This is a genomic window from Pseudomonas sp. Sample_21, assembly GCF_004307525.1.
Classification (GTDB): Bacteria; Pseudomonadota; Gammaproteobacteria; order Pseudomonadales; family Pseudomonadaceae; genus Aquipseudomonas; species Aquipseudomonas atacamensis.
In genome coordinates this window covers 1-56,732 of sequence record NZ_RCNZ01000067.1, presented here as the reverse complement: position 1 = coordinate 56,732, position 56,732 = coordinate 1, and the positions used below count along the sequence as shown (strand labels likewise).

Genomic DNA, 56,732 nt, shown 5'->3' with positions numbered 1-56,732 from the left:
AGTGCTTTGTTTCGATTACTTCACCCCATTGAGAAACAGCGTGGCGTGTTTCAAAAATAGATCCGGGTATTGATAGATCGCGCCATGGTTTGAATCCGGGTAGATCACCAACTGGGCGTTGGGCAAACTCTGCTGCAAGGTCACGTCATTAACTGTGTAGAAGACAATGTCATGGCTGCCGGCGACTACCATCGTCGGTTGCTTGATGCCTTTCAGGTAGTCGTTGGCGTTGCCGGCTGGCGCCCCCCAACCAGCGATGGCGGCTGCTTGTGCGGGTGCAGTCTTGCTATCGACATCAACATCGCGATTGACCCTACGTGAGCGCAGACGGGAAAGGAATTCGCGTCCGGCGGCCTGGCTTTCTACGGTCTGGGTAAAGAAAACGTCCAGCAACAGTTCATCCGGTACGGCACGCTTTTTCGCCAGGTAGCCCTGAAATTCCGGCGTCAGCGAGTCCATACCAACTCCACCGCGAGGTGATGAACCGACCAGAATCAGGCGACGGACGAGGTTCGGATGATCAAGCGTCACTTGCTGTGCGATCAGACTGCCCATGGAAAAGCCGAGCAAGTCAGCCTTTTTCACGTTCAGTGCCTGCAGCAGGCCGGAGGCATATTTGGCCATGCCTTCGATGGTGTTCGGTACTTCACCGCTGGAACTGGCGACGCCGGCATTGTCGAAAAGGATAATTTCACGATCACGGGCAAAACCGTCGATGACTTTGGGATCCCAGCTGTCTAGGTTGCCAACGAAATGCTGGAGAAATACCAGTGGCACGGCACTGGGTTTGCCGAAGCGACGATATGCCAGGCGCGCACCCTCGACTTCGATGAACTGGGTCGGAGCGGTTTGATGGGTGTAGCTATGTGCAGCTTTTTTTTCTGCTGGGGTGCTGCTGGCCTGAACACTCAATGTCGAGCACGCAGTCGTCAGCGCGACGATGGCCAGGGTATGGCGCATCGCCCATCGGATGTTGAAAAGGGTCATATAGAGGAACCTGAAAAAAACGAGTAGGTTTAGGTCCGCCCTGACTGTTTTCCAGTTGGGGCGGAGGAGCAAGGATCAGGCGGGATTTTTTACGCTTGGGCGTTGCTGCACTTTCGCCTGCCATGCCAGGAGCGCGCTGCACTGATTGGGGATGGCAATACTGGCGAAACCGGCGAAGATCAGCCCGGCATACACCGTGATGTCGGCCATGGAAAATTGCTCACCGGCGATGTATGGCTGACTGCGCAAGAGCTGATCGAAGTAGTGCATGCCGGCAACTGCTTTGTCGCGCTGACGGTTGCCCCACTCGATACGACCTTCCCATTCAGGACTCTTGTAGGGCTGCAGCGCGGCACCGAGCCCCGGCGTGGCGTGGTGGAAGTAATAGCCGACCGGATCCGCCAGCTCGGACTCTGCGCGCTTTTGCATCATGTGGATAATGGCCTTTTCCTTCGGCGTCTTGCCGGTGAGAATCGGGTTGCCGTCCAGATTGTCCAGATACTCGGTGATTGCGGTACATTCGCTGATGTTGGTGCCGTCATCCAGTTGCAGCACCGGGACGGTACCCAACGGGTTGATCGTCAGGAACGCGGGTTGCTTGTGTTCCGCAGCAGGCAGGTCGACCTTAATGAACTCTACTTGCGAGCCCAGCCCTTTTTCGGCGAGAACAATACGAATGCGCAGCGGGTTTGGAAAACCAGGGATATCAAAAATCTTCATACGAGCTCCATAACTATCCATCTACCTATCGATAGGTATAAGCTACGGCAAGAACATTTTCACTGTCAACGTCTATCTATCGATAGGGAGATTTATTTGTGACGACGGATACACGAGAAACGATCATGTCGGCTGCCCGAAAGATGGTGCAGACCCGGGGCTACAACGGCTTGAGCTTTCGTGAGCTCGCCAAGGAAGTCGGCATCAAAAGCGCGAGCATCCACTACCACTTCCCTACCAAAGGCGACTTGGGCGCGGCTTTAGCCAAACGTTACACCGAGGATGGGCTTGAATACCTTGCTGGCTTACGGGCCGATTCCGACGACCTGAATGTGTGGATCAAGGGCTACACGGACATCTTTCGCATGGCTTTGGTCAACGACAATCGCATGTGCCTGTGCGGGATCATGTCTGCCGAATACGATGACTTGCCACCAGAGGTAAGGACAGAGGTCGACGGTTTCACCGAACTGAATGTGCGCTGGCTGACGGAAGTGTTGTCGGTTTGCCGGCCACAGCTGAGCCTTGAGGAACGACAGGAACAAGCGCTGGCGATCTATGCGGCTGTGGAGGGAGCTCAATTGATCGCTCGCGGGCGGGCTGACATCAGTGTCTTTGACAGAACAATCGCGACGTATCGCTCGGCAGGCCTATTACCTTAAGTTGCCGCAGTTCTCGACACGCCTTGCCTGTGGAGTCCAGACCAGCAGCGATGGTGTGAGCAATCGCTGCTGGAATCATAATGACGAACGATCAGGCGAGGTAAACGCTGCACCTTCTCTAAATCGCTTCTGATATTGTGCCAAAGATTCCGCCAGGGGTTTCGATCGGTATATCAATAAACGCTCGCGACCCTGCCGTCACCGCTGTCCCAACCACCACCCAACGCTTTATAGATCGCGACGATGCCACGGTACTGATCGGTTTCACCCAGTGCCTGAGCATCTTCGGCGTTGAGCCGCTCGCGCTGCGCATCCAGCAGCACCAGATAATCCACGGTTCCTTCCTTGTACTGGATGGCCGCAAGGTCGGCAGCGGCGCGGCTCGATTCGCTTTGTTTGATCAACGACAACAAGCGTTGTTGGCGTTTGCCATAGTCGCTGAAGGCGTTTTCAGACTCTTCCAGCGCCAGCAGCACTTGCTGTTCATAGGTCGCCAGCGCGCCTTCGGCATTGGCGTCGGCACCGCGAATGCGCGCCCGCACGCTGCCCAGATCAAATGCTGCCCAGGTGATGTTCGGTCCCAGACTCCAGGCCCTGGCGGCACTGGAACCAATCTGCGAACCACGGCCGGCGGTGAAACCAAGGAAACCGCTCAGGCTCACGCGCGGGAACAAGTCGGCGGTGGCCACACCGATATCCGCAGTGGAGGAAGCCAGCCTGCGCTCGGCGGCAAGCACATCCGGGCGCCGACGCAGCAGCTCTGCGGGATCACCAATTGTCAGCACTTTGGCGATGGCTGGCAACTCGGCGGGGTTCAACGACACGCTCAACGTATTCGGACGCTCACCCAGCAGCGTGGCGATGCGGTTTTTCTGCCGCACCTGCTCCGCTTGAAGTTGCGGCACCGTAGCCTCGACCGCAGCCAGACGTGCATCGGCGCGCACTACGTCGAGTTCATTACCCGCACCCGCATCGCGCAGGCTGACCGTCACGCTGCGCGAATCCTGCTGGTTCTTCAGGTTGGCCAGGGCGATCTTTTCCCGCAGTTGTGCGCCGCGCAATTGGCCATAGGCGTCCACCAACTCGGCAATCATCGTCACGCGCAGTTGATACAAGTCTGCGGCGGCAGCATCTTCCTGAGCGTCGCTGGATTCCAGTTGGCGCTGGATGCGACCGAACAGATCGACTTCCCAGGCCATGTCGAGGCCAAGATCATAGCGTTCCTGATTGACGCGGCTTTCGGTCTGACCGGGCACTTGGCCCTTTCCTTGTTGGCTGCTGACGCGGCTGGTAACCACCGGCAAATTGTCGTTGCTGACGTCGTCCCGAATCGCTCGGGCCGCTTTCCAGCGGGCGAACGCCACGCGCAGATCGCGGTTACCTTCCAGGGATTTGCTCACCAACTGGTTGAGCGTGGGGTCATCGAATTGCTGCCACCACACCGTTTCAAACCGCGATTGATCGTAGTGCCCGCCCTGGATCGACACGATAGTGGCCGGCGCGGTGTCAGGCGTCTTGTAGTCGGGACCGACCGTACACGCGGCGAGCGCAACGACGAGAAGGCTGGGAAAAAAAAGCTTCAAGGTGTTCATCAGTGTGCCTCCGGATGCAATGCGGTTGTTGGGTGAACCTTGGCGACCTTGCGTGCGTTTTTGCGCTCAATGGAGCGACGAATCAGCACGAAGAACACCGGCGTCAGCAGCAAGCCGAAGAAAGTTACGCCGAGCATCCCGGAGAACACCGCAACCCCCATCGCCCGGCGCATTTCGGAGCCGGCACCAGTGGACGTCACCAGCGGAATCACACCCATGATGAAGGCGAACGAGGTCATCAGGATCGGCCGCAACCGCATGCGGCAAGCCTCCAGCACCGCATCCAGCGGCGACATGCCCTGCTCCTGTTTGTCCTTGGCGAACTCGACGATCAGGATCGCGTTCTTGCAGGCCAGACCAACCAGCACGATCAGGCCGATCTGGGTAAAGATGTTGTTGTCGCCCTTGGAAATGATCACCCCGGCAATCGCCGACAGCAGGGTCATCGGCACGATCAGGATCACCGCCAATGGCAGGCTCCAGCTTTCATACAGCGCCGCCAGCACCAGGAACGCCAACAACACGCAGAGCGGGAACACCAGCAACGCGGTGTTGCCGGACAGGATCTGTTGGTAGGTCAGGTCGGTCCATTCGTAGGTCATGCCATTCGGCAATTCTTCTTTCAGCAGTTTTTCAATCGCCGCCTGGGCCTGGCCGGAGCTGTAGCCTGGCGCAGCGCTGCCGTTGATTTCGGCGGTGACGAAACCGTTGTAGTGCGAGACGCGGTCAGGCCCCGAACTAGGGCTGATCTTGACGAAGGTGGCCAACGGGATCATCTCGCCGCGGTCGTTGCGCACCTTCAATTGGCCGATCTGTTCCGGCTCCTGGCGGAACTGTTGTTCGGCCTGTACGTTGACCTGGTAGGTCCGCCCGAAACGGTTGAAGTCGTTGGCATACAGCGAGCCCAGGTACACCTGCAACGTGTCGAAAATGTGGTTGATCGCCACGCCGTGGGTCTTGGCTTTTTCGCGGTCAATGGCGGCTTCGATCTGCGGCACGTTGATCGTGTAACTGGTGAACAGGTTGGCCAGCTCCGGAACGCTGCGGCTCTTGTTGATGATGTTCATGGTTTCTTTGTACAGCTCGTCGTAACCCAGGTTGCCCCGGTCCTCGATCTGCAAACGGAACCCGCCGATGGTGCCCAAGCCTTGCACTGGCGGCGGCGGAAACACCGCGATGTAGGCGTCCTGGATGCTGCCGAACTTGGCGTTCAGCGAAGCGGAAATCGCCCCGGCTGACAGGCTCGGATCCTTGCGCTCATCGAACGGCCGCAAACCGATGAAGGCGATGCCGGCATTCGGACTGTTTGTGAAGCCGTTGATCGAAAGGCCCGGGAAGGCCACGGCGCTGTCGAAGCCCGGTTCGTTCATGGCGATGGTGCTCATGCGCCGGATCACGTTTTCGGTGCGATCCAGGCTCGCGGCGTCCGGCAATTGGGCGAAAGTCACTAGGTACTTCTTGTCCTGGGTCGGCACAAAACCGGTCGGCGTGGTGCTGAAGCCCATGTAGGTCAAGGCGATCAGACCTGCGTATATCAGCAACGCCACGCTGCTGCCGCGAATGATCTTGGCCACGGCAATCACATAGCCATGGCTGGCCTTATCGAAGAAGCGGTTGAAAGGTTTGAACAGCCAGCCACCAAGCAGGCGATCCAACACTTTGGAGAAACGGTCCTTCGGTGCGCCGTGTGCCTTGAGCAACACGGCGGCCAGGGCCGGTGACAAGGTCAAGGAGTTGAACGCAGAGATCACCGTAGAGATCGCAATCGTCAACGCAAACTGCTTGTAGAACTGCCCGGTCAAGCCGGAAATAAAGGCTGCGGGTACGAACACCGCACACAACACCAGCGCCGTGGCAATGATCGGACCGGTCACCTCGCCCATGGCTTTTTTGGTCGCCTCGACCGGTTCCAGCCCCGACTCGATGTTCCGTTCGACGTTCTCCACCACCACGATCGCATCGTCCACCACGATCCCGATCGCCAGCACGAGGCCGAACAGCGACAGCGCATTCAACGAGAAGCCGAACAGGTGCATCACGGCAAACGTACCGATCAGCGACACCGGCACCGCGACCAGCGGAATGATCGAGGCGCGCCAGGTTTGCAGGAACAGGATCACCACCAGTACCACGAGAATCAATGCTTCGAACAGGGTGTGAACCACTGCCTCGATCGAACTGCGCACGAAGATCGTCGGGTCATAGACAATTTCGTAGTCCATGCCTTCCGGGAAACTCTTCTTCAGTTCCGCCATCTTCGCCCGCACCTGGTTGGAGATGTCGATCGCATTCGAGCCCGGACGCTGGAAGATCGGCATCGCCACCGCTTCCTCGTTGTTGAGCAAGGCGCGCAAGGCGTATTGGTTGGAGCCCAACTCGACCCGGGCGATGTCTTTCAGACGCGTGATCTCGCCATCCGGACCGCTGCGGATAATGACGTTCTCGAACTCTTCTTCACTGACCAAACGCCCCTGGGAGTTGATCGACATCTGGAAGCTCGTGGCATTCGGTGCCGGCGGCGAACCCAGTTGTCCTGCAGCGACCTGACGGTTCTGCTCGCGCACCGCGTTAACTACGTCGGTTGCGGTCAGATTGCGCGAAGCGGTCTTGTTCGGATCGAGCCAGATACGCAGCGAGTAATCACCGATACCGAACATCTTCACATCGCCGATACCGTCGAGGCGCGACAGCTCATCCTTGACGTTGAGGATCGCGTAGTTCGACAGGTAGAGCATGTCGTAGCGCTTGTCCGGTGCCACCAGATGCACCAGCAAGGTCAGCTCGGGAGAAGCCTTGTCGACGGTAATACCTATGCGCGTCACTTCCTCTGGCAGCTTGGGTTCGGTGCGGGTCACACGGTTCTGCACTTGGACCTGGGCGTTGTCCAGATCGGTGCCCAAAGCGAATGTCACGGTCAGGGTCAGTCGGCCGTCAGCGGTGGATTGCGAGGACATGTACAACATGTTCTCGACGCCGGTGATCGCCTGCTCCAACGGCGCGGCCACGGTTTCACCGATGACTTTCGGGTTGGCGCCGGGGTAGTTGGCGTGGACCACCACGGTCGGTGGCACCACTTCCGGGTATTCGCTGATCGGTAACTGGAACAGCGAGATGGCTCCGGCGATCAGGATCAGCAGCGATAGCACTGCGGCGAAAATCGGCCGCGTGATAAAGAACTGGGAGAACTTCATGTCAGTGCTCCTTATCCGCGAGGTGCAGCGGCAGATTCAGCATTCACCAGCGCAGGCGATTTAGCTGAAGCCGGTTGATTGGCGGCTTCGATTGCCTGACGCTGGCGAGCCAGTGTGGTGACCGTTTCCGGGCTCGCCATCGGCGCGTCCTGCGGATCGATCAAAGCACCTGGGCGGACGCGCTGCAGGCCGTTGATGACGATGCGATCTTCTTTCTGCAAGCCGCTGCGCACGATGCGCAGGCCTTCCAGTTTCGGCCCCAGATCAACGCTGCGATAAACCGCTTTGTTGTCCTGGCCGACCACTAGCACGAATTTCTTGCCGAGGTCGGTGCCGACCGCTTCGTCTTTGATCAACAGACCGGGATACGCAGCGCTACCCACCAGTTTCAAGCGCGCATACAGACCAGGGGTGTATTGACCGCCAGCGTTATCAAAAACCGCACGGCCTCGGATGGTGCCGGTTTTCGGGTTTACCTGGTTGTCGACAAAATTCATCTGCCCAAGGTGCGTGTTGCCCTCCTCGTTCGAAAGCCCCATGTAGACCGGCGTGGTCTGGCCGCGCTGGCCCTGGCGGGAAAGCAGGCTGTACTTGAGGAACATGCGTTCGTCAGCATCGAAGTATGCGTAGACCTTGTCGGTGGAGACCACGCTGGTCAGCGCGGTCGTGTCGGCGGTGACAATGTTGCCGGCGGTGATTTCCGCGCGGCTGACACGACCGGTGATCGGCGCCGTGACGCGGGTAAAGCTGAGATTCAAACGCGCCAGATCCAGCTGCGCCTGGATCGCATCGACACCGGCCCGGGCTTCCTGCGCCGTGGTTGTGCGAGTGTCGGCGAGTTCGGCAGAGATCGCGTTGCTGCTTAACAGACGCTGTCCGCGCTGCGCCTCGTTGCTAGTGCGGATCAGCGTGGCGCGTGCCTGTTGCAACTGCGCCTCGATGCGATGCACTTCATGCTCGAACGGACGCGGATCAATCTGGAACAGCAAATCGCCCTTCTTCACCAGCACACCATCGGTAAAAGCCACGCGTTCGATCTGGCCCGTCACCCGTGGGCGAACCTCTACGGTTTCTGGTGCTTCCAGGCGAGCAGTGACTTCATCCCACTCGGTGATGGGTTGCTCAAGCACTTTCGCGACGGTAACGTGCGGCGCCCCGGGAACCTGAGCGGCATCGGGTGTGCGTTCACACGCAGCAAGCGCTACCAGCGCCAACGCGGCAAGGGGATAACGCAAAGGTTTGAGTGACTGTTCCATGGGTTGTGTCCGCCAGACGGTTTGGGAATTTGCGGATTCTCGGCCTCGCACGAGGTCACGACGAATCGAAGGGAGTGAAGTTGGCTATCACTAATAATGATAGCCATCATATTTAATGACAAAAAAAGGGATCAGCCCGGTTAAACCCTGGTGTCGGCGATCGCAGTACACACGCAATCCAACGCCGGCCCGAGCGTCTGTGCAGCACGCAATGCACGAGAGGTGGGCACCATTCGACGACCGATGCGCTCGAACAGAGGGTCGTTGAACAGCCTGCGCAAACGCACCAGCGCTGCGCTGACCGCTGGCTGACCAAGAGATAATTTTTCAGCGGCGCGGGTGAGGTTGCGCTCCTGAATAAGAGCTTCGAACACCACCAGCAGATTCAGATCGACACAGCGCAGATCATTACGTTTCATGGGGCCGGTCCACCGGAAAATTATTTGACTTGAGCTAAAGCCATGGGATCCGCGAGACTTCTACAGATGCCTAGACAGCCATTGCAGCAACTTTATATGACGAATATCATGAAAGCCAGCCCAGCAACATCGTTATGTCCAGGCGATGCCAACCTGGCCACAGGAGCAATTTCATGAAAGTGACGAAAGACCAGGCCGCAGCCAACAAAGAAGCCATCCTTACTGCAGCGTCACGGCTGTATCGGGAAAAAGGCATCGACGGAATTGGTATCGGCGAGCTCTCGCGCTCAGTTGGACTGACCCATGGCGGATTCTACGGACAGTTTCCGGGCGGCAAGGAACAGCTCGCGTCAGAAGCGGTCAGCCGGACATTTGAATCAAATATTCAGGATTGGCAGAATGCCAAATCTATTCCTGAGCTCGTCAAGACGTACCTGACACAAGCGCATCTGGATAACTGGACCGAGGGTTGTCCGATTCCTGCATTAGGTGCGGATGTCGCGCGTACCGGTGGCACGGTCAGCAGCTCCTTCACCAGAGGCGTCGAGCATTTGATCGATACCCTGATGGCGTTGGTCGAAGGCGCAAATCATGAAGAAAAGTACCAAGAGTCACTACGCATCCTTTCATCGATCACCGGGGCGATGCTCATTGCCAGAGCGCTGGATAGCCCTGAACTGTCTGAGCAGTTTCTACAATCGGTCATTAATGCCTGGCCTGTCACTCCCACAAAAAAAGAGCGGGCTGCTAAGCGCCGCTCAAAGGATGAAGACTGACTTACTGTTAGCAAGGGCTTCGCTATTCCGAATATGTGTGGAACGCCCCCCTTTCATTTCTACTCGACGATGGCAGGTCTTACGCTTGCTTTAATTGGGGCATGTACTTGGCAAGTTGAGCAGCATCAGTAATCGGTGGGTTAAGCCTCATGTTGATGGCTGAACCACCTATGAACCGCTCGAAGACTTTCCAGCCGTGTTCAGTTCGACGCAAGCGATCCATCATTGGCGAGTAGAGCCAGATGGCAGGCAAATCATCGGGGCTATCGATGGCTTGGCCATCTCCCAGTATCGCGGCCGACTCTGGCGTCGCGTAGCGCACCAGCAGATTCTGATAGCGCACCACGACGCCGTCTTCATCCGCATCGACAATGTGGTTGGTGGCGTGTCGGCTGACGCCAGGAATCAGATACGGATAGTCCTTCTTGAAGAACTGGCGAATCTCATCGTGGCCACGAATGGTGCCATGGAAGTGGTACGCGACGGCGTCCGGTAGAAAAGCATCGACCATTGCCTCCACATCCCAAGTCTCGAACCACCAATTGAGCCTGTTCACGAAGTCGATCGCACTGATTCGCTCCGCTGGATTGACAGCGCTCTGGGACGGAACTCTTGGAAAAGCTTTCATGAGTACTTCCTCATTTCTGGGTAAGAATCATATGTGCAGTTACACACCAAACACGCAAAAAAATTTATTCGCCACCGGCCTGCTGAAGAAGCGAGTTACGAATCAGAACTGCTGCGACCCCGCCGATTTGATCCTCACGCTCACGCTGCGCGGCTTTCCAATAGGGCTCGGCCTCCGCCAACTTCGCTCGTCCTTGCGCAGACAGCGTGAGCCTGATGGCAGAACGCGGCCCTTCGGCATGGCTAGCGACATAACCTTCGTTCTGCAGTGGCTTCAGTGCCCGAACCAACGTAGTTCGCTCCATGACCATTACCTCAGCCAATTCGGCGATCAGAATCCCGGGGTGCTCATTGATCAACGCAAGAGTAGAAAACTGCGAGGCAGTGAGACCCGCAGCAGACAGATGCCGATCGTAGAGGCGGGTCAGCAGACGCGCATGGCGTCTGGCGGCGAGGCAATGACAAAGGTCGGCGCCATGGGGGCTTTTCATGACGACCATCATATGTGTAAATACACACCAGTCAAGTACAAATTGAGGCACTGAGGCTGTGCTCGGCGCCGACGAAATTCTGAGAGGTCAGCAAAATTGCTGAAACCGTAATACGTAGTCCTTCGTGGATGCATTCGCGTAACCAATTTTACGAGGTTAGAATTTTATGTCTGAGATACGGGAGCTTTATGGCGCATCAACGGGGAACAGTGTGCGAGCTGCAATCGCCTTGACTGAGGCGGGCATAGAATTTACCCCGAGGTGCCTTGACCTTCTCTCTGGCGATCAGCGTGCCCCAGAATATCTGGCGCTTAACCCGTTAGGTAAGGCTCCGACATTTGTAAATCACAGCGTCTCACCTCCCCTTGTAATCAATCAGTCAAATGGCATTATTCAGTATGCTGACGAACACGCCCCTGGTCGGCTGTCGCCCAGAGGGCCGAGTGCTCAACGGTACCGGGTCTACGACCGGTTTTATTTCTTCGTCACGGATGTTATCGCGCCAAGCCACGCTGCTTTTTTTCTGCGCCAGATAGGGCAGCAAGATGCATCTGCACCATTAAGCCGACGAGCGTTGGAACATCTGATGACGGCAGAGGCATTTCTCGAGGGCGGGTACATAGCGGGCGATGCCTTTTCAATGGCCGATATTTCTGCGTTTACTTTTGCAAGATCGGTGCGCGACCAAATTCATTGGGAGAAGTTGCCCCGCATGGCACGCTGGCTGGCGTTGATAGAGGCCCGACCTGCAGTGAAGCTGGGCATGCAGGCATTTGAATCCAAGCCGTCATCGTGAAAATGATCCATCAACCCGCCGACTTTGTATTCGGACCCTCGTTAGGCGTGCGGTGTACTCATTCCGGTGGTTGCCAGCCCTCTCGTCAGATTGCTGACGTCCCTCCAGTCCCCGCCTACACTGCCTACCCCCTCTAAAACTTACGTTCTGAATTCCCTAGAGCTAAAGAACTCGTTGACAAAGATGATAGCTATCATATAACCATATTGCAGCCATCATGCGAACCATGGCCATTATGCAGTCGAAAACCAAAAGAGAGAGAAGATCGATGACAAGCCCCACCATACTCGTTACCGGCGCCAGTGGTTTTACCGGCCGGAGAACCGTTGAAATACTGCGCCAGAAAAAACACGCGGTACGTGCGCTCGTCCGCACGAACGATGATCGAGCGGCCAAACTGCGCCAATTGGGCGCCGAAGTTGTGGTCGCGGACCTGCTGGACTTGAACGCTGTTCGAGCAGCGCTTGAAGGCATCAAGCGAGCTTATTTCGTTTACCCAATCGCACCTGGCTTGATTGAAGCGACTGCCTACTTCGCTCTCGCTGCTAAAGAAGCCGGGGTAGAGTCAGTTGTAAACATGTCTCAAATTTCCGCACGTCGCGTTGCCAAAAGTCACGCGGCCCTTAATCACTACACCGCAGAACGAGTGTTTGACTGGTCGGGGCTGGACATGACGCACTTGCGACCGACGTACTTTGCACAGTGGTTGATATACCCGCATTGGCGTAAACATATCGTTGAACACGGCGAGATTCGCCTCCCCTTTGGCTCAGGTCGTCATGCCCCGATTGCAGCAGAGGATCAGGCGCGGCTCATCGCTGCCATATTGCAAAACCCGCAGCCTCACAAAGGCAAGACGTATCCGCTTCACGGTCCGGTCGAAATGAACCAGCATGCCGTGGCTGACGAAGTCGGTAAAGTATTGGATCGGGAGATCAAGTACGTCGCGATAACACTGGATCAGTACCGCAAGGAAATGCAAAGCGATGGCCTACAGCCTTTCCTCATTCAGCATCTGCTGGAAGTTGCCAAGGACTACCAGCACGGCGTGTTCGAGGGCGAGGATTTCATCATTGGTGAAGTCACCGGACAGCCACCGATGACTGTTCAAGCGTTTGTAAACTTGCACAAGGAGCTATTTAACAGATAAGCCTGGTCGCTTGGCGGCAAATAGCCAGTGTTTGGTCGGTTGTTGTTCGTCGCGCAACGGGTTGCAATCGGCTGAGGCTGCGCAATAAGGGGTTCAATGCGACAGGCGACCAGACCGAATTTCGAATCGCGCGTCACGCTCAAATCCATATTTTCAGATACATATCAGATGCAAACTACGCGCGTGCCTTGCAATTTAGACGAACAGCTTTCTTCACTCGCAGCAGTCAATTGCATCTCCACTTCCCAAGGATTCGATAAGACGGCGCGTTGCCGCGCCGGCCGGAGCGACAGGCTCATTAGTGAATGATTGAGCGATGTGCTTTTTCAATGCGGCCTTCTGCACAAAGACTGGAGTCTCCCCTTGCGCAGGATCAGCGGGCGGCGGCGCAGCCATGTTAGTCGGCTCGTATTGAGCTGCGACGTGGCTGCAACATCGCCCTGAAGCCGATCCTGTTGTGGCGAGCAGCGACGGCAGCCTAGTTCGGCTCGGTGGTGTCGCGGATCAACGCTTCGGTGGCCAGCACGTCGACCTGCTTGCCGTTGGGGGACAGGACCAGTCGACGGCTCTCCTTGAGCCAGGTGATGTAACTCGATGACCCGCCGATGGCACGGCGAAGTCGCTCTTGGACAGGCACGTGGCTGCGGTCATAAGCCCTCCTTTTCAGCGGTTTTCAATGAGTCCTTTCAGATTTCAATGATTGAAATTTCAGTAAGCTGGCGGGACTCCCTCTAACACAATCCCGCGGGTTTCCGACCCCGTGTCCTTTGAAAGTCCCCAGGGTCCCCGGCACTTTTGTGCGGAGGGCTGCAAATCCATGACTCTCTACTAGTATTTGCAGACGCTTTTTCAAATGGAGAGATGGCATGGAAATGATTGCCGTGCGTTCCGATGCAATCACCGCCGTTGGCTACGATCCAAGCACGAAACGGATGAGGATCTGTTTTCAACAAGGCCACACTTACGACTTCTGCAACGTCCCCCTAGACGTATATAACGGGTTGATAGCGGCTGTATCCAAGGGTTCGTATTACAACCAGCACATACGTGATCGTTATCAGTGCTGAGTGATGTCTTGCACTTGGAAAGACGGACATCCCTGCGAAGGTTTCAGCTAGAGAGATTCCGCGAGTTCGATAACCCGTGTAGGGGGCGGCCTTCAGGGAGGACCCGTAAAAATCGGCGCCCTCCCGGGCCTGCCCGGCTCATGCCTTCGGCTCGGCCTCGCTCAGGTCCAGCCGCTTGGCCACCCAGCGCTCGTACAAGCCGATGGCGACATCGGCGCCGGCCATCGCAGTCAGGCAACCGAGGGCGCCGGCTGTCCAGATCGACAGGCCCGCACCGAACAGCAACATCATCGCTGACACGCCGCACACGATGCAGGCACCGGACCGAAGTGCGAGGCGGCGCAACAATGCCCAGCCTCTCGCCCCGTCCTTGTCGGCGCGCCACATCTCGCCGGACACACCGCCAACCAATGACAGGGCAATCACCAACCAGATCGGCATCTCTGCCAGTGCCTGTTGCTCGTTCGTCATTGCCCTGCCCCTTAAACAAAAAGACCCGGCGCAATGGCCGGGTCAGGTGGTGGGTGGCCTGCCGCGCTTTGCGGTCGCACCCATCGAAGATGGCCCCTTTTTACAGGTCGATTCTGGTGGCAGCAAGGCCGTTTTAATGCCATCCAGTGAATGTGTGGGTTACGCCCGGTGAACAGCTGGCGAATGTCGGTGAATATCTATCCCGGCTGTCTTTTGCTTTTCTGGCGTCCCATGCGTCCCACCTCTCTAAAACAAGGTGGGACGTCTGAAAGCCCCGTAGATTGGGGCTTAGCCCCACCGTCCTACTTTTAACTCTCCTTTCTCGTGTATAGAGAGAATATTTAAAAACACGCGTGCGCGTGAACACGCGCATTGATGCCCGCTACGCATACACGGGCGGGAGGCATGAAAAAGGTGGGACGGTGGGACAGCCCAACAACGACGGGGCCTGCGCCCGTCCCACCACCGCAAAAAGCAGTGGGACGGAGGCAGGCCAGTGGGACGGCGTGAGCCAGAGTAATGCCCACGTTCAAGCCGCTTCCCCCAAGAGGAAGTGCTCGACCACGATGTGAGCGTCATGTAGGCGCTGGTAGTAAAGATTGCGTGTGCAGCCACTCTCGGCCAGACGCGCAGTCAAAGGCGCATCAGGCTGGAAGTAATGCACCTGCACCACCGTCTTCAACTCGGGATCGAGGCGTTTCTTGACGATACGCTCGATGTCCAGAGAGGCTTCCAGCGGCACCCTGCTCCCACGCCTGCCGCGCACGAGCTGGCCACCGCTCTCCATCATCATGGCGACCATATTGCCGCCCGAGTAACCGGCGGCCACCTCGTCGCTGTGCAGCTCCTGCGCCCATTGTTTGAGAGCCATATCGATCGCTTTAATCATCGAAGCACGGCTCCTCAAACTCCGGTTGTTCCAGCACAGGCGCCCTGCCCCAACCATCCGGTTTCTTGTAGGCCCAGGGCCGCTGGCCGCTCTTGCTCAAGGCGCCCAAACGGAAACGTCGCCAGCCCAGTCGATGGAGGATCGCTCCCACGCGCATCTGCTCGGGTTTGCCCCAATGACCGGGATCGAGCTTGAGCGCCTGACTCATCACTTCACTGCCGGTAGTGGTCTCGCCGATCTGCGACTCTTCGAGCCAGGTCAGGATGGGCGTTTCCCATTCGTCCACCACAAAGCGTTCGTCCTGTTCCTCGCTGAACATCGGCGCTTCCTCTCGCGTTACCCACCAGAGATCGCCGGCCTCAAAGCAAAACATCGCTTCGGCCCACAGCTGGTCGCGGATCTCGCGCAGCAACGCCACGTCGACCTTGGTACATGCCACCGGCCAATAACGGCGGTTACCAGTGGCGTCCTTGAGGTACTCGTCCTGGTTGGTGGTACCGACGAAAACACACTGGCGTGGCACGTCCAATGTTCTGCGGCCATAGCTTTCGCGGTAGGTGTCGGTGGACGCCGAGAAGAACTGCTTAGCCTTGGTACTCTCAGCCTTGTTAAAGCTGTCCAGCTCGCCGAGCTCGACAATCCACTTACCGCGAATCGCCTGAAAGCCATCCTTGTCACCGAGGGCAAACGGCGTGTCCATGAACCACTCACCGCCGAGCACGCTCATGGCGGTCGACTTACCGGCGCCCTGCACGCCTTCGAGGATCATCACCGAGTCAGCCTTGCAGCCGGGCTTCATCACCCGCGCCACGGCCGAGATCATCCAGCGCTTGCCGACCTTGGAGGTGTAATCCGTTGCCTTCACCCCCATGACATCCGTCAGCCAACGCTCCAGGCGCGGCACACGATCCCATTCGAGTTTCTTCAGGTACTCACGCACCGGGTGAAATGCGTGATCGTGGGCCACGACACTGACGGCCTCAATCACGTGCGAGGACTTCACGCGCAGGTTGTACTGCTGCGCGAGCCATTTCATCACGCGCACATCATCGATGTCGGCCCACTCGCCGGTGCCACCGCCATAAGGCGCCGCACGCAGCTTGACGATCTTCGAGCTGAAGGCGCAGTAGCTGATCACCCCGGCCCAGCGTTCGTCGTGAGCCAGGATCAGTTCGACATTCTGCATGTGCGCGATCAAGGCGCCGCTTTCACTGCGAGCCAACTGATCTTTCCAGCCACCGGCTGCCGGTGGGCGGACCACCGCGAGGACTTGTCGGCGAACCGCGTCGAGGCCTTCGGCGACGTGCAGATCGTTGAAGTCGGTCCACTTGTCGTGACGTTCAATCGAGAAGATCGGCGCAACGACCTGGGCACCGACGATCAGCGCGGCGTTGCTAGCCTTCTCCTCACCCGGGTTCCACGCATCGCCGTTGGGCTTGGTGGTCTTCCAGTCGTCATCGCGGCAGATGATCAGCGGGCAACCGGCGAAGCGCTCGCGCATGACCTTGCACACGGCCAACAGGTTGCCCGCATCGAAGGCTACGGCCACAGCGAGCGAGGTCGCCATGTGCAGGCTGGCGCCGGTGGCGTAACCTTCACAAACCAGCACCGGTTCGCCCGGTACTGGGTGCGGACCGAGCAGGTGGAAAGTGCCCTCCTTTGCCATCCCGTAAGGCCAGTAGGATTTGTCGCGGCCGGTGTCTTCCTGCTTGTTTGGAAAGATCACCTGAAGGCCCATGATCTGATCACGGGCATTGTTCATCGGCACCAGTACCGCACCGGTGCGCGGCGCGTAACGCACTTTGATACCAACGATCTGCTTACGGTCCAGGTAGTCGCTTCGGCCGGTGGTCGGCATGCGCTCGAACAAACCCTGCGCCCTTTTCGCGGCCCGCCGCGCAGCGTTACTCGCGATTTCGGCAGCGCGGCGCTTAGCTTCTTCTTGGCGGGCGCGCATCACTTCACGCTCTTCAGGCGACATGCGGCCGGCCTTGACCTTGATCTTCTGCGTCTCGCCCGAACGCCAGTCACCGAAGGCGCCAAAGATCAGGGTGTCGCCCTTCTCCGTGCGCTGCTCGTGGACCACGTACCAGCCGTTCTTTTCCTTGCCCTTGTCCTGCGATGTCTTGCAGCGGGTCAGCTTGCCGAACACCAGCGGTTGCGCTGGCTCCAGACCGTAATCGGCGAATTGCCCCAACACCTCATCGAGCATGCTGAATCCCCCGCTCAGAAAGGGACTGGCAGCTGATGCATTGCGAGCAACCCGGCTGGGCCAGTCGGCGTGCTTCCGGAATCGGATCGTCACAGGCTTCACAGAACAGCAAAGAATGGGCAGCGCTTTCTGCTTTGGCAGCGCTGCGCGCAGCCATGGCCTGATCGATGCGTTCCTGCACCAGATCATTGGCGAAATCGGCGATGTCAGCCACGATCAGCGCCTCGCGTCGTCTGGTTGACGTAGGTGGCGCGGTTGAACAAACCCAGCAGCCCTTGGATGCCCCGGAACACCTGCAGGCGAATCGCGGCGAGTTCCTGATCGGTGACGACACCGTCGCCGATGCTCTTGGCCCAGGTCTCGGCGAGATCCGCGACTTGGCGGAAGTATTCGGCGATGCCGGTGGTGAGAGTCTCGGGCATGTCGTTGGTATAGGTGTCGGCTAGCTCCTGCCAGATCGTGTCACCGACCAGCGCATGCACAGCATCGAGAATGCGGCGATCCTTGGTCAGTTCGAGGATCTCACCAAACTCCTGAATGTTGATGGAGTGGCTCGGGTGGGTTGGCGACAGCTTGTGCTGCAGCGTGGTCGGGTTGCGGCCAGTGGTGGCTGCGATGGCAGCAGCGCCGCCCGGGTAATCGCGAGCGGCGTGGTACAGCGCTAAATCGAGCGGCAGGATTTCCCGCTGCGCCCGTTCCAGAGAACTCAGAGCGATACGGCTCATGGCATTAATCCTAAAAGTTGCCAGTGCCGCGCGACAGAAGTTGGTGATACATTTGCCGCGTGGTCTGGAGAGGCCCAAAGCCGGCTAGGTTCGTAAGACCAACACCGGCACCGTGCCGGGACGAACAATCCGTTGTTCACCCCTGGCGCAACAGCTGCCAGCTCTGTGGTAAGAACGGCAGCAACACCAAGGCTTCCGAGCCTTGGAAACGCGATGAAAGTCGACGGCATGTGGTGTGCTCGCCTTCTGACATCACGACCCGATAGCATTGTGGTGATGCTGTCGGGAGAAACTGGGCGACCCTTGGGTCGCCTTTTTTCTATGCAGCGTTTTCTACTCTGTGATTAGCTGGTGCCTGTGTTCGCAGATATTGCCAATCAATGTCTGGCCTTAACGACTCACACGTCACACGACTGCCGCTATGCCGATCAATCGAAATGGATAAAGCTGCGTTCGCTCGACGATTGCCATAAGCAACCTGCTTTAATTGGCCGACTGAGGTATTACATCGAGAGGCAAAGGTCTTGAGCTGTACGTCGTCTAGGATCTTTATGTATTCGAGAAGCGTCATTGCTAACCCCCTATTCAACACAAGATTAGCAACTGCTAATCCGGTCCGCAATAGCAAAACGTAATTTACATTTTGCTAACGGAGCACGGATGATTCCCTATATGAATATCTACGAAAAACGCCTCACGATTCTTAAAGCCCTGATTGGTGAAAACCAACTCAAGGACTTTGCCGGAGCGCATGCAGATGTGGACGCTTCGTACATTTCTCAGATCCTAAACGGGCACCGGACATTGGGTGACCGAGCTGCCACGAACCTTGCAAAAAAGCTCGCAATTCCTGCTGATTTGCTTACGACGGGAACCTACTCCGCCGAAGACCAGCATCAAATCACCGCCGCTTGGATCGCTCTTGGCCTGAAGCCTCCAGTTTTGCCCCACCCCGCGTTCTTCAATGCAACCATCAACGAAACCGCCCTTAGAACAGCTGAAGAGCGGGAAGCAAGCGAGCACCGGCGCCCTGCTCCAGTACCCGTAGTGGGAAAGGCTATGTTGGGTACTGATGGCTACTTCGACGCACTTGAATATCCTCCAGGTCATGGCGATGGATATTTGGAAATTATCAGTTCCGATCCCGATGCGTATGGCTTGAAAGTCGTGGGAAGCAGCATGCATCCACGCATCAAAAACGGAGAGTTTGTGCTCATTGAACCGAATCATGCTTATCAGACTGGCGATGAGGTCCTCGTGCGGACCACCGATGGTAGGGCAATGGTGAAAGAGTTCATTTATCGCCGGGACGGTCAACTCCGGTTCGATAGCATTAACGACAGCTACCCTCCTATCTTCCTGGAGGAAAAGCTCGTCGAGAAAATCCATTACGTAGGGGCTATCTTAAAGCCGTCAAAGTACCTTGAGATCTGAAATTTAGCATTTGCTATTGCGAAATGAATTAGCTGTTGCTAATTTGCACTCACTCTTTAACCACAGAGCGAGGCAAATTCATGCATACCAAAGCTACGATTCATTTGCACCCAACCATTGCTGACCCCTGCCGCATTTTCGAGGTTCGTCGTCTGGCCCGAGAATGTGGCTGCGCTTTTATTAGCATCCAAACCTCCAAAAAACGTCGCCCTCCTGCCAAGTGTTTCGACCCAAACGGTGGAGGGCACGCGGCATGATCAAGTACAAGATCGACAACCGCACCCTGCAGCTGCTCAACGCCCAGGTCAACCTGACCGAGACCTTCAACCATGTCCTGCGCACAGCACCGAAGCGTGAATGCCTGGCATTCCGTCTCAAGGCTGAGCGCGGCGCAGTGGTAAGCACTTTTGTCGTGGAGCTGGGCAGCGAACGCCACACGCTGACCCTGCCAAACGACAAGAAGATGCACCTCAAACTGGCAGACTTTATTGAAGAGATTGCCAACGGTCCGTTCGACGCGAGCAACTCCAGCGATCTGGTGCATCTCCCACATGCGGATCGTCAATACGGTCGCTTTGAAGCCCAGGACAAGCAGCGCTTGTTCGAACTGGTGCACACCGGCGGCGTGCTGAGCCTCGACATGGGTTTTGAACTTCCCCTGCATGTGGCGCTGCATCGTACTCATACACGCCGCGGCGTCACCGCGATCTTGAGCATCGGCAACAAGAGTCCGCATACGCGCTGCTTCACCTTGTATGACTCCGATGCCGAGATCTACGCAGAGGTCATTGAGTCCATTAATCACCTTGCTGCAGCGGCCACTCCAGCTGCGCACGCAGCATAGGAGAGAGATATGGAACGCACCCTCGCCCAAGCAGCCACACAACTCGGCCTCACTCGTCCCAAACTGATCGCTCTCATGCGGGAAAAAGGTTTGCTCAAGGGAAACCTGCCAGCGAACCCGAAGCGCGACAAAGCGTACCTGCGTGTCAAGGACAGCCCCTGGTATGACGAAAAATGCGGAATGCAGTACAGCCAATCGACCCGCGTCATGCAAGCCGGCATCCGCTGGCTGGCCGAGCAGTTGGACATCGATCTTCCTGCCATCCCAGCAGATCGCCGTGACGTGGCCTAGGGAGTACGCCCGCCAGATCGTTGCCATGCGCACACGCGAGGAGCGCAACGCCGCGCTCCTCGAAGTGCCCGAACATCTGCGCGAGCTGACCAGACGCCACTGCCTGAATGCCTGGAACCACCCGGCACGACAACAACGCAAGGAGCCTAGACAAGGCCATGAGTAACGCTGCACAGAATCCGCTTCGCCTGCATCCGGCGCCCGAATCGGCCACCGTCGAACTGCTCTATCGAATCTTCGGTGACGTCCTGATCCCGCTAGAAAAAGTCCGCGAGCAATACTTTCGCAATCTCAACGAGCAGTCGTTTGTGACGGAGATCAACAGCGGCCGGATCCAGCTTCCCATAACCACGCTGGACACCAGCCGCAAGGCGTTGAAGTACGCGCACATCCGCCATGTTGCCTCGCTGATCGACATCCGCGCCTACAAGGCTGATGAAGATATGCAGCGACAGCAGGACGGCCAACGCCAAACGGCCCCCACACCACTGACGGCTGTCACCACCAGCCAACGACAACCTTAGGAGCACACCACATGATGACCCCAATACAAATCGGTGCACTGATCATCCTGATAGCTCTGGCCGCCCTGCTGCTCTGGGGCGGTTACATCATAGGCCGCAGCGATGGCCTGGAGACCGGCCTGCGCGAGGGTAAAGACATCCAACGCGCCGCAAGCGCCAAAACCATCCGCGAGCTTCGAGCCTCCCTGCAGTTCATCCGGGCCGATCACACTCGCTTGGCACAAACCTGCAAACGACTTGAAGCAGCCCCCCTCTTCGGCCCGGCCGAGCACCAGACGCTGGTCGCCATCGGCGAGTTGCTGCGGATCGCCGCCGAAACCTTCAGCGCCTTTCGTACCGGCAAGAAGCTCGAGCGTGATGCCCGATCTATGCGCGAACAGGTACTTGCAATGGCTGCGCAGCTGCAACCAGGAATCGAGGGCAGCAAAGTCGCACAGCAAGCGCATTCGAAGCGCTCTGTATTTCCTGGCAAGGAGGCGGCATGAACATTCAATTTCTTAGCCATGAGCAGGTCTGCGAGTTGACTGGAGCCAAAACTAAAGCTGGTCAGATTACTGTACTGAAGCGTAATGGCATTCGTCACACCATCAAGCGCAACGGCTGGCCCTGCGTGATTGCCTCGGCGCTAACAGGGGTAACTACAAACGCACCAGAAGTTCCGACGTGGCAGCCACGCTTGGTGGGATAAATGGGGCGAAGACCAACAAAGCCGGGAAGCATTCCTCGCCTGCGCGAGAGAAAACGCGGCAACACCACCTACTACCTTTATGACACTGGCGGGAAACCACGCAAGGAAATCCCGCTGGGTACAGATTACGGCCTAGCCATCTTGGAGTACGCAAAGCTCGAAAAAAGCCGCGTTTCTCAAACTCTGACACAAACCGTACTTACCTTTGCATACGTGGCCGAGCTTTATATGAATGAGGTGGTTCCCACGAAAGCCCATGCCACCCAAAAGGACAACGCGCGCGAACTGAAAAATCTTCTCCTGTTCTTCAACGACCCACCGGCCCCTCTAGAAGCAATCGAACCGAAACATGTCAGCCAGTACCTTCGTCATCGCGGTAAGGCAGCTCCTATTCGTGCAAATCGGGAAAAAGCGTTACTCAGCTCCATTTGGAACTTCGCTCGCGAGAACGGCTACACATCCTTGGCAAATCCTTGCTCAGGCGTGAAGGGTAATAAAGAAACCGGTCGCGACATATATGTTGAAGACGAAGTCCTTGCCCGAGCCTACCAGCATGCCGATCAACCATTAAGAGATGCTTTGGACCTGTTCTATCTAACAGGCCAGAGGGTCGCTGACACATTGAAGATGGATGAGCGCGACATAAACGACGGAAAGCTCTCCGTCCAGCAAGGCAAAACTGGGGCTAAACGAAGGATCGAAATCATTGGTGAGCTCAAAGTCGTAATAGATCGAATCATGGCGCGAAAGGCCGGACAGAAAATCAGATCAACACGCCTGGTAGTGATCGACTCTGGGCAGCCGATGACGGCCAGCATGCTCAGAAAAAGGTTCGATGACGCCAGGGAAGCAGCCGGGATTCCAAAAGCAGAATTTCAGATGCGCGACCTACGAGCAAAAGCGGCCACGGATAAAGAGGAGTCAACAGGGAGCATCAGAGAAGCACGAGACCAACTTGGGCACACCACCGTAGGGATGACAGAACAGTACATCCGTATGCGAAAGGGCATGAAGGTCACCCCTACGAGGTGACTAACGGTCACGAATTGCGGAAAAGATTTTTTGATTGCGGAAAAAAGAACTAAGGGCTTGCATGATGTATGTCATGCAAGCCCTTGATATTCATGGTGCCCGAAGCCGGAATCGAACCGGCACGCCCTTACGAGCGGGGGATTTTAAGTCCCATGCGTCTACCAGTTTCGCCATTCGGGCGGTAGCGCGGTGTTGCTTTGTCCAGCCTTGCGGTTGCGATCCTGACAGGATGGTCGCTTGAAAAGCCGAGCGGGGAATATATACATCACGTCCCGGTGAAGCAAGTTTGGAGTGCGCGATTTGAGAACTAAATATCGCTGACCGCGGAAAATCAAAAAGCCTCAGAAATCAGGGAGCTACGGAGTTTGCTTGAAGTAGACGCCGAGGTTACTGGCAAATCGCAGCAACTAGTCTGGAAATCGGGGCGATAAACTCAAAAGAATCAGATGCTCACCATCACCTTAGCTGCACGGGTGACAGATATTTCATCGATTGAGATTATGAGCAGGCAACCCAGGACTGGACGGGATGTCTACGCTAAAGGATGGCGCCGAAATCAATAATCAAAGGGTAATCAGCACGCCCCCCCCCTTCAGCCACGATCACGCCTCACAGAACGTCACCAGAGCAGTGCTCAGGGATGTACAAGCAATCAGGAGATTTGATTCCATGCAAATGAGTGACACCGTTCTAAAAGCGTCTTTAAGCCAAGAGGAGCGCTCGGCGATTGCCGAGATCGAAGCAACTACCAACATCCTGCAGCTTGTCACCCGTCTGACCGGTACACGCTTCGCCGGTATCGCAAAATTCACTGAAACAGAGTGGATCGTTTGTTCGGCGTACGATCCGATTGAACTGGGAATAAATGTTGGCGATACGCTGGATCTGGAAACCACCCTTTGCAGTGAGTTTCGACGAAACCCTCAAGCCCTGTTCCTTCCACAAATCAGCCAGGATGGACGACTTTCGTCACGTCCTGTGGTGAAGCAGTATTCAATTGAAAGCTACGCAGGCGCGCCTGTTTTCCTGCCGGACGGGAGACTCTGGGGTGCCTTATGTGCTCTGGACTCAAGGGCTGTTCTGTTTGACAACCCCGATCTTGCAGAGACATTGACGCTGTTCGCGCGGCTCATTGGCTGCATCTTTTTCTCGAATCTCACGGTGGAAGGTGCCAGCCACATCCAGACCGGATCGTGCTTGACTGATTGACCCTCCGCAAACATGTGAATACCAGTTTTTTGCAGACAACAAAAAACCCCGTAGATCATTGATCTACGGGGCTTTTGATAGTGGAGGCCGAGGTCGGAATCGAACCGGCGTAGGTGGATTTGCAATCCACTGCATAACCATTTTGCTACTCGGCCTCAAAGTCTTTGCTGTCAGTAGCACAACAACAAACACTGTACAAATTGGAGCGGGAAACGAGACTCGAACTCGCGACCCCGACCTTGGCAAGGTCGTGCTCTACCAACTGAGCTATTCCCGCTTGGTGTGGCGCATTCTATAGAATTAAGATGCCCCGTCAACCCCTTGATTCAAAAAACTTTTATTTCTTTTCGACGTCGGTCTTCAGGTGCGGCCAGGCAGCGCGAAGGTATTGAACCATCGACCACAGGGTAAGCCCTGCCGATACGATCAGCAGCGTATAACCGAGCACGACCCAGAAGCTGAATGCCTTTGGATGAGCCAGCAGAATCACCAGCGCGAGCATCTGCGCAGCGGTTTTCCATTTGCCCAGATTGGAAACGGCCACCTGCGCTCGTGCGCCGAGTTCGGCCATCCATTCGCGCAGGGCCGAAATCACGATCTCGCGACCGATGATGACCGCCGCTGGCAGCGTCAGCCAAAGATTGCCGTGTTCCTGCACCAGCAGGACCAGGGCAACAGCGACCATCAGCTTGTCGGCGACCGGATCGAGGAAGGCACCGAACGGTGTGCTTTGCTCCAATCGGCGCGCCAGATAACCATCGAGCCAGTCGGTTGCAGCCGCGAAGGCGAACACCGAAGCGGAGGCCATGTAACTCCACTCGTAGGGCAGATAGAACAGCAAAATAAAGATCGGGATGAGCAGGACGCGTAGAACGGTAATCAGATTAGGGATATTCATCGGCACAACTGGCTACGAGGTGAAGGGGCATTCTACTCACTATGCAGGTTCGCATAAATCGACTCAGCGAGCTTTTTACTGATCCCCGGGGCTTTGGCGATCTCTTCGATGCTTGCACGAGACAGCTCCTGCAATCCACCAAAATGTTTCAACAGGTCACGGCGGCGGGTCGGCCCTACCCCTGCCACGCCTTCCAGCGTTGAGGTTCGGCGGGTCTTGCCGCGACGAGCGCGATGCCCCGTAATTGCGAAGCGGTGCGCCTCATCGCGGATCTGCTGAATCAGGTGCAAGGCGGGTGAATCGCCGCGCAAGGTGAACTCGTGGGCTGCATCATTCAGATACAACGTTTCGAAACCGGCCTTGCGCGTGGCGCCTTTGGCGACGCCCAACAGGATCAGATCCGGCACGGCCAATTCGTTGAGCACATCACGGGCCATCGACAATTGACCCTTGCCACCGTCGACCAGCAGGATGTCCGGCAACTTGCCTTCGCCGTCCTTGAGTTTGCTGAACCGGCGGGTCAGCGCCTGGTGCATGGCCGCATAATCGTCGCCGGCGGTGACGCCTTCGATGTTGTAGCGGCGGTAATCCGACTTGATCGCACCTTCCGGCCCGAACACCACGCAGGAGGCAACCGTAGCTTCGCCGCTGGAATGACTGATGTCGTAGCATTCCAAACGTTGCGGCGGCTCATCCAGATTCAGCACTTCGGCCAGCGCGTCGAATCGCGCGGCGGTGTGCTGACGGTTGGCCAGACGCGCGCCCAAGGCTTGCTCAGCGTTGGTCACGGCCAGTTGCTGCCAGCGCGCACGGGTACCGCGCACCCGGTGACTGATGGCCAATTCGCGGCCGCGCAAGGTATGAATCCCTTCGATCAGCGCTGGAAAATCTTCGTGAACCACATTCACGATCAACTCGCTCGGCAAATCGCGCTCGGGGCTGCTGATGTAGTACTGGCCGAGAAACGCCGCCATGACTTCGGAAACGTCTTCCTCGATGCCGACCTGCGGGAAAAAATTCTTGCTACCCAGCACTCGCCCGCCGCGCACGCTGATCAGGTGGACACAGGCGCCGCCTGGGTTGACGAATGCGGCAATAACGTCGATATCGCCGGTTCCGCCTTCCATGCTTTGCTGGTCCTGCACCCGGCGCAGCAAGGCGATCTGGTCACGCAATTCGGCCGCGCGTTCGAATTCGAGATTGATCGCTGCCTCTTCCATCGCGGTGGACAGCTCATTAGTCAGCGCGTGGCTGCGACCTTCGAGGAACATCACCGAGTGGCGCACGTCTTCGGCGTAGACGTCAGGCTCGACCAAACCCACGCATGGTGCCTTGCAGCGTTTGATCTGGTATTGCAGGCACGGACGGGTGCGGTTCTTGTAATAGCTGTCTTCACACTGACGGACGAAAAAGGTTTTTTGCAGGATGCTCAGGCTTTCGCGAATGGCGCCGGCACTCGGATAGGGGCCGAAATACTTGCCCTTGGCCTTTTTTGCGCCGCGATGGATGCTCAGGCGCGGAAACTGTCCGTCGGAGAGAAACACGTACGGATAGGATTTATCGTCGCGCAGCAGGATGTTGTACGGCGGGCGCCACTCCTTGATCAGCGTCTGTTCCAGCAGCAGCGCTTCGGTTTCGTTGGCGGTGATGGTCGTCTCGACCTGAGCGATACGCCCGACCAGTGCAGCCGTTTTCGGCGCCAGCCCGGTCTTGCGAAAGTAGCTCGCCAGACGTTTCTTCAGGTTTTTCGCCTTGCCGACATACAGCAGGCGCGCCTCGCTGTCGAACATGCGATAGACGCCCGGGCGACCGCTGACGGTCGACAGGAAAGCACTGGAATCAAATGTCTCGGTCATGGTCAGGCGCTGGCATCCACCATGCCGTGACGCACCGCGAGCAGTGTCAGCTCGACGTCGCTGCTGATCGAAAGCTTCTCGAAAATGCGGTAGCGGTAGGTGTTCACGGTTTTCGGCGACAGGCACAACTTGTCGGAAATGATCTGGACCTTCTGGCAGCCGACAATCATCAAGGCAATCTGGATTTCCCGCTCCGACAAGGCATCGAACGGCGAATCATTGGTTGGCTGGAATGATTTGATCGCCAACTGCTGAGCGATCTGGGGACTGATGTAACGCTGCCCGGCGAAAACCAGCCGAATGGCCTGAACCATTTCCGGGAGACCCGCCCCCTTGGTCAGGTAACCGGCGGCGCCGGCCTGCAGCAAACGCGTCGGGAAAGGGTCTTCCTCGCACACCGTAACGGCAACCACCTTGATGTCCGGGTGGCTGCGCAGCAGTTTCCGTGTGGCCTCGAGGCCGCCGATGCCGGGCATCTTGACGTCCATGAGCACTACGTCAGGCTTCAATTCACGGGCTTTGATCAGGGACTCTTCACCTGACTCGGCCTGACCCACCACCTGCAGGCCATCGATATCGGCCAGCATCCGTGTAATGCCTGTACGAACGAGATCATGGTCGTCGACCACTAGCACCCTAATCAAGCAGACACCTCGCGATATGGTCTTATTGGGATGCCGGACACCTTAGCAAAAAGTGCCAGACAGACCTAGCGGAAAGCCGCATTTAAAAAGTTTCAATTCGTCATTCAGGGCTTGCCGGCTGTGGGTTTCAGAGCACAGCTGTACTCAAATAGAGCTGCATTCTGAGGAAACACTCATCCCTGCCCACGATGTGCAGTCCTTTAGATGCATACAGTTTTTGCGCCGGGTTATTGTCAAACACTGTCAGCCGCAGTGCCGGTCGCCTTGCCTGCCGAGCCATCTCGATCACCTGATCAATGGCCCAGGAACCGGCACCCTGCCCTTGCCACGGATGATCAATCTGCAATTCGCGTATGTACAGCGCTCGGGCATCCTCGCTCAGACTGACAAAGCCGATCAGCAGTTCATCCTGGAGGATCATCCAGTTCTCACGATACTGCCAGCCTGCGTCGAATGCCTCGTCCTGCCACAACAGATCGTGGTCAATGTAATAGCGCAGCATGTTGCGACAGGTCAGATCCCGCGCAAAAGCAAGATCATCACGGGTGGCATGCCGGATTCGATAACTCATTCAGCTTTCTCCATGACCGCAAAAATGCCTTTCACCCGCATGAGTTGCCAGTGATAGTCGTTTAGAGCGGTGGTCAATAGCATTTTCTGATTGCTGACGCGTATCAGCGTCCAGTAAGCTCGGCGTACTCATCGGAGACAGACCATGTTCAACGCCCCTTCACAGCCATGCATCGCCAGCGCCCCGCGCTCGGTTGCGGCTGTCCGGGTGAATGACATGTGCGCTCCAGGCAACTTCTATTTTGGGTATTGGTTTAGCCACTGGCGCGCCTGATACCCACACGGCGCCCATGATAACGGGTCGCCTACCAGAGATTTCTCAACCCCCGGTCGGCCTCCCGACCGGGGGTTTTGTTTTTTCAGGCCAACAACTTTCAGCACCACACCAGACACTTTAAGGAATGCACCATGAACTACGCCACTTATTACCGTTACGACAGCTTTAGCGCCTGGCGATTTACCAGCCTCCGCTCGGGACAGCCTGCCGCCTCCGATCGGTCACCCACAGGTGGCAAACACACCTTCGTAGCCAGTACGGCCAATTGTCGAACACCCCAGTAGGGCCGAGTGCGCGGGAAAACCCGCCATCCGCCCAGGAAGACCGAACATGAACTCTTCAGTTTCCGCTTTGCCGCTGTCCACCCTCGATTCTGCCAACGAAGCGCTGACCCTGCGTCTGCCCAGTTCATTGCAGCTCAAACAGCAATTACCGCTCAGCCACTCCTTGCATCAGCAGGTCAATGCCCATCGCCAGGCGGTGCGCGCCATCCTCGACGGTGAAGACCCGCGCCTGCTGGTCATCGTTGGCCCCTGCTCTATCCATGATCCGCAGTCGGCAATCGAATACGCCAGCAAACTCGCTCGCCTGGCCGAAGATGTCAGCGGTGAAATGCTGCTGGTCATGCGTGCCTACGTCGAAAAGCCGCGAACGACGATCGGCTGGAAAGGTCTGGCCTACGATCCGCATCTGGACGGCACTGACGATATGGCTGCCGGTCTGACGCTGTCGCGCGAACTGATGCTGGAAATGATCCGGCTCGGACTACCGGTCGCTACCGAACTCCTGCAACCCATGGCCGCCAACTACTTTGATGACCTGCTGAGCTGGGTGGCCATTGGTGCCCGCACCACCGAATCGCAAATCCACCGCGAAATGGCCAGCGGCCTGAACATGCCGGTGGGCTTCAAGAACGGCACCGACGGCGGCGCCGCCGTTGCTGTCGACGCCATGCGCTCGGCAGCCCATCCGCATCGGCACTTCGGCGTCGACAGCCAAGGGCATCCGGCGATCGTGCAGACAGCCGGCAACGCTGACACCCACATCGTGCTGCGCGGTGGCCATCAAGGGCCGAACTACGATGCAAGCAGCGTGGCCAACATCAGCGCCGAGCTCAGCAGACTGAAGATCCCCAGCCGGATCATGGTCGATTGCAGCCATGCCAACAGCGGCAAGGATCCACTGCGCCAGCCAGCAGTCTTCAATGACGTCCTTGAACAACGCCTGCGGGGAAACCACTCGCTGATCGGCATGATGCTGGAATCTCACCTGTTCGAAGGCTGCCAGCCGCTGAGCAGCTCTCTAAGCTACGGCGTATCGATCACCGACGGCTGCCTCGGCTTCGATGCAACTGAGCGATTGCTGACCGATGCCGCACGACGCGTCGCACAAGCCGAACGTTGATCGAACCGCCCTCCCGCTCATTCAAAGCGCGGAGGGCCGGCATTCACTGGCAAAGCCTCCACGCTGATTTGCCTAACGGGGGATTGCTGACTGACATCGTCCAGACGCTCCACGGTGTAGGCGATCTGCACCGTTGTGCCGTGATGTTCACGCCAGAACCGGTGAGGGACAATGAAACACACCGCTTGACCAGCCGTCTCCCGCGTAATTTCAAGATCATCCCGGTGACTGAAGAACTCACCGTCACACTTGAGATAGACCAACTCATCCTCTTGCACCTGCGCCCCTTCGATGAGAACGGAAACGCCGTCGACCGAATCCTTCAGTGACAACACGTTTTCAACTGCCTCGACGACATCCGGCGCAGGCAATTGCGCACGCACTGCAGGCCCTAGGAAAACCGTGGCAGGCTCGGACGCTCGAACCGTTCCACAGCGTTGTTCGACACGGTAGGCGACGACCACTTCACCACCTCGGTGAGCTTCGATGTAGCTACCCGGCACCCAGAACGACAGGCATTGCGCGACGGAGTAGGCCTCCACGTTCAATGAGTCGGTAAAGATCTCGGGCGAGGTATCGCCGTGCCAGGACAACATCACCCGATCGCCCGCCGACATCCTCGCGTAAGGCTGCAGAGTCACCAGGGTGCCCTCGGCCACTCGCGATGGCTCCAGCGCTCCGTTTACCGAGCCTTCGATCTGTGGCGCCAACAATTGCGTGCGTATGTCGCCCACAGACAGTTGCAGGCGTGCAGATTCCACTGCCTTGGGCGCGGACGCACTTTGCAGTGTCCAGTAAACCTCCAGCGAGCCTCCATCCAGCGCAGCCACATGCATGGCCTTGATGACGAAGATTACGTCCCTGCCGACCTGAGCCTGGCTGATGAATCGAACACTCTCGTATTGATAGGTGAAGCCTTCGATATCCAGCCCCTCCCAATACAGCATCAACTGATCGCCGCAGCTCATGTTGGCATAAGGAGAAATGCGAACGATGGCTTTGACCACTGAAGGATCCAACACGCTCCCACTGAGCCCGTCAATCATCGGCGCGACAAGAGTTTCGATGGACACTTCGGCAACCATCGGCTGACGCATCCGCCAGCAAAACTCGACTTCATGGCTATTCATTTTCGTTTCCACTCCCTGGAAAACGTGCCGCCCCGAATGGCGACACTGACATCTACATTGAGGACTTCTTCGAATGTTCTTGATGTCAGCCGAATACACCGCAACGACGGCGCAAGCGCTACTCGCAAGGTAGGCAACCGGGGCGTTCGCGCTGTTATGCCGACAAACGACCCACTGAACTTCCGATTCGGATTTCACAGCTCTCCGAAATTTCGTACGCCTCGTAGTCCATTTTCAAACACAACGCGAAGCCTCTTCGTACTTCCTCAGCGACAGGGGTGTTTTAGAGTGGCTCGGTGATTTCCCGATGAACTTCTACGAAAAAGGTAAGAACATGCAACGGAATGCTACAACTCGTTATCCCATCCTGTTGGTCCACGGTCTGTTCGGGTTCGAGCGTATCGGTCATTTCGAGCTGTTCCATGACGTCAAATCCGCGCTGAAAGCGGCTGGCTGTCGATTGTTTGTTCCACACCTTTCGGCCACCCATGACAATGAAATGCGGGGTGAGCAATTGCTGTCACAGATGGCCTGCGTGCTGCGAGGCACAGGCGCGAAGAAAGTCAACCTTATAGGACACAGTCAAGGTGCACTCGCTGCACGCTATGCGGCAGCGCTTGCACCAAACGTCGTCGCTTCAGTCACCTCCGTCAGTGGTCCGAACCATGGTTCGGAGCTCGCCGACTTCCTGCGCAAGGCACTGGTCCCGGGCAAGCTGCCGGAGGTCGTTGCACAAAACGTGGCGACGCAATTTGCCGATTTGTTGTCGCTGCTCAGTGGCAGCGTGGCACTGCCACAGAATGCAGTGGCCGCACTCAACGCACTGACCACCGTCGGCGTCGGTCAATTCAATGACAAATTCCCACAAGGCCTGCCACACACCTGGGGCGGTCACGGCCCGGAGCAAGTCAACGGCGTGCGTTACTACTCGTGGAGCGGGGTTGTTGCGCAATCCAGGCTGCCGGCGCTGGATCCGGTTCAAGCAACCTGCCGCGTCCTGTCGCAGTATTTCACCACCGAACCCCAGCAGAATGACGGCTTCGTCGGACGCTTCAGTAGCCATCTCGGCCAAGTGATCCGCTCTGATTATCCAATGGATCACCTGGCTAGTTTGCGGCGCAGCCCGGAAGTAACCGCGTCTTCGCCGGACCCTATCGAGCTGTACGTCGAGCATGCCCGGCGCCTGCGTGCGGCGGATCTTTGAGTAGAGTCAGGGAATCAGAATGGAACTTTGCCGAGAATTCACCGACTGATTCCGGTACGCTCCACCTTTTATTGAAACAGTTCGGAGAATTCCCCATGGCCAAAGCCACTGCCCGCCACATCCTGGTTTCCAGCGAAGACAAGTGCAACGAACTCAAGGCTCAGATCGAAGCCGGCGCCGATTTTGCTGAAGTCGCCAAAGCCAACTCCAGCTGCCCATCCAGCCGTCAGGGCGGTGACCTGGGTTCGTTCGGTCCTGGCCAGATGGTCAAGGAATTCGACACCGTGGTGTTCAGCGCGCCGATCAACGTCGTGCAAGGCCCGGTGAAGACCCAGTTCGGTTACCACCTGCTGGAAGTCACCAGCCGTCAGGACTGATTCGTCGTCCTGTTGCTGACAACGGCCCACCCTTTGGTGGGCCGTTGTGTTTCGGTTACATATACGGCTGGCGAGTGGCGCGCCGCTCGCGTACAACTTGCGCTTATCGATTTTGCGTTCCAAGGCTGACGATGCGACTGGTTTTCCCCACACTGATGCTCACCGCCCTCGCCCTGCTCACGGGTGCCGCCGGTGCGACCGCTGCCCCGCAACACGCACTGACCGTTTACGGCGAACCGGCCAAATACCCCGCCGGCTTCGGCCATTTCGACTACACCAATCCGCAGGCGCCGAAGGGTGGGACGATGCGGCGCTCGGCAATCGAAATCGGCCACTTCGATCATCTGCTGCCCTATATAGACAAAGGCATCGGCGTGACGCAGATCGACGGCCTGCTGTATTCGCCGCTGGCCCAGCGCTCGCTGGATGAGCCCTACACGGTGTACGGTCTGGTGGCGGAGAAAATGGAACGCTCGGACGACGGTCTGTCGCTGCGCTTCTTCATCAATCCGAAGGCGCGTTTTGCCGATGGCAAACCGATCACCGCCGAGGACGTTCGCTACACCTACAACCTGCTGATGACCCAGGGCAGCCTGCGTTATCGCACCCAGTTTGCCGACGTCAAAGGCGTCGAGATCGAGGCGCCGCTGACCGTGCGCTTCGACTTCAAAAGCAACGAAAACCGCACCCTGCCCCTGGATATCGCGACCCTGCCGGTGTTCCCCGAACACTGGTGGAAGAGTCGCGATTTCGCCGGCGGCGGTGGTTATGAGCCGCCGCTGGGCAGCGGGCCGTACCGGGTCGGCAAGGTCGACTCCGGGCGCAGCATCACTTTCGAACGCAATGGCGACTGGTGGGGCAAGGACCTGCCGGTCAGTCGTGGCCTGTACAACTTCGACCATTTCAGTATCGAGTATTTCGGCGACACCGATGTCGCCCGTCAGGTGCTGCGTGGCGGTGCCTATGACTACAACCGCGAGTTTTCCGCGACCGGCTATTCGATCGGCTACGACAGTCCCGCCCTCAGCGATGGCCGTTTACAGAAGGCCCACCTCGCCACTGAAGCGCCGCAATCGGCCCAGGGTTTCGTGTTCAATCTGCAAAAGCCGATGTTCCAGGACCGCCGGGTACGCCAGGCGCTGGCGATGCTCTGGGACTTCGAATGGAGCAACCGGCAGATGATGCGCAACGTCTATATCCGCCAGCAGAGCTACTTTTCCAATACCGATCTCGCCGCCCGGCAGTTGCCCGACGCTCAAGAGCTGAAGATTCTCGAACCGCTGCGCGGTCAGGTGCCTGAGGAAGTGTTCAGTAAAGTCTTCGAGGCGCCGAAGACCGACGGCAGCGGCATCATCCGTGACAAGCAGTTGCAAGCCCTGCAACTGCTCGAGCAGGCCGGCTGGAAACCGGATGGCGATCAACTGGTCAACGGCGCCGGCGAGCCGCTGAGCTTCACTTTTCTGGTCAGCCAGAACGGCATGGACCGCCTGCTGTTGCCCTACAAGCGCACGCTGAAGCAGATCGGCATCGAGCTGAATATCCGTCGCATCGACGCCTCGCAATACGTCAATCGCCTGATGAGTCGCGACTACGACATGATCGTCACCGGCTACCCCGTTACCACTTCTCCGGGCGGTGAGTTGCTCAACTATTTCGGCTCGGCAGCGGCCAACGATCCGGGCGCGAACAATTACATGGTGTTGAAAAACCCGGCGGTCGACACCTTGATCAACGGCCTGATCCGCGCCTCTACTCAGTCGGACATGCTGCATTACGCCCATGCGCTGGACCGGGTGCTGCAATGGAATTACTACTGGATTCCCAACTATTACCCGCCGGGCACTTCGACCGTGTGGTGGAACCGCTTCGGCATTCCCACGGTGCAGGCGAGCAATGACGAAGCCATCGAGAGCTGGTGGGAAATCAGCCGCACGCCACTGACCAATCAGCAGATGACCGCCGAGAAAATCAGTCGCGGCAGACCCGGAGGGCCGCACTGATGTGGGGTTACATACTGCGGCGCCTGCTGCTGATCATTCCGACGCTCGTGATCATCCTGCTGGTCAATTTCGTCATCATCCAAGCCGCGCCCGGCGGACCAGTGGAACAAGCCATCGCCCATCTGCAAGGCATTGGCGGCGCCAGTGTCGGCGGCGGAGCCGGCGAGACATCGAGCAACGCTTCGCGCGCCAGCCGTGGCCTCGATCCGCAATTGATCAAGGACATTGAAAAACAGTACGGCTTCGACAAACCGGCCCACGAGCGCCTGTGGCTGATGCTGAAGAATTACGCGCAATTGGACTTCGGCAAGAGCTTCTTCCGTGGTGCAACAGTCACCGACCTGATTCTGGAAAAGATGCCGGTGACCATTTCGCTCGGATTGTGGGCGACGCTGATCACCTATCTGGTGTCGATCCCGCTGGGCATCCGCAAGGCTGTGCACCACGGCAGCCATTTCGACATCTGGAGCAGCACGGCGATCATCATCGGTTACGCCATGCCGGCGTTTCTGTTCGCGATGTTCCTGATCGTGGTATTCGCCGGCGGTACTTCGTTGAACTGGTTTCCGGTGCGCGGACTGGTTTCGGACAACTTCGAATCGCTATCGACCCTGGGCAAGATCGCCGATTACTTATGGCATCTGGTGCTGCCGGTCACCGCGCTGGTGATCGGTGGATTCGCGACCTTGACGATCCTTACAAAAAACTCGTTCCTCAATGAAATCACCCGACAGTATGTAGTAACGGCTCGCGCCAAAGGCTTGAGCGAACGCCGCGTGCTGTACGGACACGTGTTTCGCAACGCCATGCTGTTGGTGGTCTCGGGGATACCTCAGGCGTTCATCAGTGTGTTTTTCGCCGGCTCACTGCTGATCGAAGTGATCTTCTCCCTCGATGGCCTTGGGCGCATGAGTTACGAAGCAGCGGTATCGCGGGACTATCCAGTGGTGTTCGGTTCGCTGTTCATCTTCACCCTGTTCGGCCTGCTGATAAAACTGATCGGCGACCTCTGCTACACCCTGGTCGACCCGCGTATCGACTTTGCCGCGAGGAATGCCTGATGTTCAAGCTCTCGCCTTTGGGTCGTCGCCGTTTCGAACGCTTCAAGAAAAACCGTCGTGGCTGGTGGTCGCTGTGGCTGTTCATCGGCCTGTTCCTGCTGACGCTGGGTGGCGAATTGATCGCCAACGACAAACCGTTGATGGTCGGTTATCAGGGCCAATGGTACTTCCCGGTGTTCAAGCGCCATACCGAACAGGAGTTCGGCGGGCAACTGCCGTTCCAGGCCGATTACCGCAGCGAGTACGTGCAGAATCTGATTCGCAAGGACGGCGGCTGGTTGCTGTTCCCGCCGATTCCGTTCAGCGACGACACGCCCAACTATGACCTGAACAAACCGGCGCCGAGTCCGCCGACTTCGGTCAATTGGCTTGGCACCGACGATCAGGCGCGCGATGTGCTGGCGCGGGTCATCTTTGGTGCTCGGGTATCGATTCTGTTTGCCTTGATGCTGACTTTCGTCAGCGCGCTGATCGGCATCGCCGCCGGCGCATTGCAGGGGTATTACGGTGGCTGGGTCGACCTGCTCGGACAGCGCGTGCTGGAAGTCTGGTCGGGGCTGCCGGTGTTGTATCTGCTGATCATCCTTTCCGGGTTCGTCGAGCCGAATTTCTGGTGGCTGCTGGGGATCATGGCGCTGTTTTCCTGGTTGGCGCTGGTGGACGTGGTGCGCGCCGAGTTCCTGCGCGGGCGCAATCTGGAATACGTCAAAGCCGCACGCGCCCTGGGCCTGACTGACCGCAAGGTGATCTTCCGGCACATTCTGCCCAACGCAATGAACGCGACGCTCAGCTACCTGCCGTTCATTCTGACCGGGGCGATTTCAACGCTGACCGCGCTGGATTTCCTCGGCTTCGGCATGCCGGCCGGCAGTGCCTCGCTGGGCGAACTGATCGGTCAGGGCAAGCAGAACCTGCAAGCGCCGTGGCTCGGGTTGACCGCGTTCTTTACCCTGGCGTTGATCCTTTCGTTATTGGTATTCATCGGCGAAGCGTTACGTGACGCTTTTGACCCTCGATCCTGAAGCGTGACCATGACAGAAAACCTGATTGAAATCCGCAACCTCAATGTCGCCTTCCATGGCCAGACCGTGGTGCGTGACCTGTGCCTGGATATCCGCCCCGGTGAGTGCCTGGCACTGGTGGGCGAATCGGGTTCGGGGAAATCGGTGACCGCGCATTCGATCCTGCAACTGCTGCCTGAGAGCGAGGCGCAAACCCGTGGCAGCATCCGCTATCGCGGGCAAGAATTGCTCGGTGCTGATCCGAAGGTCTTGCGAGAACTGCGCGGCAATCGCATCGCCATGATCTTTCAGGAGCCGATGACTTCGCTCAATCCGTTGCACACCATCGAAAAGCAGATTGGCGAAACCCTGTTGCTGCACCGTGGCCTCGGCGGCAAGCAAGCGCAGCAGCGCATTCTCGAACTACTCGGACTGGTCGGCATTCAAAAACCCAAGGAGCGTTTGAAAGCCTATCCGCATCAACTCTCTGGCGGGCAACGGCAACGGGTGATGATCGCCATGGCCCTGGCCTGCGAACCGGAGTTGTTGATCGCTGATGAGCCGACCACGGCGCTGGATGTCACGGTGCAGCGCAAGATTCTCTTGCTGCTCAAGTCCCTGCAACAGCGGCTCGGCATGTCGCTGCTGCTGATCAGTCACGATCTCAATCTGGTGCGAAGCATCGCGCAGCGGGTGTGCGTGATGAAGGCTGGCGAGATCGTCGAGCAGGCGCCCTGCGAAACCCTGTTTACCGAACCCAAACACCCTTACAGCTGCGTGCTGTTGAACGCAGAGCCGGAAGGTGAAGCCCTGCCCCGTGACGAACGTGAAAATGTGCTGGAGGTCGCTGACCTGCGCGTCGATTTCCAGGTCAGCGGCGGGTTGTTCAGGCGCAAGCAGTATCTGCGCGCTGTCGATGGCATCAGTCTGAATATTCAGCGCGGCAAGACCTTGGGCATTGTTGGCGAGTCTGGTTCGGGCAAGTCGACGCTGGGTCAGGCGATCCTGCGTTTGCTGGACTCCGAGGGCAGCATTCGTTTTCAGGGCGAAGCGCTGGACGGCCTCAATCAAAAGCAGCTGCGGCCGTGGCGGCGGCAGATGCAGGTAGTGTTTCAGGATCCGTTCGGCAGCCTCAGCCCGCGCATGTCGGTGGCACAGATCATCAGCGAAGGTCTCGAAGTGCATTGCGAGTCGACGGCCAATGAGTGCGATGAGCAAGTGATTCGCGTGCTCAGGGAAGTGGGGCTCGACCCGGAAAGCCGCCATCGCTACCCGCATGAATTTTCCGGTGGCCAGCGCCAACGCATCGCCATCGCCCGGGCTCTGGTGCTCAAACCCGCACTGATCCTGCTCGATGAACCGACCTCCGCGCTCGACCGCACTGTGCAGAAACAAGTGGTCGCCCTGCTCCGTGATTTGCAGGAGAAATATGGTCTGACCTACCTGTTCATCAGCCATGATCTGGCGGTGGTGCGCGCGTTGGCACACGACATGATCGTCATCAAGGACGGCCAGGTGGTAGAGCGTGGTGCCAGTCACGACGTGTTTGACAACCCGCAACATCCCTACACCAAAGAGCTGTTGGCGGCGGCGCATCCGGGGTAGGTTTTTTTCTGTAAATCCGCGGCGCGGCATTCGCGAGCAGGCTCACTCCCACATTGGAATGCAGCCCCCTGTGGGAGCGAGCCTGCTCGCGAAGGGACCGGTACCGGCAACAAACAATCAGGATCAGCCTCCATGAACACCACCGAAAGCCTCAAGGACTACCAACGGGTGCGCACCCTGGCGATCCGTTCGCTGTTCGAGATCATCGAGCAATCCAGTGAGGGCACGGTGATTGTTGATCGCGATGCGAATATCGTCTGGATGAACGAACGCTACGCCCGGCGCTTCGGTCTCGATTCAGCGGCAGGCGCTATCGGCAAACCCTGCGAAAGCGTGATCCCCGGCAGCCTGCTGCGCGAGGTGGTACGCACCGGTCGGCCGATTCTGCTGGACATGCAGGACACGCCAAAGGAACCACTGGTGGTGATGCGCCTGCCAATCCACGACGACGCCGGCAGCGTGATCGGCGCCATCGGTTTTGCCCTGTTCGACGAGTTGCGCACGCTGTCGCCGATGCTCAAGCGCTACCTGAGCATGCAGGAAGAACTCGCCTCGACCCGCTCGCTACTGCGTGCGCGGCAGACCAAATACAACTTCGCCCACTTCATCGGTACCAGCGCTGCCAGCCTTGAAGTCAAACGCCGTGCGCGGCGCAGTGCCAGTGCTGATTCGCCGGTTTTGCTGCTGGGGGAAACCGGCACCGGTAAAGAGTTGCTTGCTCAAGCGATCCACAGCGCCTCACCCCGCGCACACAAAGCCTTCGTCAGCATCAACAGCGCGGCAATTCCCGAGGCGCTGCTGGAAGCCGAGTTCTTTGGCACGGCACCCGGCGCCTTTACCGGCGCTGACCGCAAGGGCCGCACCGGTAAATTACAAATCGCTCAGGGTGGCACGCTGTTTCTCGATGAGATCGGCGATATGCCGCTGCCGCTGCAAAGCAAACTGCTGCGCGTGTTGCAGGAAAAGGAGTTCGAGCCGGTCGGCTCCAATGAAGTGATTCAGAGCGATGTGCGGGTAATCGCCGCGACGTCGACGGATTTGCAGGCGGCGATCAAGCGCGGCGAATTTCGCGCCGATTTGTACTACCGCCTCAACGTACTGCCGATCCAGGTGCCGCCGCTGCGTGAACGTCTCGACGATTTGCCGGCGCTGAGCGAGGCGATTCTCGAAGAACTGCGCAGCCAGCATGAACTGCACCGCGATGCGCTGGCGTTGCTCGGCCAGCATGCCTGGCCGGGCAACATCCGTGAGTTGCGCAATGTGCTGGAGCGGGCGGCGTTGCTCAGTGATGATCTGATGCTGACCGAGCAGGATATTCGCGGCGCGATTGGCACGTTTACTCCGGTTGAGCGAACGTCCGAGCCGAGCATGCAAGCCTCCGCTGGGGAGACATTTGCACAGGCGCGGGCGCGGTTTGATCGGCAGTTGATCGAGTCGACCCTGGCGCAATGCGCGGGAAAAGTGCCGGAGGCGGCGGTTCGACTGGGGCTGGGGCGGTCGACGCTGTACAAAAAAATGGCTGCGCTGGGGATCGTTGAGTCTACATATAGAGACATCCGATCTCCATTTTAAGACTAGAGCAAAAGCTTCGCGAGCAGGCTCGCTCCCACAGGGGAATGCATGACCAATGTGGGAGCGAGCCTGCTCGCGAAGGCGCCGGCCCACTCAAAGAAAATCTCAACTAAGAGACAAAAACAGCTACCAGAACGCGACCCGGATCAAATTTCGTTATATTTCAACCAGTTAGGAGATTGGCACAAATCTCGCTAACCCACTCTCCACACCCGTTCCACCCACAAAAATAACAATCCTGGAGAGACACACCATGAGTGTGATCATTGCCTTGGCAGCCCTGACGCTGCTGATGCTCGCCGCCTACCGTGGCTACAGCGTCATCCTCTTTGCCCCGATCGCCGCCCTCGGCGCGGTCCTGCTCACCGATCCGTCCGCCGTTGCCCCTGCTTTCACCGGGGTGTTCATGGACAAGATGGTCGGTTTCATCAAGCTCTATTTCCCGGTATTCCTGCTCGGCGCGGTGTTCGGCAAGCTCATCGAACTGTCCGGCTTCTCGCGCTCGATCGTGGCCGCTGCGATTCGCTTGCTCGGGACTAAACAAGCGATGCTGGTGATCGTGCTGGTCTGCGCCCTGCTCACCTACGGCGGCGTGTCGTTGTTCGTCGTCGTCTTCGCTGTTTACCCGTTTGCAGCGGAGATGTTCCGCCAGAGCAATATTCCCAAACGCCTGATCCCGGCGACCATTGCCCTCGGCGCATTCTCGTTCACCATGGACGCCCTGCCCGGCACGCCGCAGATCCAGAACATCATCCCCAGCACCTTCTTCAACACCACCGCATGGGCGGCGCCGTGGCTGGGGGTGATCGGCACGATTTTCGTGTTCTGCGCCGGCATGCTGTTTCTGCAGCGCCAACGCAACAAGGCGCAACGTGCCGGCGAAGGCTACGGCACTGAACTTCGCAACGAACCGGAAACCGCCGAAGACCTGAAGCTGCCCAACCCGTGGATTGCCCTGTCGCCATTGCTGGCCGTGGGCATCATGAACCTGCTGTTCACCCAGTGGATTCCGCAGTGGTACGGCAAGACCCACAGCCTAGCGCTGCCGGGCATGGCCGCGCCGGTCACTACCGAAATCGCCAAGCTTACGGCGATCTGGGCGGTGCAGGCGGCGTTGCTGGTCGGCATCCTCATGGTGCTGGCGTTCGGTTTCAAGGCGATCAAAAGCAAGCTCGCCGAAGGCAGCAAAAGCGCGGTCAGCGGTGCGTTGCTCGCGGCCATGAACACCGCGTCTGAATACGGCTTTGGTGCGGTAATCGCTTCGCTGCCGGGGTTCCTGGTGCTGGCCGACTGGCTCAAGCAGATTCCCAATCCGTTGGTCAACGAAGCGATTACCGTGACACTGCTCGCCGGCATTACCGGATCGGCGTCGGGCGGCATGAGCATCGCGCTGGCGGCGATGTCCGAGCAGTTCATCAGTGCAGCGCACGCGGCGAATATCCCGCTGGAAGTGCTGCACCGCGTGGCCGCGATGGCCAGCGGCGGCATGGACACCCTGCCGCACAACGGCGCGGTGATCACGCTGCTGGCGGTGACCGGACTGACCCACCGCGAAGCCTACAAAGACATTTTCTGTATTACGCTGATCAAGACCCTCGCGGTTTTCGTGGTGATCGGCACTTTCTACGCCACTGGCATTGTGTGAGGTATTCATGACCACTCTTTCCGGCAAGACAGCGTTGGTAACCGGCTCCACCAGCGGCATCGGCCTGGGCATCGCGCTGACTCTCGCAAAAGCGGGCGCCAACCTGATTCTCAATGGCTTCGGCGACGCCTCGAAGGTGATCGCCGACGTCGCTCAGTACGGCGGCAAGGTCGGCCATCACCCCGCCGATGTCAGCGACCCGGCGCAGATTGCCGACATGGTCGCCTACGCCGAGCGCGAGTTTGGCGGCGTCGACATTCTGGTCAACAACGCCGGCATTCAGCACGTTGCGGCCGTAGAAGAGTTTCCTGTTGAGCGCTGGGATTCGATCATCGCGATCAACCTGTCATCGGTATTTCACAGCACGCGGTTGAGCCTGCCGGGCATGCGCCGCAAGAACTGGGGGCGCATCATCAATATCGCCTCGGTGCACGGCCAGGTCGGCTCCACCGGCAAAGCCGCGTACGTCGCCGCCAAGCATGGCGTGATCGGTCTGACCAAAGTAGTCGGGCTGGAAACCGCGACCAGCAATGTCACCTGCAATGCGATCTGTCCGGGCTGGGTGTTGACGCCGCTGGTGCAGAAGCAGATCGATGATCGCGCGGCCAAGGGTGTCGATCCGCAGCAGGCGCAGCATGATCTGCTGGCGGAAAAACAGCCGTCGCTGGAGTTCGTTACACCGCAGCATCTGGGTGAGCTGGTGTTGTTCTTGTGCAGTGAAGCCGGCAGCCAGGTGCGCGGCGCGGCGTGGAATATTGATGGTGGCTGGCTGGCGCAATAAACACCTGGCCATTGTGGGAGCGAGCCAGCTCGCGAATCCGATAAGAAGAGGCAAACCCATGTCCGACATCCTCTGGCAACCCGACGCCCAGCATATCGCCGGTTCGCGTATGGACGTTTTCCGGCGCGAAATCAATCAGCGGCATTCGCTTAAGCTCGACGACTTCCCTGCCCTGCACCAATGGAGCATCGATCAGCGCCCGGCGTTCTGGCAGGCGATCGTCGATTTCTTCGACATCCGCTTTCACACCCAGCCCGACGCCATCTTGCGTGAAGGTGCGGAAATGCCCAGCGCCGAGTGGTTTCCGGGCGCGACGCTGAACTTTGCCGAACACCTGCTGCGCCGCCGCGACGATGCCGTGGCGGTGGTTGCTGTGGCGGAAAACGGCCAGCGCGAACAACTGACCTGGGCCGAACTGGCCGAACACGTCGCCGGTTTTCAGGCGAGCCTGCGCGCAACAGGCGTTGGCCTGGGTGATCGCGTGGCGGCGTGCATGCCCAACACCTGGCAAACCCTGGTGGCGATGTTGGCCACCACCAGCCTCGGCGCGATCTGGTCCTGCTCGTCGCCGGACTTCGGCACCCACGGCGTGATCGATCGCTTTGGCCAGATCGAACCGAAAGTGCTGCTCACCTGTGCCGGTTATCAATACGCCGGAAAAATCCTGGATCAGACCGCCAAGCTCAACGAAATCCTGGCACAACTGCCGTCACTGCAGCAGTTGATCATCGTCCCGTACGCCCGTCCGCAAGCGCGCATCGAGGATTACCAAACCCTGGCCGATGTCTGCTTCTGGGAGGATTTTTATCAACCCGGCGGCGAACCGGATTTCACCCCGGTGCCGTTCAATCATCCGCTCTACGTGCTGTACTCCAGCGGTACCACTGGCGTGCCGAAATGCATCGTCCACAGCACCGGCGGTGTGCTGCTGCAACACGTCAAGGAACATGGTTTGCACTGCGACCTCGGTCCCGGTGACCGCTTGTTCTACTACACGACCTGCGGCTGGATGATGTGGAACTGGCTGGTTTCGGCGCTCGCGGTTGGCAGCGCCGTGGTGCTCTACGACGGCTCGCCGTTTTATCCGGACCATCAGCGCTTGCTCGATCTGATCGACGACGAACGCATCAGTGTGTTTGGCACCAGTCCGAAATTCCTTGCCACATTGGAAAGCAGCGGCACCAGGCCCCGCGAAAGTCATGACTTGAGCAGTTTGAAAACCCTGCTCTGCACAGGCTCGGCTTTGTCACCGCAAAGCTACGATTTCGTTTACCGCGACTTCAAAACCGATGTGTGCCTGGCTTCAATGTCCGGTGGTACCGACATCGTTTCGTGCTTCGTCAATGGCAACCCGCTGTCAGCGGTACGTCGCGGAGAAATCATGGGCAAGAGCCTGGGCATGGCCGTCGAGGTGTGGAACGACGCTGGCCAACCGGTGATCGGCGAGAAAGGTGAGCTGGTCTGCACACGGCATTTCCCGGCGATGCCGATCGGCTTGTGGAATGACCCCGACGGCTCAAAACTCCGCCAGTCCTACTTCAGTCTGTTCCCCGGCGTCTGGGCACAAGGTGATTACGCCGAACAGTTGCCCCACGGCGCGATGATCATCCATGGCCGCTCGGATGCGGTATTGAACCCGGGCGGCGTGCGCATCGGCACGGCGGAAATCTATCGTCAGGTCGAGAAAATCACCGAGGTACTGGACAGCGTCGCCATCGGTCAGCAGTGGCAGGATGATGTACGGGTCGTGCTGTTCGTGCGTTTGCGCGATGGTGTCGAACTCGATCAAGGACTCGAACAGCGAATCCGCGAGGTGATCCGCGCCAATACCACGCCGAGGCATGTCCCGGCGCGGATCGTTGCAGTGACGGACATACCGCGCACCATCAGCGGCAAAGTCGTGGAGCTGGCGGTGCGTGATGTCGTGCATGGAAGGCCGGTAAAAAACACCGATGCACTGGCCAATCCCGAAGCGCTGGAGCAGTTTCGGGATCGACCGGAACTGGCTGATTGAAATCGGCACTGACGCCCTCATCCGACAGGCTGGCGGCAGTGCTTTTCATCAACGAGGTTTGTTCAAGGTAATGACCACCGGCTCGCCAATCGCCCGGCCCGCACTGGCCTCGAGCGCACTGTCAAGAACAGTCATGTTTTGATCGAAAGTGACCTCGTCAGTGATCAGTTGACTCAGCAATGAGGTGACCAGCGTGAGCGAGTCGGCGTTTTCGAAGGCTCTGGACGGCGCATGACAGTCAGTGCCGCTCTGCGACTGCGCCAGGCAACCTGCCCCCAGATTGAGCAAAACGGACACATCCAGCTGCTGTCCGCTGTCACTGGCATGCACGGCGTCCGTGGCATAACCGACATCGTCGGTTTGTGCGCTGGCGTGGAACAGCTCATGAATCAGGTCGTCGGCGATCACATCGTGGTTCAGACCCATGCTGACGAAGTGTCGATTGAAGTTTTTCGTGTAGACCTCAACAAACGCTATAGCGCAATCACCGCTCGAACCCGCGTCTTTCCAGCGCTGGTAATTGTTTGCATCGAACGATGCCAGGGTGTCGTTGATCTTGAGGCCGTCGAGAACCATGTTGCTCAAGGAGAACCCGGCGAAATCGAAGCGGATCAAACGCAAGTAGTTCACCAGCCGATCAGTGGACACCTGAGAAGCATCGCCGAACACGATCTTCATCAGCGCGTCGCGATCGCGTTTGAAATCATGACGGTTGAAGATTTCCAATGCGTTGTCGATCTTGGCCCGTGCACGGGGCAGGCTTTGCTCGATGAACTTGCGCGTGTAACTGAGCGGCAACGTGCGCGGCGAAGCAGGCAGTTGCAAGGGGGCTTGATACACAAAACCCTCCAGAGACTTGCCCCACAAGTTGCCGCGTCGATTCAGCGAGTACCATTTGTCACCACTGCGCGCGGCCAGCACGGCGACGGCTTCATGCGTAGCCCCGCGTGGCCGCCAGCTACCCAACCCGAATTGCGCGTTATCGGCCGCTTCAAGCAGATCATAGGATTGCCGGCGACCGCTGATCCTGTGCAATTGCCCCCTGGCCAGAGTAATCAGGTCATGAGTGTTCTTGTTGAACCGCAGCAGGCCCTTGTGTACCAGTTTACCGCCCGCCTGCAGACCAGAGGGCACACCGTCGAAGGGATTGAAAAGCGAGATGGCCGAAGTAAACGCCAGCCGGGTGAAACGCGCGGCCTTGGCAGTAGTGGAAATGGCCCTGGTGGAAATACTCAGCGCCTTCGAGCTGGCACCAGCCACTGTTCCCACCAGGCCGATGCCGTCCATCAAACATCCGTAAACCCCGTCCACCATCTTGTTGTGTTCGCCCGAGGCGATGTCCTCGATGCATTTTTTGAACGGCACCAACAGGTCGATGAAGTAAGTCAGCAAGCGTTCGCCCTCTTCCCGGGAGAGTTCGAGCGGCGTCGGTACACGCACGAGCTCTCTGAGCTCGGTTTTATTCAGGAAGGGTCTGTTCTCGGCGAGAAACCCGGCGATGCGCACGATGTTAGGGTCGTTGAATTTCTGATAGAACCCTGGTCGCAACTGCGTAGATTGCGCTGGTGCTTTCAGCGCGCCGAAGTAATCGATGATCGCCATACTGCTGCTGATCGAAGCGTCCTCGGCCGCGGCACGGGTATAGCGCCTGATGTTCAGCGGAACGCTCTGGGTCAGGGTGTTGCTCAGGGGCGTCGTCATGTTGGCACTGGCGCTCATTCTTGAGCGTTGCTGAAGCTTTTTTTCCCGTCTGATGAAAGCACCCAGCGCATCATTCCTGCGGGTTTCTGCACGCGAAGTGAATAATTCATAACAAAGATCAGCGTCTTCATCAGACGTGTACATCACAACGCCGAAGCGTCCCGTGGCGGCATCCCGGCTTTGTTGTGTTTCTTGTTCAAGCCCTACATTCAAAGGTCCGCCGGCCCGGCGCGTAGTCACATAGGATGCCGATTCACGCACGGTAAAAAAATGAATGTCAGCATTCATGAACACTTGCAGATCCGCTTCCGGCATGTGTGCCAACGCCAGCTTGACGGCAGACATCATGCCGCCGTTCACCGCTTCGAAATGCACGGCCAACTGACGATCCATTTCCTCGTCACAGGATTCAATCGTCAGCAGTCGCGGATAACGCTGATAAAGACTGAGACCCGCAGGGTTGTAGTTGATCGCAGGTTGCAGCAATCCGTTGACGATCAAACGTACGGTGCGCCTGTCCCACTGACCGGTGACCAGATCGCCCGATTGATGCAGCTCGACCATGGACATGATTTGCTGTCCGCCTTTCTCGGATAGCGCCTTTTCGTCCAGTGTGTCGCAGCCCGGTGCAGCTTTTCTCAATTGGGTTCGGGCAATTTCCGCTCGGTTGGGTAACGGTGTCGAAAATGCGCGAGCTAGCTGGGCGAATTGGTCTGCGTGGTGCTCAAACGCGTCAATCGCCCTTCGTGTACAGGTTTCTTCTGCCTCTTCGAGTTCGGCTCTGGAGATAATCCGGTTGAGCAACGCCCACTCCACGATCGGGTCGATCAGCGCCAGATCGCGCATATGCTTCTGCGCTTCACTGACCGGCTCCAGTTCGCCGTAAGCGATGATCTGTGCATAGGTCAATTCCCGCGAGGCCCCGGTCTTTACCGCCTCGACCAATACTACAGCGCGACAGAACTTGATCCAGGCGATCGATCCAAGTGTGACCTCTGTCGGAATTTTCCTGACCAGAAATTCGGGCGCGTTGCGTGCCAGGAGAAGATGAACCACCAGAGGCGCCAATATCGGATCTACCCAGCGCTTGTTCCGCACAAACTCGGTGTACTCCTCGAGTATCTCTGATGGATGGCGCTCAAGATTGTCTGGCGAGTACAGGTCCCGCCGTTCGACCAAGTGGCGATGGCCGATTGATGGGTCCAGGTCGAGTAAAATCGCGGTCATCAACAATTGGCGGAGAATATTTTCGGAAAGCGTTTGCCCGTCATTCACCCCGTACCAATTCAGCTCTTTGATATAACTTCTGGCAAGATCCAGCGAAACTGGATAGGCGACAAATTCAAAGAGGCGCTGCGCCGCCGTTTCGTGAGATATATCCGCGCGCCCTGTGACGTTGTACAAGGCTGACAACAGTTTTCGCTTCGGCATCAATTTGGCGGTGACGCCACGAATATCTGCAAATTGCTCTTCGGATAACCCGTTGTGACTCTGCTCACCGGATTGAAAGTGATCCCAAAAAGCAACTGGCTCCCTGACCTCGGGTGAAAACTTGAACAAGCCGATCAAGTTACTGATCTTGGCCTTGGTGTCAGGCAGATCGATATCATGAAACTTGAACCACTGATCCAGGGTTACATCCAGATCGGGCCATACAAAACCGCCGGCGACTGCGGCAATGTCGGCGATGAGACTCACCGTCGAGCGCGTAGGTTGACTGTATTCAAAATACTGCGCCGCAACCAGATCTACCCAACCTCTGACGGCACGGACTTCCATCTTGCCTTCCGGCGTAATCCGAACCAGGCCGTTATGCTCGCGCGCCTCCTCTCGACCGATTGCACCTATGACCGGCCCGGTTTTCAGCAGTTCACTGAGCAGAAGTCTGCCGGGGTTATATATTTCATGCAGTGAAGAGCCTGGTTGCAACTCTACTTCACGCCCATACCAGTCTATATCGTGATCTTCAGTGTACTCATTCAATGCATCTTCCAGATGCCGAAGAACCATATCGCGCTCGGTAGCATCTGCCGCAGACCGATACTTCCATTCAGCCAGCGCAACTTTCGATGGGCGGAATACTTTATTTTTCTTAACTTCGTTCACAGTAAAACCTCATCAAACCAACTAGCTGACCATTCAGCGTGATGACGTTTTACCCAAACACATACAACCGAACCACGAGTCAATTATTAAGTGTTGTTGCCGTGCAAACACACGATGCAATCGAAGACACCAAGTCAATCCATCAAACCCCACTCGCCGGTGCCTGTATTGTTAACACCTGCCTGGTCGTGCTGAAGTTTGATTCGCAACTTCAAGTTATTCACCGAATCGGCATTCTTCAATGCTTCCTGCTCACTGATTGCACCTTCTGCAAACAGCGCAAACAGTGCCGCGTCAAATGTCTGCATACCGAGTCCGGTCGATTTTTCCATCATCGGCTTGAGCTCTTCGAACTGGCCGCGTCGGACCAGGTCAGCGATGGTCGGCGTACCCAGAAGAATTTCGACTGCCGCGCGCCTTTGGCCATCGACAGTGCGGACCAGACGCTGCGAAACACAGGCTTTGAGGTTGTTGCCCAATGTCTGCAAAAGCTGTTCGCGCTTCTCCTCGGGAAACATATTGATGATTCGATCCAGTGCCTGATTGGCATTGGTCGCATGCAGCGTCGACAACACAAGATGGCCGGTATCAGCGAATGACAGTGCATGCTCCATGGTTTCGCGGTCACGGATCTCACCAATCAATACAACATCCGGAGCCTGGCGCAGAGTGTTCTTCAAAGCCGCATGAAAGCTTCGGGTATCTACGCCGACTTCACGCTGATTGATGATCGAGCGCTTGTGCCGATGGATATATTCGATCGGGTCTTCGATCGTCACAATGTGTCCGGCACTGTGACGGTTGCGGTGATCGATGAGTGCCGCCAGCGAAGTCGACTTGCCTGAACTGGTCGCGCCGACAAAAAGAATCAGGCCACGTTTGAGCATCACCGTTTCCAGCAACACCGGCGGCAGCTTCAGGTCTTCGAATCGCGGGATGTCGACCTTGACGTTGCGGATCACGATCGAAACGTCGTTGCGCTGCTTGAAAATGTTCACCCGGAACCGCCCGACGCCCGTTCGGGAGATTGCCAGGTTCATTTCCAGATCCCGGTCGAACTCCCGGCGCTGCTCGGCGTCCATCAGGGAGGTGGCGATGGCCGCGGTTTCGCCGGGTTTGAATGGCTGATCGCTGAGCGCCGTCAGCACGCCATCAATGCGCGCACTCGGCGCTGCGCCGGTAGAGAGGAACAGATCCGAGCCGTTTTTTTGCGACAATATTGACAACAGTGCATCGATTTCCATGGCTGAAAGCACCCGCGAAGCATTGAATGAGCAAATTTGGCCGACGCTTGGCGCGGCTCCTGCAACAATGATAGACCCCGTCTCACCGAACCACGCTCAGGATTGAAACATGAATGCTGTACCCGCCACCGATGACGCTCAGGCCCTGATTGCCCGCACCGACTGGAGCCGCAGCCCGCTGGGCACCGCCGGCACCTGGCCGCAGAGCCTGCGCACGGCGGTGGACATCGTGATTCATTCGCCGATGCCGATGCTGCTGTTATGGGGTCCGCAACTCACGCAGATCTACAACAATGGCTTTGCCCTGCTCGCTGGGAGCAAACATCCCGAAGCCTTCGGCCAGCCGACGCATGAGGTCTGGCCGGAAGTGAGGGATTTTGCCGAGCCGATATACCAAGCGGTGCTGCAGGGCCAGGTGCGCAGCTTCAGCGAGCAGCGGTTCAGCGTGCAGCGGGACGGCAAAAAAACCGATTTCTGGCTGGATCTGACCTACAGCCCGATTCGCGATGAAACCGCACAGGTGGCGGGGATTCTGATCACCGCCATCGAAACCAACGAGCGCCGACGCATTGCCCTGGAATTGCAGCGTCGTTCCGAAGAAAGCCTCAAGGCCCAGCGTCAGTCCGAGGAGCGTCTGCAACTGGCCCTCGCCGCCACCGACGCCGTCGGCACCTGGGATTGGGACATTGGCGAAGACCGTTTCATCGCCGATGCGCACTTCGCCGAATTGCACGGCGTGGATCCGGCCAGGGCCGGGCAGTTGCCGATCAGCGAATACATGCACGGGGTGCACCCCGAAGACCGCGCCATGGTCGCGCGCGGCATCAAGTACTGCATCACCCATGGCACCGAGTACGCCGAGGAATATCGCCTGTTGCAGGCCGATGGCACGCTGCGCTGGGTGTTCGCGCGCGGGCGTTGCTACAAGGATCATCATGGTCGGCCGATGCGCTTTCTCGGCGCGGCGCTGGACCTGACCGAACGCAAACATACGGAACAGGCGCTGCGTCAGAGCCAGACCGAATTGCAGTTGATCATCAACGCCATGCCGATCCTGATCAGCTATGTCGACGCCGAAGAACGCTTTCGCTTGAACAACGCAGCCTATCTGGACTGGTACGGCCTGACGCCGCAGGAGTTGTATGGGCGCACGATCCGCGAAGTCATCGGCGAAGAGGCGTATTTCCTGCGTGCGCCGTACATCGCCGAAGCACTGGCCGGCCGCTCCTGCTCCTTCAGTTTCTACACGCCGCACCGCGACGGCAGCACCCGTCATGCCCTCATGAATTATCTGCCGCGACATGGCGCGGACGGCGCAGTGAATGGCTTCTACATCTTTGTCATCGACGAAACCGAGCGCAAGAAAACCGAGGAAGCCCTGCGCAATCTCAACGAGACCCTCGAAGAGCGGGTCAGCGCGCGCACCGAGCAACTGGCTCAGGCCAACGAGCGTTTGCAGAACGAGATGTTCGAACGCGAGCGCGCCGAAGACGCCTTGCGCCACGCGCAGAAGATGGAAGCCGTCGGCCAGCTCACCGGCGGCATCGCCCACGACTTCAACAACATGCTCACCGGCATCATCGGCAGCCTCGACTTGATGCAGCGCTACATCGCCAACGGTCGCGCCGATGAGATTGGTCGCTTCACCGAGGCGGCCGTGTCGTCGGCCAACCGTGCGGCCGCGCTGACGCATCGCTTGCTGGCCTTCTCGCGGCGCCAGTCGCTGGACCGCAAGCAACTGCACGTCAATGAACTGGTGCATTCACTGGAAGACCTGATCCGCCGCACCAAGGGCGATGCCATCGAGCTGCAACTGCGCCTGCCCGAAGATTTGTGGCCGGTGAGTACCGACGTCAGCCAGCTGGAAAATGCCCTGCTCAACCTGGTGATCAATGCCCGCGATGCGATGCCCGAAGGCGGCACGTTGCTGATCCAGACCGCGAACGTGTATCTCGACAGCAGCGACACCACCATTCTCGAGCCCGTGAAGGCCGGCGAATACGTGATGCTCGCGGTCAGCGATAACGGCACCGGCATGACCCCATCAATCCGTTCCAAGGCGTTCGATCCGTTCTTTACCACCAAGCCGATCGGCCAGGGTACCGGTCTGGGGCTGTCGATGATCTACGGTTTCGCCCAGCAGTCCGGTGGCCATGTCAGCCTCGACAGTGTGCCGGGGCAAGGCACTTGTGTACGTCTGTACTTGCCGCGTTTGCTTGAGCCGACGCCCGAATCCTCGTCTGTGGAGAAAGCCGAACCGATTGCCGCTTCATCTTCAGGCGAGACCGCGATTGTGGTCGAGGATGATCCGGCAGTGCGCATGCTGGTGCTCGATCTGCTCAAGGAACTGGGCTACACCACCTTCGAAGCGGAAAATGCCACGAACGCCCTGCCCGTGCTCGAGTCCGTGCAACGCGTCGATCTGCTGGTTACCGATGTCGGGCTGCCGGGCATGAACGGGCGCCAGTTGGCGGAGATTGCTCGGCAGCATCGTCCGGGGCTTAAAGTGCTGTTCATGACCGGTTACGCGCAGATTGCTGCCGAGCGTCAGGGCTTTCTTGAAGAGGGCATGGACATGGTCGCCAAGCCCTTTGTCCTTGAAGTGCTGGCGAGCAAGATTCGCAAGTTGAGCAACCCGACCCCGCGACTTGAGGCATAATCGCGCGCCCCGCTGTCACCCCGTTATCAGGTATTGCACGATGAAAGCCCAAGCCCGCCACATTCTGGTGAAAACCGCCGAAGAGGCCGAACAACTCAAACAGCGCATTGCCAAGGGCGAAGCGTTCGATGTGCTGGCGAAGAAATTTTCCACCTGCCCGTCCGGCAAACGCGGCGGCGACCTGGGCGAAGTGCGGCCGGGGCAGATGGTCGGCGCGATTGATGCGGTGATTTTCAAGAAGCCGCTGCGCACCGTGCATGGGCCGATCAAGAGCAAGTTTGGTTATCACCTGGTGCAGGTGTTTTATCGGGATTGATCGGCTGGCTGCCAGGCTTCTTCGCGAGCAGGCTCGCTCCCACATGTCGACCGCGTTGTGGGAGCGAGCCTGCTCGCGAACCGATTGCGCAGCAAGCGGCCATTCTCTGATTACCTGGGAATCAGCGCTCCAGGCACCTGTATCACCCGACTGGCCAATTCATGTCCCGCTTGCGCCGCCTCTGCCGGACTGCCGCCGAGCAAGCGCCTGGCCAGATACGCCGCACTGAACGAATCCCCCGCCGCCGTGGTGTCGACAACCTTATCGACCTTCTGCGCCGGCACTTCAAACGCGTCCCCCTGACAACGAATCAGACACGCCTCGGCGCCGCGCTTGAGCACCACTTCCGGTGTGCCGATCTGCGCGTACGTGGCAAACACCTCAGCGCAATCGGCAAACCCGAACAACGCCTGTTCGTCATCCACCGTCAGCAAAGCCAGATCGACATAAGGCAGGACGCTGCGATACGCCGCCCGCGCCTCTTCCACCGACGCCCACAGGCGTGGGCGGTAGTTGTTGTCGAAAACGATGCGTGCGCCGCGCTGTCTGGCTTCAATCAGGGTCTTGATCAGTCGGGCGCGGCCTTGCATTCCGAGTACGGCGAGGGTGATCCCACTGAAATACAGCACGTCGTAGTGCGGCAACGCCGCGAGGATCGGCTCGGCCGCAGGGGTGGTGAAGCAATCGCGTACCGCCGCTTCGTTGCGCCAGTACAGGAAACGCCGTTCGCCGTTGGCGTCGGTCTGGATGCAGTACAGACCGGGCAGCCGACCGGGCAAACGCTGCACCAGATCGAGGCCGATGCCTTCGCTGCGCCAGATCTGGCACATGGCGTCGCTGAAACTGTCATCGCCCAGCGCGGTGACGTAGTCGACTTGCGCCTTGTCGCCCAGCGCACGGGACAGGTACACCGCCGTGTTGAGGGTATCGCCACCGAAGCTTTGCTGCAGACTGCCGTCGGCTCGTTGTTGCAGTTCGATCATGCACTCGCCGATCAGGGCGATGCGCGGGGTGTTGCTGAGGATTTTCATCGGGTGGGATCTCGGGTGGTTCAGTGGAGGCTAAGCGGGCGTCTTCGCGAGCAGGCTCGCTCCCACAATGGAACGCATTGATCTTGTGGGAGCGAGCCTGCTCGCGAATAGCCGCCGCAACGCAATCTCAAGCCTTAGAAACAAGTCTCCATGGTCTCGATGACCGCCATCTGCTCATCCACCAGCAACCCAACACGCCATTTGTCAAACGTCAGGCATGGATGCGAAGTACCAAAGGAAATGATGTCGCCGACCCGCAACTCGACACCCGGCGCTACGGTCATGAACGCATGCTGATCCATCACCGCGGTGACCTTGCACGCGCCGATATCATCCCCCGCCGCCGGCACCACGCCGGCCTTGTAGCGCAACAACGGCACCGGCAAACCGGCATCGAAGGCGACATCGCGCTTGCCCAGGGCGATCACCGCAAAACCCGGTTCCGGCAGCGACTGCACATGAGCCCAGACTTCCAGCGCCGGGCGCAGGCCTTCGTGCAGGTCGCTGCGACGGTCGAGCACGCAGCACTGCGCCTCTTTGTAGATGCCATGGTCGTGCGCGACATAACTGCCCGGGCGCAACACGCTGAGGAAGCGGCCAGCGGCGTTCTGGGTTTCGAAAGATTCGGCGATCAGGTCGTACCAGGCCGAACCCGACGCTGTGATGATCGGTCTGGCGATGGCAAAGGCGCCGCTGTCCTGTAGCTGCACCGCGAGACGAACCAGCGACGCGGCGAATTCGCGAATGCCACTGACCGCATGATCGCCATGAATCACGCCTTCGTAACCTTCAATACCGGTGAAGGCCAGTGCCGGTTGCGCATCGATGGCCTTGGCCAACTCGATGACTTCCTGCTCGCTGCGGCAACCGCAACGGCCGCCGACCACGCCATATTCGATCATTACGTTGAGCTTGTCCCCACGGGAAGCGAAGTAAGCCCCGAGGTCGGCGACGTTGTCCGGGTGGTCGACCATACAATGGAAATCGAACGTCGGATCGGCGAGCAGATCGGCAATCAACGCCATGTTCGGCGTACCGACCAACTGGTTGGCCATCAACACGCGACGCACGCCGTGGGCATAAGCCGCGCGGGTCTGGGTGGCGCTGGCGAGGGTGATGCCCCAGGCGCCGGCGTCGAGCTGTCGTTTGAACAGTGCCGGGGTCATGCTGGTTTTGCCGTGGGGCGCCAGTTCGGCGCCGCTGTCGCTGACAAATTTCTGCATCCAGCGAATATTGTGCTCCAGCGCCTCGCGGTGCAGCACCAGCGCCGGCAGGCTGACGTCGCGGGTCAATTGCGCACCGATGGCGGCGTCGCCTTTTTCTACGGCAGAGTTGATGGCAGTGGTCATGGTCCAATCCTCACAGGCGCGGCCGCAGGCAGCCGCGGTTATTCGTTGATCCGCCGGGCGAGGCTGTTGGCGCTCTCGATCAGCACCCGGCGATAGTCGTTGTAATTGTTTTTCGCATCGGCGCGTGGGGCGACGATGCACAACGTGCAAATGGCCACGCCTTGCGGGTCTTTGACCGGCGCGGCGAAGCAATGGGTGAAGGTGTCGGCGACGCTGTCGAAGGAGAAGAAGCCATCGACGCCAGCCTGACGAATTTCTGCGAGAAAACGTTCCAGTGGCAGGCGTTCGCCGTCGGGCAGGATGTAGTCGTCTTCGTCGATCAGGTCGATGATCTGCTGATCGCTCAAGTGCGCGAGCAACAGACGCCCGGAAGCCGTCCACGGGATCGGCGCGTTTTCGCCGATGTCGGAGGAAATGCGGAAATGCCGCTCACCCTCCTTCATCAATGCGACGGTGTATTTGCGCCCGTTGAGCAGGCACATCTGCGCAGTTTCGCGGGTCTGGCTGACGATCTCCTGCAAGGCGTGATCGGCCTCGCGGCTGAGGTCGAAATGCCGCAGATGCGCCTGGCCAAGGAAGTACAACTGGCGGCCAAGGTAGACGTGGCCATCCTTGCCCACCGGCTCGAGAATCCGTCGCTCCAGCAAGGATGAGACCAGTTCGTAGACCGTCGATTTCGGACTGCCGATGCCATTGGCGATGTCGTTGGGGCGCAGGGGCTGGCCGATTTCCTTGAGAAAATCGAGGATATCGAACGCCCGGTCCAGACCGCGTGCCCGGCGCTTGATGGTGTCTTCGGTCATGTCAGTGGTTTCCATTCAAAGTCGCCGGGAGTTTACAGCCAATGATCGTTCCCATGCTCCGCGTGGGAATGCCTCACCGGACGCTCCGCGTCCACTTTTAGGGCGCAGAGCGTCCCGGGCTGCATTCCCACGCAGAGCGTGGGAACGATCGGCGTGTATCAGGCCTTCTTCTTGTAGGCAATGCAGTCAATCTCAACCTTGCAATCAACCATCATGCTCGCCTGCACACAGGCCCGCGCCGGGGCGTGTTCGGGTTTGAAATACTCGGCGAAGACCTTGTTGAAACTGCTGAAATCCCGTGGATCGTCCAGCCAGACGCCAGCGCGGACCACATCTTCAAGGCCATAACCAGCCTCTTCGAGAATCGCGATCAGGTTCTTCATGGTCTGGTGGGTCTGTTCGACGATGCCACCAACGATGATCTCGCCATCCACCGCCGGAACCTGGCCGGACACATGCAGCCAGCCATCCGCTTCAACTGCGCGGGCGAATGGACGAGGCTGGCCGCCAGCGGCGGTGCTGCCGGTGCCGTAACGCGTAATGCTCATGGGTGTTTCTCCTGATTGCAAAAGTACAGATTCAAAACCGCGTGCTTTTGAGAAATTCCGCCAGACGCGGCGATTGCGGGCGTTCGAACAGTTCCTTGGGAGGCCCCTGCTCTTCGATTCGCCCTTGATTCATGAAAACGATCTTGTCCGAGACCTCGAAGGCGAAACGCATTTCGTGGGTCACCAGCAACATGGTCATGCCGTCCTCGGCCAGCCCTTTGATCACGTTGAGCACCTCACCGACCAGTTCCGGGTCGAGGGCCGAAGTGACCTCATCGAAGAGCATCAGGCTCGGGTTCATCGCAATCGCTCGGGCAATCGCCACGCGTTGTTGCTGGCCGCCGGACAACTGACCGGGAAAGTGATTGCGCCGCTCCAGCAGGCCGACACGCTCCAGCCATTTTTCGGCAAGCACCACGGCTTCGTCCTTGTGCATTTTCTTCACCTTGAGCAGGCCCAAGGTGACGTTCTGCAACGCGGTCAGGTGCGGGAACAGGTTGAATTGCTGGAAGGCCATGCCGGTCATCGCACGATGGCGGGCAATGACCTTTTCCGCATGGCGCACACGTTTACCGTTGACCTCGTCGTAGCCGATGGACTCGCCGTCGAGCAGGATCTGCCCGCCCTGGAATTCTTCGAGCATGTTCACGCAACGCAGCAGCGTGGTTTTGCCCGAACCGCTGGAGCCGATCAGCGTGACGACGTTGCCGCGCTGCATGCTCAGGTCGACACCCTTGAGCACTTCCACCGTGCCGTACTGTTTGTGCAGGCCGCGAATGTCCAGCAGTGCCTGATCCTGTGAAGCAACTTGAGCTTGAGTCATGGCAGGGCCACCCGCTTTTCAATGTGCCGGCCGAGTAATTCGATGCCGTAGTTGATGACG

General features: G+C 58.2%; 53 protein-coding genes and 3 tRNA genes. 26 read left to right on the top strand and 30 right to left on the bottom strand.

Annotated features, from left to right (window positions below):
• Positions 1–15 precede the first annotated feature (15 nt).
• Positions 16–987, bottom strand: a complete 972-nt coding sequence (locus tag D8U71_RS12055; RefSeq protein WP_130887832.1) for an alpha/beta hydrolase — start codon at positions 985–987, stop codon at positions 16–18.
• A gap of 75 nt (positions 988–1,062) precedes the next feature.
• Positions 1,063–1,707, bottom strand: a complete 645-nt coding sequence (locus D8U71_RS12050) for a glutathione S-transferase (protein ID WP_093101800.1) — start codon at positions 1,705–1,707, stop codon at positions 1,063–1,065.
• 125 nt (positions 1,708–1,832) lie between these two features.
• Here D8U71_RS12050 and D8U71_RS12045 point away from each other — a divergent pair, with 125 nt between their 5' ends.
• Positions 1,833–2,369, top strand: coding sequence for a TetR/AcrR family transcriptional regulator (locus D8U71_RS12045; RefSeq protein ID WP_093101801.1), 537 nt, complete (start codon positions 1,833–1,835; stop codon positions 2,367–2,369).
• Positions 2,370–2,542: 173 nt separating this feature from the next.
• Here the strand turns inward: D8U71_RS12045 and D8U71_RS12040 are convergent, their stop codons facing one another.
• The 4 genes from D8U71_RS12040 to D8U71_RS12025 form a co-directional block, all read right to left on the bottom strand.
• Entirely contained in the window at positions 2,543–3,961 is a 1,419-nt protein-coding gene (locus D8U71_RS12040; protein ID WP_093101802.1) for a TolC family protein, read from the bottom strand.
• A complete protein-coding gene (locus D8U71_RS12035; protein WP_093101803.1) occupies positions 3,961–7,152 on the bottom strand; it encodes an efflux RND transporter permease subunit in 3,192 nt (1,063 codons plus the stop codon). Before D8U71_RS12035 ends, D8U71_RS12040 begins: the two co-directional genes overlap by 1 nt.
• Positions 7,153–7,163: 11 nt before the next feature.
• Entirely contained in the window at positions 7,164–8,408 is a 1,245-nt protein-coding gene (gene mexE / locus D8U71_RS12030) for a multidrug efflux RND transporter periplasmic adaptor subunit MexE (RefSeq protein WP_093101804.1), read from the bottom strand.
• 140 nt (positions 8,409–8,548) lie between these two features.
• The gene (locus D8U71_RS12025) at positions 8,549–8,827 is read right to left on the bottom strand and encodes a LysR family transcriptional regulator (RefSeq protein WP_093101805.1); all 279 of its coding nucleotides are present in this window, start codon (positions 8,825–8,827) and stop codon (positions 8,549–8,551) included.
• A 173-nt stretch (positions 8,828–9,000) separates the two neighbouring features.
• On the opposite strand from D8U71_RS12025, the gene D8U71_RS12020 reads away from it, so the two are divergent.
• Positions 9,001–9,603: a helix-turn-helix domain-containing protein gene (locus tag D8U71_RS12020; protein ID WP_093101806.1), complete on the top strand. Its 603-nt coding sequence runs from the start codon at positions 9,001–9,003 to the stop codon at positions 9,601–9,603.
• 79 nt (positions 9,604–9,682) lie between these two features.
• Here the strand turns inward: D8U71_RS12020 and D8U71_RS12015 are convergent, their stop codons facing one another.
• Together D8U71_RS12015 and D8U71_RS12010 are read right to left on the bottom strand one after the other, a co-directional pair.
• A complete protein-coding gene (locus D8U71_RS12015; protein WP_093101807.1) occupies positions 9,683–10,231 on the bottom strand; it encodes a nuclear transport factor 2 family protein in 549 nt (182 codons plus the stop codon).
• A gap of 64 nt (positions 10,232–10,295) precedes the next feature.
• Positions 10,296–10,721 (bottom strand): MarR family winged helix-turn-helix transcriptional regulator, encoded by a 426-nt coding sequence (locus D8U71_RS12010; protein WP_231990160.1) that lies wholly within the window; start codon positions 10,719–10,721, stop codon positions 10,296–10,298.
• Positions 10,722–10,887: 166 nt separating this feature from the next.
• On the opposite strand from D8U71_RS12010, the gene D8U71_RS12005 reads away from it, so the two are divergent.
• Positions 10,888–11,517, top strand: a complete 630-nt coding sequence (locus D8U71_RS12005) for a glutathione S-transferase family protein (protein WP_093101809.1) — start codon at positions 10,888–10,890, stop codon at positions 11,515–11,517.
• A 268-nt stretch (positions 11,518–11,785) separates the two neighbouring features.
• Complete coding sequence (locus D8U71_RS12000; RefSeq protein ID WP_093106737.1) at positions 11,786–12,667, top strand: NAD(P)H-binding protein; 882 nt, start codon at positions 11,786–11,788, stop codon at positions 12,665–12,667.
• A gap of 478 nt (positions 12,668–13,145) precedes the next feature.
• Here the strand turns inward: D8U71_RS12000 and D8U71_RS28610 are convergent, their stop codons facing one another.
• Positions 13,146–13,304 carry a hypothetical protein gene (locus D8U71_RS28610; RefSeq protein ID WP_231990161.1) on the bottom strand — a complete coding sequence of 53 codons (159 nt, stop codon included), beginning with the start codon at positions 13,302–13,304 and terminating at the stop codon, positions 13,146–13,148.
• Between the two features lie 229 nt (positions 13,305–13,533).
• On the opposite strand from D8U71_RS28610, the gene D8U71_RS11990 reads away from it, so the two are divergent.
• Positions 13,534–13,734 (top strand): KTSC domain-containing protein, encoded by a 201-nt coding sequence (locus tag D8U71_RS11990; RefSeq protein WP_093101810.1) that lies wholly within the window; start codon positions 13,534–13,536, stop codon positions 13,732–13,734.
• 138 nt (positions 13,735–13,872) lie between these two features.
• Here D8U71_RS11990 and D8U71_RS11985 read toward each other — a convergent pair whose 3' ends face one another.
• From D8U71_RS11985 to D8U71_RS11960, 6 genes are all read right to left on the bottom strand, one after another.
• Positions 13,873–14,205: a phage holin family protein gene (locus D8U71_RS11985; RefSeq protein WP_008080174.1), complete on the bottom strand. Its 333-nt coding sequence runs from the start codon at positions 14,203–14,205 to the stop codon at positions 13,873–13,875.
• 529 nt (positions 14,206–14,734) lie between these two features.
• On the bottom strand, positions 14,735–15,094 hold the full coding sequence (locus D8U71_RS11980; RefSeq protein ID WP_093101811.1) for a hypothetical protein: 360 nt from the start codon (positions 15,092–15,094) through the stop codon (positions 14,735–14,737).
• Complete coding sequence (locus tag D8U71_RS11975; RefSeq protein WP_093101812.1) at positions 15,087–17,306, bottom strand: VapE domain-containing protein; 2,220 nt, start codon at positions 17,304–17,306, stop codon at positions 15,087–15,089. Before D8U71_RS11975 ends, D8U71_RS11980 begins: the two co-directional genes overlap by 8 nt.
• Complete coding sequence (locus tag D8U71_RS11970) at positions 17,296–17,520, bottom strand: TraR/DksA family transcriptional regulator (protein WP_008080171.1); 225 nt, start codon at positions 17,518–17,520, stop codon at positions 17,296–17,298. The genes D8U71_RS11975 and D8U71_RS11970 overlap by 11 nt, the downstream gene beginning before the upstream one ends.
• Positions 17,513–18,031 carry a phage regulatory CII family protein gene (locus tag D8U71_RS11965; protein WP_009049401.1) on the bottom strand — a complete coding sequence of 173 codons (519 nt, stop codon included), beginning with the start codon at positions 18,029–18,031 and terminating at the stop codon, positions 17,513–17,515. Before D8U71_RS11965 ends, D8U71_RS11970 begins: the two co-directional genes overlap by 8 nt.
• 319 nt (positions 18,032–18,350) lie before the next feature.
• The gene (locus D8U71_RS11960; protein WP_081500541.1) at positions 18,351–18,602 is read right to left on the bottom strand and encodes a YdaS family helix-turn-helix protein; all 252 of its coding nucleotides are present in this window, start codon (positions 18,600–18,602) and stop codon (positions 18,351–18,353) included.
• A gap of 101 nt (positions 18,603–18,703) precedes the next feature.
• On the opposite strand from D8U71_RS11960, the gene D8U71_RS11955 reads away from it, so the two are divergent.
• The 7 genes from D8U71_RS11955 (at position 18,704) to D8U71_RS11920 (ending at position 22,844) form a co-directional block, all read left to right on the top strand.
• Entirely contained in the window at positions 18,704–19,465 is a 762-nt protein-coding gene (locus tag D8U71_RS11955) for a S24 family peptidase (protein ID WP_081500543.1), read from the top strand.
• A 253-nt stretch (positions 19,466–19,718) separates the two neighbouring features.
• Positions 19,719–20,309, top strand: a complete 591-nt coding sequence (locus D8U71_RS11950; RefSeq protein ID WP_093101813.1) for a hypothetical protein — start codon at positions 19,719–19,721, stop codon at positions 20,307–20,309.
• Between the two features lie 9 nt (positions 20,310–20,318).
• Entirely contained in the window at positions 20,319–20,600 is a 282-nt protein-coding gene (locus tag D8U71_RS11945) for a phage antirepressor KilAC domain-containing protein (protein WP_008086765.1), read from the top strand.
• A 158-nt stretch (positions 20,601–20,758) separates the two neighbouring features.
• On the top strand, positions 20,759–21,124 hold the full coding sequence (locus tag D8U71_RS11935; protein ID WP_093101815.1) for a pyocin activator PrtN family protein: 366 nt from the start codon (positions 20,759–20,761) through the stop codon (positions 21,122–21,124).
• A gap of 11 nt (positions 21,125–21,135) precedes the next feature.
• Positions 21,136–21,609 carry a hypothetical protein gene (locus tag D8U71_RS11930; protein ID WP_093101816.1) on the top strand — a complete coding sequence of 158 codons (474 nt, stop codon included), beginning with the start codon at positions 21,136–21,138 and terminating at the stop codon, positions 21,607–21,609.
• Positions 21,606–21,812 (top strand): DUF4224 domain-containing protein, encoded by a 207-nt coding sequence (locus tag D8U71_RS11925; RefSeq protein WP_093101817.1) that lies wholly within the window; start codon positions 21,606–21,608, stop codon positions 21,810–21,812. Before D8U71_RS11930 ends, D8U71_RS11925 begins: the two co-directional genes overlap by 4 nt.
• Positions 21,813–22,844, top strand: a complete 1,032-nt coding sequence (locus D8U71_RS11920; RefSeq protein ID WP_093101818.1) for a tyrosine-type recombinase/integrase — start codon at positions 21,813–21,815, stop codon at positions 22,842–22,844. It abuts the gene before it with no gap.
• Between the two features lie 93 nt (positions 22,845–22,937).
• On the opposite strand, the gene D8U71_RS11915 is transcribed toward D8U71_RS11920, so the two are convergent.
• A tRNA-Leu gene (locus D8U71_RS11915) sits at positions 22,938–23,024 on the bottom strand.
• A gap of 495 nt (positions 23,025–23,519) precedes the next feature.
• On the opposite strand from D8U71_RS11915, the gene D8U71_RS11910 reads away from it, so the two are divergent.
• Positions 23,520–24,053 (top strand): GAF domain-containing protein, encoded by a 534-nt coding sequence (locus D8U71_RS11910; protein ID WP_163012213.1) that lies wholly within the window; start codon positions 23,520–23,522, stop codon positions 24,051–24,053.
• An 81-nt stretch (positions 24,054–24,134) separates the two neighbouring features.
• Here D8U71_RS11910 and D8U71_RS11905 read toward each other — a convergent pair.
• From D8U71_RS11905 to D8U71_RS11880, 6 genes are all read right to left on the bottom strand, one after another.
• Positions 24,135–24,208: transfer RNA gene (locus D8U71_RS11905), tRNA-Cys, on the bottom strand.
• A 46-nt stretch (positions 24,209–24,254) separates the two neighbouring features.
• Positions 24,255–24,330 (bottom strand) — tRNA-Gly (locus tag D8U71_RS11900).
• A 60-nt stretch (positions 24,331–24,390) separates the two neighbouring features.
• On the bottom strand, positions 24,391–24,951 hold the full coding sequence (gene pgsA / locus D8U71_RS11895) for a CDP-diacylglycerol--glycerol-3-phosphate 3-phosphatidyltransferase (protein WP_016774513.1): 561 nt from the start codon (positions 24,949–24,951) through the stop codon (positions 24,391–24,393).
• Between the two features lie 32 nt (positions 24,952–24,983).
• Positions 24,984–26,807, bottom strand: a complete 1,824-nt coding sequence (gene uvrC / locus D8U71_RS11890; protein WP_024012762.1) for an excinuclease ABC subunit UvrC — start codon at positions 26,805–26,807, stop codon at positions 24,984–24,986.
• A gap of 2 nt (positions 26,808–26,809) precedes the next feature.
• Complete coding sequence (gene uvrY / locus D8U71_RS11885; RefSeq protein WP_024012761.1) at positions 26,810–27,451, bottom strand: UvrY/SirA/GacA family response regulator transcription factor; 642 nt, start codon at positions 27,449–27,451, stop codon at positions 26,810–26,812.
• A 127-nt stretch (positions 27,452–27,578) separates the two neighbouring features.
• Positions 27,579–28,022 carry a GNAT family N-acetyltransferase gene (locus tag D8U71_RS11880; protein ID WP_130887831.1) on the bottom strand — a complete coding sequence of 148 codons (444 nt, stop codon included), beginning with the start codon at positions 28,020–28,022 and terminating at the stop codon, positions 27,579–27,581.
• Between the two features lie 606 nt (positions 28,023–28,628).
• On the opposite strand from D8U71_RS11880, the gene D8U71_RS11875 reads away from it, so the two are divergent.
• Positions 28,629–29,702: a 3-deoxy-7-phosphoheptulonate synthase gene (locus D8U71_RS11875; protein WP_130887830.1), complete on the top strand. Its 1,074-nt coding sequence runs from the start codon at positions 28,629–28,631 to the stop codon at positions 29,700–29,702.
• Positions 29,703–29,719: 17 nt separating this feature from the next.
• On the opposite strand, the gene D8U71_RS11870 is transcribed toward D8U71_RS11875, so the two are convergent.
• A complete protein-coding gene (locus D8U71_RS11870; RefSeq protein WP_123442622.1) occupies positions 29,720–30,832 on the bottom strand; it encodes a hypothetical protein in 1,113 nt (370 codons plus the stop codon).
• A 334-nt stretch (positions 30,833–31,166) separates the two neighbouring features.
• Between D8U71_RS11870 and D8U71_RS11865 the strand changes: the two genes are divergently transcribed.
• From D8U71_RS11865 to D8U71_RS11820, 10 genes are all read left to right on the top strand, one after another.
• Complete coding sequence (locus D8U71_RS11865) at positions 31,167–32,036, top strand: triacylglycerol lipase (protein WP_051600704.1); 870 nt, start codon at positions 31,167–31,169, stop codon at positions 32,034–32,036.
• 95 nt (positions 32,037–32,131) lie between these two features.
• Positions 32,132–32,413, top strand: a complete 282-nt coding sequence (locus tag D8U71_RS11860; RefSeq protein ID WP_016774509.1) for a peptidylprolyl isomerase — start codon at positions 32,132–32,134, stop codon at positions 32,411–32,413.
• Positions 32,414–32,544: 131 nt separating this feature from the next.
• Positions 32,545–34,413, top strand: coding sequence for an extracellular solute-binding protein (locus D8U71_RS11855; protein ID WP_125926814.1), 1,869 nt, complete (start codon positions 32,545–32,547; stop codon positions 34,411–34,413).
• Entirely contained in the window at positions 34,413–35,474 is a 1,062-nt protein-coding gene (locus D8U71_RS11850) for a microcin C ABC transporter permease YejB (RefSeq protein WP_125926815.1), read from the top strand. The genes D8U71_RS11855 and D8U71_RS11850 overlap by 1 nt, the downstream gene beginning before the upstream one ends.
• On the top strand, positions 35,474–36,496 hold the full coding sequence (locus D8U71_RS11845; RefSeq protein WP_130887829.1) for an ABC transporter permease: 1,023 nt from the start codon (positions 35,474–35,476) through the stop codon (positions 36,494–36,496). The genes D8U71_RS11850 and D8U71_RS11845 overlap by 1 nt, the downstream gene beginning before the upstream one ends.
• A gap of 9 nt (positions 36,497–36,505) precedes the next feature.
• Positions 36,506–38,080 carry an ABC transporter ATP-binding protein gene (locus D8U71_RS11840; RefSeq protein ID WP_130887828.1) on the top strand — a complete coding sequence of 525 codons (1,575 nt, stop codon included), beginning with the start codon at positions 36,506–36,508 and terminating at the stop codon, positions 38,078–38,080.
• Between the two features lie 132 nt (positions 38,081–38,212).
• Positions 38,213–39,652, top strand: coding sequence for a sigma 54-interacting transcriptional regulator (locus D8U71_RS11835; RefSeq protein ID WP_130887827.1), 1,440 nt, complete (start codon positions 38,213–38,215; stop codon positions 39,650–39,652).
• Between the two features lie 253 nt (positions 39,653–39,905).
• On the top strand, positions 39,906–41,297 hold the full coding sequence (locus D8U71_RS11830) for a GntP family permease (protein ID WP_016774505.1): 1,392 nt from the start codon (positions 39,906–39,908) through the stop codon (positions 41,295–41,297).
• Positions 41,298–41,304: 7 nt separating this feature from the next.
• On the top strand, positions 41,305–42,078 hold the full coding sequence (gene hbdH, locus D8U71_RS11825; protein ID WP_122880779.1) for a 3-hydroxybutyrate dehydrogenase: 774 nt from the start codon (positions 41,305–41,307) through the stop codon (positions 42,076–42,078).
• A gap of 58 nt (positions 42,079–42,136) precedes the next feature.
• A complete protein-coding gene (locus tag D8U71_RS11820) occupies positions 42,137–44,092 on the top strand; it encodes an acetoacetate--CoA ligase (RefSeq protein ID WP_130887826.1) in 1,956 nt (651 codons plus the stop codon).
• Positions 44,093–44,140: 48 nt separating this feature from the next.
• On the opposite strand, the gene D8U71_RS11815 is transcribed toward D8U71_RS11820, so the two are convergent.
• Both D8U71_RS11815 and D8U71_RS11810 read right to left on the bottom strand, forming a co-directional pair.
• The gene (locus tag D8U71_RS11815) at positions 44,141–47,899 is read right to left on the bottom strand and encodes a hypothetical protein (RefSeq protein ID WP_130887825.1); all 3,759 of its coding nucleotides are present in this window, start codon (positions 47,897–47,899) and stop codon (positions 44,141–44,143) included.
• Between the two features lie 134 nt (positions 47,900–48,033).
• Positions 48,034–49,143, bottom strand: coding sequence for a PilT/PilU family type 4a pilus ATPase (locus D8U71_RS11810; RefSeq protein WP_130887824.1), 1,110 nt, complete (start codon positions 49,141–49,143; stop codon positions 48,034–48,036).
• A gap of 109 nt (positions 49,144–49,252) precedes the next feature.
• On the opposite strand from D8U71_RS11810, the gene D8U71_RS11805 reads away from it, so the two are divergent.
• Together D8U71_RS11805 and D8U71_RS11800 are read left to right on the top strand one after the other, a co-directional pair.
• Positions 49,253–51,802, top strand: a complete 2,550-nt coding sequence (locus D8U71_RS11805) for a PAS domain-containing protein (protein WP_130887823.1) — start codon at positions 49,253–49,255, stop codon at positions 51,800–51,802.
• Between the two features lie 40 nt (positions 51,803–51,842).
• On the top strand, positions 51,843–52,118 hold the full coding sequence (locus D8U71_RS11800; protein WP_007912322.1) for a peptidylprolyl isomerase: 276 nt from the start codon (positions 51,843–51,845) through the stop codon (positions 52,116–52,118).
• Between the two features lie 110 nt (positions 52,119–52,228).
• Here D8U71_RS11800 and D8U71_RS11795 read toward each other — a convergent pair whose 3' ends face one another.
• From D8U71_RS11795 to D8U71_RS11770, 5 genes are all read right to left on the bottom strand, one after another.
• Complete coding sequence (locus tag D8U71_RS11795) at positions 52,229–53,149, bottom strand: sugar kinase (RefSeq protein WP_130887822.1); 921 nt, start codon at positions 53,147–53,149, stop codon at positions 52,229–52,231.
• Positions 53,150–53,283: 134 nt separating this feature from the next.
• Entirely contained in the window at positions 53,284–54,498 is a 1,215-nt protein-coding gene (locus tag D8U71_RS11790) for an amino acid deaminase (protein WP_130887821.1), read from the bottom strand.
• A gap of 38 nt (positions 54,499–54,536) precedes the next feature.
• Positions 54,537–55,301, bottom strand: coding sequence for an IclR family transcriptional regulator (locus D8U71_RS11785; protein ID WP_130887820.1), 765 nt, complete (start codon positions 55,299–55,301; stop codon positions 54,537–54,539).
• Between the two features lie 158 nt (positions 55,302–55,459).
• Positions 55,460–55,849: a RidA family protein gene (locus tag D8U71_RS11775; protein ID WP_016774497.1), complete on the bottom strand. Its 390-nt coding sequence runs from the start codon at positions 55,847–55,849 to the stop codon at positions 55,460–55,462.
• 31 nt (positions 55,850–55,880) lie between these two features.
• Positions 55,881–56,672, bottom strand: a complete 792-nt coding sequence (locus D8U71_RS11770) for an amino acid ABC transporter ATP-binding protein (protein ID WP_130887818.1) — start codon at positions 56,670–56,672, stop codon at positions 55,881–55,883.
• Between the last annotated feature and the right edge of the window lie 60 nt (positions 56,673–56,732).

What these genes read in the sequence shown, in the direction of transcription:
- D8U71_RS12025 (WP_093101805.1), bottom strand. Translation starts at nt 8,827, where the DNA reads ATGAAACGTAATGATCTGCGCTGTGTCGATCTGAATCTGCTGGTGGTG.
- D8U71_RS11950 (WP_093101813.1), top strand. Translation starts at nt 19,719, where the DNA reads ATGATCAAGTACAAGATCGACAACCGCACCCTGCAGCTGCTCAACGCC.
- D8U71_RS12035 (WP_093101803.1), bottom strand. Translation starts at nt 7,152, where the DNA reads ATGAAGTTCTCCCAGTTCTTTATCACGCGGCCGATTTTCGCCGCAGTG.
- pgsA (WP_016774513.1), bottom strand. Translation starts at nt 24,951, where the DNA reads ATGAATATCCCTAATCTGATTACCGTTCTACGCGTCCTGCTCATCCCG.
- D8U71_RS11830 (WP_016774505.1), top strand. Translation starts at nt 39,906, where the DNA reads ATGAGTGTGATCATTGCCTTGGCAGCCCTGACGCTGCTGATGCTCGCC.
- D8U71_RS11785 (WP_130887820.1), bottom strand. Translation starts at nt 55,301, where the DNA reads ATGACCGAAGACACCATCAAGCGCCGGGCACGCGGTCTGGACCGGGCG.
- D8U71_RS11770 (WP_130887818.1), bottom strand. Translation starts at nt 56,672, where the DNA reads ATGACTCAAGCTCAAGTTGCTTCACAGGATCAGGCACTGCTGGACATT.
- uvrC (WP_024012762.1), bottom strand. Translation starts at nt 26,807, where the DNA reads ATGACCGAGACATTTGATTCCAGTGCTTTCCTGTCGACCGTCAGCGGT.
- D8U71_RS12050 (WP_093101800.1), bottom strand. Translation starts at nt 1,707, where the DNA reads ATGAAGATTTTTGATATCCCTGGTTTTCCAAACCCGCTGCGCATTCGT.
- hbdH (WP_122880779.1), top strand. Translation starts at nt 41,305, where the DNA reads ATGACCACTCTTTCCGGCAAGACAGCGTTGGTAACCGGCTCCACCAGC.
- D8U71_RS11850 (WP_125926815.1), top strand. Translation starts at nt 34,413, where the DNA reads ATGTGGGGTTACATACTGCGGCGCCTGCTGCTGATCATTCCGACGCTC.
- D8U71_RS11775 (WP_016774497.1), bottom strand. Translation starts at nt 55,849, where the DNA reads ATGAGCATTACGCGTTACGGCACCGGCAGCACCGCCGCTGGCGGCCAG.
- D8U71_RS11835 (WP_130887827.1), top strand. Translation starts at nt 38,213, where the DNA reads ATGAACACCACCGAAAGCCTCAAGGACTACCAACGGGTGCGCACCCTG.
- D8U71_RS12045 (WP_093101801.1), top strand. Translation starts at nt 1,833, where the DNA reads ATGTCGGCTGCCCGAAAGATGGTGCAGACCCGGGGCTACAACGGCTTG.
- D8U71_RS11810 (WP_130887824.1), bottom strand. Translation starts at nt 49,143, where the DNA reads ATGGAAATCGATGCACTGTTGTCAATATTGTCGCAAAAAAACGGCTCG.
- D8U71_RS11790 (WP_130887821.1), bottom strand. Translation starts at nt 54,498, where the DNA reads ATGACCACTGCCATCAACTCTGCCGTAGAAAAAGGCGACGCCGCCATC.
- D8U71_RS11980 (WP_093101811.1), bottom strand. Translation starts at nt 15,094, where the DNA reads ATGATTAAAGCGATCGATATGGCTCTCAAACAATGGGCGCAGGAGCTG.
- D8U71_RS11990 (WP_093101810.1), top strand. Translation starts at nt 13,534, where the DNA reads ATGGAAATGATTGCCGTGCGTTCCGATGCAATCACCGCCGTTGGCTAC.
- D8U71_RS11845 (WP_130887829.1), top strand. Translation starts at nt 35,474, where the DNA reads ATGTTCAAGCTCTCGCCTTTGGGTCGTCGCCGTTTCGAACGCTTCAAG.
- D8U71_RS11960 (WP_081500541.1), bottom strand. Translation starts at nt 18,602, where the DNA reads ATGACGCTTCTCGAATACATAAAGATCCTAGACGACGTACAGCTCAAG.
- D8U71_RS12005 (WP_093101809.1), top strand. Translation starts at nt 10,888, where the DNA reads ATGTCTGAGATACGGGAGCTTTATGGCGCATCAACGGGGAACAGTGTG.
- D8U71_RS11805 (WP_130887823.1), top strand. Translation starts at nt 49,253, where the DNA reads ATGAATGCTGTACCCGCCACCGATGACGCTCAGGCCCTGATTGCCCGC.
- D8U71_RS11920 (WP_093101818.1), top strand. Translation starts at nt 21,813, where the DNA reads ATGGGGCGAAGACCAACAAAGCCGGGAAGCATTCCTCGCCTGCGCGAG.
- D8U71_RS11840 (WP_130887828.1), top strand. Translation starts at nt 36,506, where the DNA reads ATGACAGAAAACCTGATTGAAATCCGCAACCTCAATGTCGCCTTCCAT.
- D8U71_RS11855 (WP_125926814.1), top strand. Translation starts at nt 32,545, where the DNA reads ATGCGACTGGTTTTCCCCACACTGATGCTCACCGCCCTCGCCCTGCTC.
- D8U71_RS11955 (WP_081500543.1), top strand. Translation starts at nt 18,704, where the DNA reads ATGAATATCTACGAAAAACGCCTCACGATTCTTAAAGCCCTGATTGGT.
- D8U71_RS11870 (WP_123442622.1), bottom strand. Translation starts at nt 30,832, where the DNA reads ATGAATAGCCATGAAGTCGAGTTTTGCTGGCGGATGCGTCAGCCGATG.
- D8U71_RS11985 (WP_008080174.1), bottom strand. Translation starts at nt 14,205, where the DNA reads ATGACGAACGAGCAACAGGCACTGGCAGAGATGCCGATCTGGTTGGTG.
- D8U71_RS11860 (WP_016774509.1), top strand. Translation starts at nt 32,132, where the DNA reads ATGGCCAAAGCCACTGCCCGCCACATCCTGGTTTCCAGCGAAGACAAG.
- D8U71_RS11820 (WP_130887826.1), top strand. Translation starts at nt 42,137, where the DNA reads ATGTCCGACATCCTCTGGCAACCCGACGCCCAGCATATCGCCGGTTCG.
- D8U71_RS11875 (WP_130887830.1), top strand. Translation starts at nt 28,629, where the DNA reads ATGAACTCTTCAGTTTCCGCTTTGCCGCTGTCCACCCTCGATTCTGCC.
- D8U71_RS12010 (WP_231990160.1), bottom strand. Translation starts at nt 10,721, where the DNA reads ATGAAAAGCCCCCATGGCGCCGACCTTTGTCATTGCCTCGCCGCCAGA.
- D8U71_RS11795 (WP_130887822.1), bottom strand. Translation starts at nt 53,149, where the DNA reads ATGAAAATCCTCAGCAACACCCCGCGCATCGCCCTGATCGGCGAGTGC.
- D8U71_RS12055 (WP_130887832.1), bottom strand. Translation starts at nt 987, where the DNA reads ATGACCCTTTTCAACATCCGATGGGCGATGCGCCATACCCTGGCCATC.
- D8U71_RS11965 (WP_009049401.1), bottom strand. Translation starts at nt 18,031, where the DNA reads ATGAGCCGTATCGCTCTGAGTTCTCTGGAACGGGCGCAGCGGGAAATC.
- D8U71_RS11975 (WP_093101812.1), bottom strand. Translation starts at nt 17,306, where the DNA reads ATGCTCGATGAGGTGTTGGGGCAATTCGCCGATTACGGTCTGGAGCCA.
- D8U71_RS11800 (WP_007912322.1), top strand. Translation starts at nt 51,843, where the DNA reads ATGAAAGCCCAAGCCCGCCACATTCTGGTGAAAACCGCCGAAGAGGCC.
- D8U71_RS11865 (WP_051600704.1), top strand. Translation starts at nt 31,167, where the DNA reads ATGCAACGGAATGCTACAACTCGTTATCCCATCCTGTTGGTCCACGGT.
- D8U71_RS11910 (WP_163012213.1), top strand. Translation starts at nt 23,520, where the DNA reads ATGAGTGACACCGTTCTAAAAGCGTCTTTAAGCCAAGAGGAGCGCTCG.
- D8U71_RS11945 (WP_008086765.1), top strand. Translation starts at nt 20,319, where the DNA reads ATGGAACGCACCCTCGCCCAAGCAGCCACACAACTCGGCCTCACTCGT.
- D8U71_RS12000 (WP_093106737.1), top strand. Translation starts at nt 11,786, where the DNA reads ATGACAAGCCCCACCATACTCGTTACCGGCGCCAGTGGTTTTACCGGC.
- D8U71_RS12015 (WP_093101807.1), bottom strand. Translation starts at nt 10,231, where the DNA reads ATGAAAGCTTTTCCAAGAGTTCCGTCCCAGAGCGCTGTCAATCCAGCG.
- D8U71_RS11930 (WP_093101816.1), top strand. Translation starts at nt 21,136, where the DNA reads ATGATGACCCCAATACAAATCGGTGCACTGATCATCCTGATAGCTCTG.
- mexE (WP_093101804.1), bottom strand. Translation starts at nt 8,408, where the DNA reads ATGGAACAGTCACTCAAACCTTTGCGTTATCCCCTTGCCGCGTTGGCG.
- D8U71_RS11880 (WP_130887831.1), bottom strand. Translation starts at nt 28,022, where the DNA reads ATGAGTTATCGAATCCGGCATGCCACCCGTGATGATCTTGCTTTTGCG.
- D8U71_RS11925 (WP_093101817.1), top strand. Translation starts at nt 21,606, where the DNA reads ATGAACATTCAATTTCTTAGCCATGAGCAGGTCTGCGAGTTGACTGGA.
- D8U71_RS11935 (WP_093101815.1), top strand. Translation starts at nt 20,759, where the DNA reads ATGAGTAACGCTGCACAGAATCCGCTTCGCCTGCATCCGGCGCCCGAA.
- D8U71_RS12020 (WP_093101806.1), top strand. Translation starts at nt 9,001, where the DNA reads ATGAAAGTGACGAAAGACCAGGCCGCAGCCAACAAAGAAGCCATCCTT.
- D8U71_RS12040 (WP_093101802.1), bottom strand. Translation starts at nt 3,961, where the DNA reads ATGAACACCTTGAAGCTTTTTTTTCCCAGCCTTCTCGTCGTTGCGCTC.